This is a genomic window from Psychrobacter piscatorii (assembly GCF_043641605.1).
Classification (GTDB): domain Bacteria; phylum Pseudomonadota; class Gammaproteobacteria; order Pseudomonadales; family Moraxellaceae; genus Psychrobacter; species Psychrobacter piscatorii_C.
The window spans coordinates 1-57,671 of sequence record NZ_JBHZRK010000015.1; the positions used below are offsets into that span (position 1 = coordinate 1).

Annotated in this window: 47 protein-coding genes and 1 tRNA gene (1 of these 48 running past the window's edge); 31 read left to right on the forward strand and 17 right to left on the reverse strand. The window is 43.6% G+C overall.

The window, feature by feature from the left end:
- Positions 1-195: 195 nt before the first annotated feature.
- Complete coding sequence (locus ACHUET_RS12410) at positions 196-1,356, reverse strand: MalY/PatB family protein (RefSeq protein WP_394213203.1); 1,161 nt, start codon at positions 1,354-1,356, stop codon at positions 196-198.
- Between the two features lie 180 nt (positions 1,357-1,536).
- On the opposite strand from ACHUET_RS12410, the gene ACHUET_RS12415 reads away from it, so the two are divergent.
- The gene (locus ACHUET_RS12415) at positions 1,537-2,034 is read left to right on the forward strand and encodes a cupin domain-containing protein (RefSeq protein ID WP_394213205.1); all 498 of its coding nucleotides are present in this window, start codon (positions 1,537-1,539) and stop codon (positions 2,032-2,034) included.
- Between the two features lie 328 nt (positions 2,035-2,362).
- Positions 2,363-3,691 (forward strand): reverse transcriptase domain-containing protein, encoded by a 1,329-nt coding sequence (locus tag ACHUET_RS12420; RefSeq protein WP_394213207.1) that lies wholly within the window; start codon positions 2,363-2,365, stop codon positions 3,689-3,691.
- Between the two features lie 39 nt (positions 3,692-3,730).
- Here the strand turns inward: ACHUET_RS12420 and ACHUET_RS12425 are convergent, their stop codons facing one another.
- On the reverse strand, positions 3,731-4,531 hold the full coding sequence (locus tag ACHUET_RS12425; RefSeq protein WP_394213209.1) for a crotonase/enoyl-CoA hydratase family protein: 801 nt from the start codon (positions 4,529-4,531) through the stop codon (positions 3,731-3,733).
- Between the two features lie 239 nt (positions 4,532-4,770).
- Between ACHUET_RS12425 and ACHUET_RS12430 the strand changes: the two genes are divergently transcribed.
- Both ACHUET_RS12430 and rlmF read left to right on the forward strand, forming a co-directional pair.
- Complete coding sequence (locus tag ACHUET_RS12430) at positions 4,771-5,490, forward strand: LysE family translocator (RefSeq protein WP_394213211.1); 720 nt, start codon at positions 4,771-4,773, stop codon at positions 5,488-5,490.
- 87 nt (positions 5,491-5,577) lie between these two features.
- Complete coding sequence (gene rlmF / locus ACHUET_RS12435; protein ID WP_394213213.1) at positions 5,578-6,600, forward strand: 23S rRNA (adenine(1618)-N(6))-methyltransferase RlmF; 1,023 nt, start codon at positions 5,578-5,580, stop codon at positions 6,598-6,600.
- Between the two features lie 107 nt (positions 6,601-6,707).
- Here rlmF and ACHUET_RS12440 read toward each other — a convergent pair whose 3' ends face one another.
- The 5 genes from ACHUET_RS12440 to dnaA all read right to left on the reverse strand — a co-directional run bounded on the left by ACHUET_RS12440 (position 6,708) and on the right by dnaA (position 14,717).
- Positions 6,708-7,277: a manganese efflux pump MntP gene (locus ACHUET_RS12440; protein ID WP_394213215.1), complete on the reverse strand. Its 570-nt coding sequence runs from the start codon at positions 7,275-7,277 to the stop codon at positions 6,708-6,710.
- A gap of 124 nt (positions 7,278-7,401) precedes the next feature.
- Positions 7,402-10,032 (reverse strand): DNA topoisomerase (ATP-hydrolyzing) subunit B, encoded by a 2,631-nt coding sequence (gene gyrB, locus ACHUET_RS12445; protein WP_394213216.1) that lies wholly within the window; start codon positions 10,030-10,032, stop codon positions 7,402-7,404.
- A 550-nt stretch (positions 10,033-10,582) separates the two neighbouring features.
- Positions 10,583-11,806 carry a DNA replication/repair protein RecF gene (gene recF, locus ACHUET_RS12450; protein WP_394213218.1) on the reverse strand — a complete coding sequence of 408 codons (1,224 nt, stop codon included), beginning with the start codon at positions 11,804-11,806 and terminating at the stop codon, positions 10,583-10,585.
- 129 nt (positions 11,807-11,935) lie between these two features.
- Positions 11,936-13,111, reverse strand: a complete 1,176-nt coding sequence (dnaN, locus tag ACHUET_RS12455) for a DNA polymerase III subunit beta (protein ID WP_371533070.1) — start codon at positions 13,109-13,111, stop codon at positions 11,936-11,938.
- Between the two features lie 160 nt (positions 13,112-13,271).
- Complete coding sequence (gene dnaA, locus ACHUET_RS12460) at positions 13,272-14,717, reverse strand: chromosomal replication initiator protein DnaA (protein WP_394213220.1); 1,446 nt, start codon at positions 14,715-14,717, stop codon at positions 13,272-13,274.
- 588 nt (positions 14,718-15,305) lie between these two features.
- On the opposite strand from dnaA, the gene rpmH reads away from it, so the two are divergent.
- The 8 genes from rpmH (at position 15,306) to ACHUET_RS12500 (ending at position 22,740) form a co-directional block, all read left to right on the forward strand.
- Positions 15,306-15,440 carry a 50S ribosomal protein L34 gene (rpmH, locus tag ACHUET_RS12465; protein WP_007394757.1) on the forward strand — a complete coding sequence of 45 codons (135 nt, stop codon included), beginning with the start codon at positions 15,306-15,308 and terminating at the stop codon, positions 15,438-15,440.
- A gap of 186 nt (positions 15,441-15,626) precedes the next feature.
- Positions 15,627-15,998: a ribonuclease P protein component gene (gene rnpA / locus ACHUET_RS12470; RefSeq protein ID WP_394213221.1), complete on the forward strand. Its 372-nt coding sequence runs from the start codon at positions 15,627-15,629 to the stop codon at positions 15,996-15,998.
- Between the two features lies 1 nt (position 15,999).
- Entirely contained in the window at positions 16,000-16,374 is a 375-nt protein-coding gene (gene yidD, locus ACHUET_RS12475; RefSeq protein ID WP_394213223.1) for a membrane protein insertion efficiency factor YidD, read from the forward strand.
- 215 nt (positions 16,375-16,589) lie between these two features.
- Entirely contained in the window at positions 16,590-18,272 is a 1,683-nt protein-coding gene (gene yidC, locus ACHUET_RS12480) for a membrane protein insertase YidC (protein ID WP_394213224.1), read from the forward strand.
- 207 nt (positions 18,273-18,479) lie between these two features.
- Positions 18,480-19,916, forward strand: coding sequence for a tRNA uridine-5-carboxymethylaminomethyl(34) synthesis GTPase MnmE (gene mnmE, locus ACHUET_RS12485; protein WP_394213304.1), 1,437 nt, complete (start codon positions 18,480-18,482; stop codon positions 19,914-19,916).
- A gap of 87 nt (positions 19,917-20,003) precedes the next feature.
- Complete coding sequence (gene nrdR / locus ACHUET_RS12490; RefSeq protein WP_201599406.1) at positions 20,004-20,462, forward strand: transcriptional regulator NrdR; 459 nt, start codon at positions 20,004-20,006, stop codon at positions 20,460-20,462.
- Positions 20,463-20,575: 113 nt separating this feature from the next.
- Complete coding sequence (ribD, locus tag ACHUET_RS12495; protein ID WP_394213226.1) at positions 20,576-21,631, forward strand: bifunctional diaminohydroxyphosphoribosylaminopyrimidine deaminase/5-amino-6-(5-phosphoribosylamino)uracil reductase RibD; 1,056 nt, start codon at positions 20,576-20,578, stop codon at positions 21,629-21,631.
- A gap of 434 nt (positions 21,632-22,065) precedes the next feature.
- Entirely contained in the window at positions 22,066-22,740 is a 675-nt protein-coding gene (locus ACHUET_RS12500) for a riboflavin synthase (RefSeq protein ID WP_394213228.1), read from the forward strand.
- A 100-nt stretch (positions 22,741-22,840) separates the two neighbouring features.
- On the opposite strand, the gene ACHUET_RS12505 is transcribed toward ACHUET_RS12500, so the two are convergent.
- Positions 22,841-25,705: a response regulator gene (locus tag ACHUET_RS12505; protein ID WP_394213230.1), complete on the reverse strand. Its 2,865-nt coding sequence runs from the start codon at positions 25,703-25,705 to the stop codon at positions 22,841-22,843.
- A 311-nt stretch (positions 25,706-26,016) separates the two neighbouring features.
- On the opposite strand from ACHUET_RS12505, the gene fmt reads away from it, so the two are divergent.
- The 8 genes from fmt (at position 26,017) to ACHUET_RS12545 (ending at position 36,277) form a co-directional block, all read left to right on the forward strand.
- Positions 26,017-27,111 (forward strand): methionyl-tRNA formyltransferase, encoded by a 1,095-nt coding sequence (fmt, locus tag ACHUET_RS12510; RefSeq protein ID WP_394213232.1) that lies wholly within the window; start codon positions 26,017-26,019, stop codon positions 27,109-27,111.
- 80 nt (positions 27,112-27,191) lie between these two features.
- Positions 27,192-28,775: a transcription antitermination factor NusB gene (locus ACHUET_RS12515; RefSeq protein WP_394213233.1), complete on the forward strand. Its 1,584-nt coding sequence runs from the start codon at positions 27,192-27,194 to the stop codon at positions 28,773-28,775.
- 46 nt (positions 28,776-28,821) lie between these two features.
- Entirely contained in the window at positions 28,822-30,243 is a 1,422-nt protein-coding gene (gene thrC / locus ACHUET_RS12520) for a threonine synthase (protein ID WP_394213235.1), read from the forward strand.
- 336 nt (positions 30,244-30,579) lie between these two features.
- Positions 30,580-31,689: a LysM peptidoglycan-binding domain-containing protein gene (locus ACHUET_RS12525; RefSeq protein WP_394213237.1), complete on the forward strand. Its 1,110-nt coding sequence runs from the start codon at positions 30,580-30,582 to the stop codon at positions 31,687-31,689.
- 57 nt (positions 31,690-31,746) lie between these two features.
- Positions 31,747-33,000: a DNA-processing protein DprA gene (gene dprA / locus ACHUET_RS12530; protein WP_394213306.1), complete on the forward strand. Its 1,254-nt coding sequence runs from the start codon at positions 31,747-31,749 to the stop codon at positions 32,998-33,000.
- A 123-nt stretch (positions 33,001-33,123) separates the two neighbouring features.
- Positions 33,124-33,753, forward strand: a complete 630-nt coding sequence (locus ACHUET_RS12535) for an L-threonylcarbamoyladenylate synthase (RefSeq protein WP_394213239.1) — start codon at positions 33,124-33,126, stop codon at positions 33,751-33,753.
- 328 nt (positions 33,754-34,081) lie between these two features.
- Positions 34,082-35,053 (forward strand): epimerase, encoded by a 972-nt coding sequence (locus ACHUET_RS12540; RefSeq protein ID WP_394213240.1) that lies wholly within the window; start codon positions 34,082-34,084, stop codon positions 35,051-35,053.
- 87 nt (positions 35,054-35,140) lie between these two features.
- Positions 35,141-36,277 carry a metallophosphoesterase gene (locus tag ACHUET_RS12545; protein ID WP_394213241.1) on the forward strand — a complete coding sequence of 379 codons (1,137 nt, stop codon included), beginning with the start codon at positions 35,141-35,143 and terminating at the stop codon, positions 36,275-36,277.
- A gap of 17 nt (positions 36,278-36,294) precedes the next feature.
- On the opposite strand, the gene ACHUET_RS12550 is transcribed toward ACHUET_RS12545, so the two are convergent.
- A complete protein-coding gene (locus ACHUET_RS12550) occupies positions 36,295-37,689 on the reverse strand; it encodes an alpha/beta hydrolase (RefSeq protein WP_394213243.1) in 1,395 nt (464 codons plus the stop codon).
- 449 nt (positions 37,690-38,138) lie between these two features.
- On the opposite strand from ACHUET_RS12550, the gene grpE reads away from it, so the two are divergent.
- Positions 38,139-38,738 (forward strand): nucleotide exchange factor GrpE, encoded by a 600-nt coding sequence (gene grpE, locus ACHUET_RS12555; protein ID WP_186475348.1) that lies wholly within the window; start codon positions 38,139-38,141, stop codon positions 38,736-38,738.
- Positions 38,739-38,922: 184 nt separating this feature from the next.
- Positions 38,923-40,863, forward strand: a complete 1,941-nt coding sequence (dnaK, locus tag ACHUET_RS12560) for a molecular chaperone DnaK (protein WP_394213245.1) — start codon at positions 38,923-38,925, stop codon at positions 40,861-40,863.
- A gap of 192 nt (positions 40,864-41,055) precedes the next feature.
- Here dnaK and ACHUET_RS12565 read toward each other — a convergent pair whose 3' ends face one another.
- The gene (locus ACHUET_RS12565) at positions 41,056-41,883 is read right to left on the reverse strand and encodes a methyltransferase domain-containing protein (protein ID WP_394213247.1); all 828 of its coding nucleotides are present in this window, start codon (positions 41,881-41,883) and stop codon (positions 41,056-41,058) included.
- A gap of 50 nt (positions 41,884-41,933) precedes the next feature.
- On the reverse strand, positions 41,934-43,166 hold the full coding sequence (locus tag ACHUET_RS12570) for an 8-amino-7-oxononanoate synthase (RefSeq protein WP_394213249.1): 1,233 nt from the start codon (positions 43,164-43,166) through the stop codon (positions 41,934-41,936).
- 283 nt (positions 43,167-43,449) lie between these two features.
- Between ACHUET_RS12570 and ACHUET_RS12575 the strand changes: the two genes are divergently transcribed.
- The 4 genes from ACHUET_RS12575 to ACHUET_RS12590 all read left to right on the forward strand — a co-directional run bounded on the left by ACHUET_RS12575 (position 43,450) and on the right by ACHUET_RS12590 (position 46,549).
- On the forward strand, positions 43,450-43,989 hold the full coding sequence (locus ACHUET_RS12575; protein ID WP_075107264.1) for a porin family protein: 540 nt from the start codon (positions 43,450-43,452) through the stop codon (positions 43,987-43,989).
- A gap of 218 nt (positions 43,990-44,207) precedes the next feature.
- Complete coding sequence (locus tag ACHUET_RS12580) at positions 44,208-44,771, forward strand: porin family protein (protein WP_394213251.1); 564 nt, start codon at positions 44,208-44,210, stop codon at positions 44,769-44,771.
- Positions 44,772-44,962: 191 nt separating this feature from the next.
- Entirely contained in the window at positions 44,963-45,577 is a 615-nt protein-coding gene (locus ACHUET_RS12585) for an NfeD family protein (RefSeq protein ID WP_394213253.1), read from the forward strand.
- 90 nt (positions 45,578-45,667) lie between these two features.
- Positions 45,668-46,549, forward strand: a complete 882-nt coding sequence (locus tag ACHUET_RS12590) for an SPFH domain-containing protein (RefSeq protein ID WP_394213255.1) — start codon at positions 45,668-45,670, stop codon at positions 46,547-46,549.
- A gap of 78 nt (positions 46,550-46,627) precedes the next feature.
- Here ACHUET_RS12590 and hemN read toward each other — a convergent pair whose 3' ends face one another.
- Both hemN and ACHUET_RS12600 read right to left on the reverse strand, forming a co-directional pair.
- Positions 46,628-48,121 carry an oxygen-independent coproporphyrinogen III oxidase gene (gene hemN, locus ACHUET_RS12595; protein ID WP_394213308.1) on the reverse strand — a complete coding sequence of 498 codons (1,494 nt, stop codon included), beginning with the start codon at positions 48,119-48,121 and terminating at the stop codon, positions 46,628-46,630.
- Between the two features lie 363 nt (positions 48,122-48,484).
- The gene (locus ACHUET_RS12600) at positions 48,485-50,935 is read right to left on the reverse strand and encodes a penicillin acylase family protein (protein WP_394213257.1); all 2,451 of its coding nucleotides are present in this window, start codon (positions 50,933-50,935) and stop codon (positions 48,485-48,487) included.
- Between the two features lie 336 nt (positions 50,936-51,271).
- On the opposite strand from ACHUET_RS12600, the gene ACHUET_RS12605 reads away from it, so the two are divergent.
- On the forward strand, positions 51,272-52,861 hold the full coding sequence (locus tag ACHUET_RS12605; RefSeq protein WP_394213258.1) for a YifB family Mg chelatase-like AAA ATPase: 1,590 nt from the start codon (positions 51,272-51,274) through the stop codon (positions 52,859-52,861).
- 52 nt (positions 52,862-52,913) lie between these two features.
- On the opposite strand, the gene ACHUET_RS12610 is transcribed toward ACHUET_RS12605, so the two are convergent.
- Both ACHUET_RS12610 and ACHUET_RS12615 read right to left on the reverse strand, forming a co-directional pair.
- Positions 52,914-53,597, reverse strand: a complete 684-nt coding sequence (locus tag ACHUET_RS12610) for a phosphoglycolate phosphatase (RefSeq protein ID WP_394213260.1) — start codon at positions 53,595-53,597, stop codon at positions 52,914-52,916.
- A gap of 127 nt (positions 53,598-53,724) precedes the next feature.
- Positions 53,725-54,225, reverse strand: a complete 501-nt coding sequence (locus ACHUET_RS12615; RefSeq protein WP_394213261.1) for a DUF4385 domain-containing protein — start codon at positions 54,223-54,225, stop codon at positions 53,725-53,727.
- Positions 54,226-54,358: 133 nt separating this feature from the next.
- Between ACHUET_RS12615 and ACHUET_RS12620 the strand changes: the two genes are divergently transcribed.
- Positions 54,359-54,715: a hypothetical protein gene (locus ACHUET_RS12620; RefSeq protein ID WP_394213263.1), complete on the forward strand. Its 357-nt coding sequence runs from the start codon at positions 54,359-54,361 to the stop codon at positions 54,713-54,715.
- Between the two features lie 123 nt (positions 54,716-54,838).
- Here ACHUET_RS12620 and ACHUET_RS12625 read toward each other — a convergent pair.
- Positions 54,839-54,914 (reverse strand) — tRNA-Phe (locus ACHUET_RS12625).
- Between the two features lie 134 nt (positions 54,915-55,048).
- Complete coding sequence (locus ACHUET_RS12630; protein ID WP_394213264.1) at positions 55,049-55,471, reverse strand: hypothetical protein; 423 nt, start codon at positions 55,469-55,471, stop codon at positions 55,049-55,051.
- A 386-nt stretch (positions 55,472-55,857) separates the two neighbouring features.
- Between ACHUET_RS12630 and hisB the strand changes: the two genes are divergently transcribed.
- From hisB to ACHUET_RS12645, 3 genes are all read left to right on the forward strand, one after another.
- On the forward strand, positions 55,858-56,505 hold the full coding sequence (gene hisB, locus ACHUET_RS12635) for an imidazoleglycerol-phosphate dehydratase HisB (RefSeq protein ID WP_394213265.1): 648 nt from the start codon (positions 55,858-55,860) through the stop codon (positions 56,503-56,505).
- 163 nt (positions 56,506-56,668) lie between these two features.
- A complete protein-coding gene (gene hisH / locus ACHUET_RS12640) occupies positions 56,669-57,304 on the forward strand; it encodes an imidazole glycerol phosphate synthase subunit HisH (protein WP_394213267.1) in 636 nt (211 codons plus the stop codon).
- Positions 57,305-57,474: 170 nt separating this feature from the next.
- Positions 57,475-57,671, forward strand: the 5' portion of a protein-coding gene (locus ACHUET_RS12645; RefSeq protein ID WP_394213269.1) for a hypothetical protein. The gene runs 193 nt beyond the window's last position; 197 of the gene's 390 nt are visible here — the first part of the coding sequence; its start codon is at positions 57,475-57,477; its stop codon lies off the right edge, out of view.

A 57,671-nucleotide genomic window follows, 5' to 3' on the forward strand; every position in this document is an offset into this window, starting at 1 on the left:
GACTTGCATCTTAAAGTCCAGATCGTAACGCATAAAAATACCCCATAAGTTGTGTCCAACTTATGGGGGTCAGTTCACATCGCGGGGTTTTTTGCTATCTAACTATAATAAAGCCTATGAGCAAAGCATTGAGTAAATCTCTAAACGCGCACGTAAGCTATTAACCAAAACTTCATATTTGCTTTATAACCGCTTTTATAGTGTGCTAAAGGCGCTTTGAATACGATGTAACCCTTCAGTCAGAACTGATCTAGGACAAGCTACATTTAGGCGCATTTTAAGATGCCCTTCTTCACCGTATTTGATCCCAGCATTGAGCTCCACTTTTGCTGCGCGTAAAATGTCATAGAGCACTTGATCGTCCTGACTGTAAGCTGAACAATCCAGCCAAATTAGATAAGACGCTTCTGGACGCATGACCTTAATGTTTGGCAGGTGCTCAGCGAAATACTGAACAGTTAAATCAATATTAGCCTCAATATAATTCAGCGCCTGTGCCAACCATTCATCGCCTTGCTCATAGGCATTACGCATCGCTGTATACGCAAATAAATTCAGCTCGTACTCGTCATTTAATTGCTGCTGCTGACTGATTTTTTGAATTAATTCGTCATCTTTAGCAAAGATCATCGAGCCTTTAATCCCAGCGATGTTAAAGGTTTTGGTCATCGAGGTTAGGCTCACCACCTTGTGCTCGTAACCTGTTGCTAGCGTTAAAAATGGCGTGAACGTGTGACCGCTCAAGGTTAAATCTTGATGAATCTCGTCACTGACAATCGCTACATCATGCTTTTTACAAATCGTCAGTAACGCTTCAAGCTCTTCTCTCGTCCACACGCGCCCACCCGGATTGTGCGGATTGCAGAGTAAATACAGCTTCACATCATGCTCGATGATCTTGGCTTCGATATCAGCTAAATTTAAATGATATTTGCCCTCGCTCTCTTGTAATAACGAGGTGATGAGCGTGCGACCATTTTGCTCAACCTTACTCATAAAGGGCGCATAGATAGGATCGTTGACCAGTACCGCATCCCCTACCTCGGTAAAGACGTTCATCATCAGCGCTAGGCTTGGGACGACACCTGGCGAGAACAAGATATTTTCTTTAGCAAGCGGCAACTCATAGCGACTGCCATGCCAATCAATAATGGCGTCGTACAACGCCTCGGTAGGTTTGGTATAGCCCAATATGCCATGCTGCACGGCTTGCTCAATCGCGTTTAAGATAGGCGGCGCGGCCTTAAAATCCATATCCGCCACCCACAGCGGAATCGTATCATCGCTATAGTGCCATTTGAGCGACCCCGTATCCCTTCTGTCGATGACCTCATCAAAGTTATACAACACCCGCACTCTCCTTTATTTAAAATAATGGTTCAGGGTACAACAGGAATGGCGTCATCAACAATCGCTTTATGCAGGATATATAAAGTCGCTATATGATTATCAAAATCACACCTATTTCGTCCCTTTTAAAACCTGATACTATTGGCTAATAGTGGTATACACTCAAAGCATCAATCAAGGAGACCGATGATGACGACACCAGACCAACAGCCGCGTAAGGACACGCAAGCATACGTCTTGACCAAATCCGATATCGATAACACGCCTGAGACTAAGCATGTCCACCAGTTCAATGAGCACGCTATTCGCCATACGGTGTCGCTCAGTGATATCGTTGGTCTAACGAAATTTGGGTTGCACCTCGTACGTGTGCAAGCGGGAGATGAGACGACGACCCATCACTATCATGAAGAGTCGGATGAGTTCATCTATGTGCTGTCAGGCGAGCTGTCGCTACGCTACGGTGATGAGCATTATCAGCTAAGCGCTGGAGATTTTGTCGGTTTCCCTGCGCATGGCGCGGCGCATTCGATGCGCAATGAGAGCGATGCTGATGCCACTTACTTGATGGGCGGCAGCCGACCTGATATTGATATTACCCTGTATCCAGAGATCAATCGCAAGATGTATAAGATCCATGGTAAAAAAGAGTATGTGGATATGGAAGATTTGGGTGAGGTTTGAATAATAACGATTTAATTAACAAGTGTTTCCTAAGTTATAAATATTAATGCTATTATCTATTTAGCTCTAAATAACGCAAACAATTTAACAAATTGTAAGCTTGTTATTGATGAGCTTGTCACACCATATGACAGCTATATGACGTACAGTTCCAAACGTGCGCTATATGTAAGTGGCGACATTGTTCAACGCTTAAGAAAGCTTGCTCATAGATTGCGTGTAGCACTGCACCTTCATCATGGCTATCTAGTGAATAGACCTTTTGCATAAATTCTTTATTTCGTTAGTAATGCAAAAGGTTTATTAAATAGAAGCAAGGGAGATAGTCATGATAGACAAGGTTAACTTCTCATCTTATGTGAAAGAGAATTTCAAAACCACCCTCAATCAACTCGCGAAAAACAAGTCAAAAGCAGACAACTCCTACCATACTAAATACATCACCGTTAATGATTATTTAAACAATTTTAGCAACAAAGCTTTAGATAGTATTTGTAAAAAAATATCAGATTTCAAGTATAACTGTGATCATTTAACCCCTATTATTCTGCCTAAAACAAACTGTCGTAAACACGATTTAACGACAGTAGATAATACACGCTTGGTTTGTGTCCCTTCAGTACAAGATAAAATTCTTCAAAAACTTTTTATTAAGTACTTAAAAGATTACTACAGAAATATGTACGAAAAATTCTGCGAGTATGACCATGCTCTGAATAAAGGTATTCATGAAAAAGTTGTAGATACTTTAGACAAAGACGGTAAGCCTGCCAAAAAAACTGTAGAAGGCATACGTAAAGCTTTATACGAAGTTATAGAATACCGAGAAAAATATAAGTATGTTATCAAAGCAGATATTGTTAAATTCTTCGATAATATAAATAGAGAAATCGCTGTAAAGAAGTTTGAAAAAGAGTTTATTGGATTAAATGAAGATAAAGAGCTGATTGCTACTTTTAAAAGCTTTGTTTACTGCGATGCGGAGTTGGATTATGGCGATTCAAAGTACAAAAAACTGATAGAGGCATATTTAAAAGAACTTAAGGGTAAGGGTGTTCGTCAAGGTATGCCTATAGCATCATTATGCTCTTCAATGTATTTATACGAGTTTGACAATTTAATGATTAAGAACAGCATACCGTATATACGTTATGCTGACGACTTTCTAATCTTTAGCAACTCTTACGATAGAGCTAAAAAACTAAAAGATCACGTTCAAGAAAACCTTAAAAATATTGGTTTAGATATTGAAAAGGAAATCGGAAAACCGAAAACCAAGATATGTGGTGCTAGAGGAGAATTTACATACCTAGGCTTTGATATAGTTTATAAAGCTAGACTACAATCTTACCAACGACGCATTCCTGAACCAGTTTCTCGTAAAGCTATAGAACGAATCAATAGCTTTCAATCAATGACTAAGGTTAAACGCGAATGCGGTAATTATGTTGATTTTAGTTTATATCTTAGAGTAATTATCTCAGGATATACAAACTTTTATAGCGAAGATTTAGCTGTTAATGGTCAAGATTTCAAAAACGATCTTATAAAAGCATCTAAAAATGTTAGAAAAAAACTGATTACCGATAATCTCAATATAAATTTTGAAGATATCGGCTCAGCAAACAAGAGAATGTTCTTTTTTGGCATCAAGTAATTGATTAGATTCTTTGTTCAGTGCCCATTTAAAAACTCCTTACCTCCCCTTAAACTCCGCTTCCCTTCGCTCAACCATCGCCATCACGCCCTCTTTGGCATCTTCTGAATGAAAGAGCGGTGGCAGATAGCTATGGATATTAGCCAGTGCCGTCGCGGCCCCATTGCGTCTCGCATCTTGCGCGGATGATAGCGCGCCTCTGACGCCCAGCGGCGCAGCTTTACAGATCTCTTGTGCCAGTGTTAATGCACGCTCGTATTCAGTGCCATTTGCCACCACTTCACTGACCAAGTTCAGCCGATCAGCTGTTTGCGCATCGAATGCTTTGCCCGTGAGCAGATACGGCATGGCTTTTTGCCAGCCTGCCGCCGCGACAAACCGTACCGTCGCCCCGCCAAATGGCATGATGCCGCGCTGGACTTCCATTTGAGCAAAGTTACAGTTGTCGCTTGCGATGACCACATCACAATTGAGCATCAACTCGATAGCCACGGTAAAGCACGTGCCTTTGACCGCCACCACCACAGGTTTGGTACGTAAGCGTCCGCTAATGCCCCACGGGTCAATTTGGTTGTCATCAAATTCAAACACACCATCGTTTAGCTTGTCTTGTAGCTCGACCAGATCGAGCCCAGCGGTGAAGTGATCACCATACGCAAAGATAAGCGCACAGCGTAGATGCTCATCGTCTTCATATCGAGTCAATGCGTCAGATAGCTGGGTGATCATATGACTGTCAAAAGCATTGCGCTTATTGGCGCGGTTTAGCCCAATCAGGCAAATAGTGCCGTCTGTGTCATAAGTAATGCGATTGTCTTGCGTCTTACTGTCCGTCGTCATGGTGATGTCCTTGTCAAAGTTATTTTTTATGTAGTGAATGATTATATCGTCGAATCTTGATGGTTTATTCATAGAGGTTTGTCGATAAACCTGCTTTTCATCCACCTTTTAATATAGACACCATATAGCGATAACACAAGCGACAGCAATGACTCGAATGGCGCGATAACAGATAAAAGTTGACCTCATTTACGATAAGTGCAACTATGATTCAGACTGGATAGGGTACAGAGGGTTTTATGGAGTTTTGGCACGGATTTTTGTTGATTACGAGCGTTCACTTGCTGGCCGCCGCCTCACCAGGGCCTGATTTTGTGTTGGTCTCGCAGCAGACGTTAGCCAAAGGTCGACGTACTGGCTTGATCTGTAGTTTGGGTATTACCTTAGGATTGTCTGTTCATATTATCTACTCAGTGCTGGGACTGGCGACAGTGATTGCCCATTCGCAGCCGCTATTGACCGCGATTAAATGGCTGGGTGGTGGCTATCTGATCTATCTAGGGTGGCAAGGTATTCAGGCCAAACCTAAAAAGCCAGTAGCGTTAACAGCGACAGAAAATACCTCCGTTGATGTGTCAAAAGCAGAGAACGGAGCAACCCTTTCTGCTAACAGCTCTTCCTCTAAAAGCTTGTCTGAGAAAAGTGCCTCTATTCATACCGAATCTACCGTTGCTACGTTGCGCCGTGGATTTTTCTGCAATGTCTTTAACCCAAAAGCGCCTGTGTATTTTGTGGCTATCTTTACCCTTGTGCTGTCACCAGATATACCGCTTTGGCAATTGGCCATCTATGGCGTATGGATGATGGTCTTACAGATGGCATGGTTTAGCACGGTGGTGATGCTACTCTCTATCCCTGCGATTCATTGCCGATTTCAGCGTTTTGAGCATTGGATTGACCGTGTATTGGGGTCGGCGATGATCGTATTGGGACTCAACCTAATCTTTCGTCACCGATAAGCGATCGATAAAGCACGGATAAACCATTAGAAACCTGCGAAATCTGCTACACTGTTTGCTTATATTCACCTATCGTAGCCCTACCTTATGACCCGTATCCCTGCAAACAGCAAACACAGAAACCGATCTCCTGCGACCGCCAAAAAACTCGGTCAGCTGCATCCGCGCAATCCGCACCAAGGTCGTTACGACTTTGCCGTATTGACGCGCGCGTTGCCTGAGCTTGCTGAGCACACCATCACCAACCCCAAAGGCGAGCCGACGATTAATTTCTCGGATCATCAAGCAGTTCGTGTGCTGAATAAAGCACTGTTGGCGCACTATTACGGCGTTAAATTTTGGGATATTCCTGAAGGCTACCTATGCCCGCCGATTCCTGGGCGTGCCGATTATATTCACTATATTGCGGATTTACTCGCGCAAACCACGTACGTCAATGCCGACAACACACCGCCGACGGGTAAAGAGATTCATGCTCTAGATATCGGTACGGGTGCCAGTGCGATCTATCCGATCGTCGGTAGTCAGAGCTATGGCTGGCGCTTTACCGCGAGCGATATTGATCCGATTTCGGTCAATACCGCTGCACTCATTTGTGACGCCAATCCAAAGCTGAAAAGCGCGGTCAAAGTTAAGCTGCAACCTGAGCCTAAGTTTATCTTTAAAAATATCATTGGTCGTCAAGACTATTTTGACGTCGTGGTTTGTAACCCACCGTTTCACGCGTCATTAGAAGAAGCGATGGAAGCCAACAGCCGTAAGCAGCACAACTTGCAACGCCATCGCGGTAAGAATGAAAGCGAGCAAATCAGCCGTCATTCAACCAAGCCAGGTAATGCCGCGCAGAACCTAAACTTCGGTGGTCAGCACAAAGAGCTATGGAGCGAAGGCGGTGAGATTGCGTTCTTAACCAAGATGGCAAAAGAAAGCCAAAGTTTTGCAGAGCACGTTGGTTGGTTTACGACTTTAGTGTCAAAATCAGAAAACGTGAAACCTTTACAGCTACTATTAAAGCAGCTTAATGTCGCGCAGATGCGTATCATTGAGATGAGCCAAGGTCAAAAGAGCACTCGTGTACTCGCTTGGCGCTTTAATACTGACGAAGAGTAGTCGATAGATATATTGGTCAATTTAAGTTTCACGTGAAACAAAAAAGCACCGCTTTGATAATCAAAGCGGTGCTTTTTGCATAAAGGCTAATTGAAACTTTAAATAGATTAGCTAAAAAACATGACTTTTATGCCAATCGCAATCAGTACCACACCGCCTAATACTTCTGCTTTTTCTTCTAGCCATGTGCCTGAGCGACGTCCCAAATAGACCCCAATCCAGCCAAATACAGCCGTTACTACCGCGATAATCAAGCAGGCTAGCCATGCGTTCAAGGCCAATAAATTTAGCGTAAATCCGGCTGCCATCGCATCGATACTTGTGGCAATCGCTAGCGTAAACATCGTGCGATGGTTGATGACGCTACTACCCACGTCGATATCGTCTTCGTCATCCTCACCACTGAGCACTTCGTACAGCATCTTACCACCCAGCGCAATCAAGATGATACCACCGATCCAAGGCGCTGCCGCTGCTAACCATCCCAACAGCGCTGCACCCAATAAGTACCCAATGAGCGGCATCACACCCTGCGCGATACCGAAATATAATGCGGCATAAATAGCGAGATGACGTACATATTGCTGGCTTTGTTTCTGTGATTTTGCGCCCAGTCCTATCGATACCGCAAACGCATCCATCGCTAGGGCGATAGCAAGTAATATCACTTCGATCATTTTATTTCCACAGATTATGATTGCTAACCAATAGCAATTTATCTAAATAAGTTTCACGTGAAACGAAAATACCGCTTCGATAATCGAAACGGTATTTCATATGTTATAAATAGAACACTCAAATTTAGATGTCTAGATTTGACACCGTTAAGGCATTTTCTTCGATGAAGATACGGCGCGGTTCAACGTGATCACCCATCAAGCAGGTAAACATATGATCAGCGGCAATCGCATCTTCGATAGTAACGCGCAGCATACGGCGATTTTCTGGATCCATCGTTGTATCCCACAGCTGGTCGGCGTTCATCTCGCCTAGACCTTTGTAACGCTGAATAGCCAGACCACGACGTGCATCGAGCATCATTTGCTGCCAGAGATAATCGAAGTCACGTACTGGGATATCTTTAGTCGTGCCCGCACTTGCTTCACGGCGGATAAAGGCATCACTCTCAAGCAGTGTATTCCACTCGCTTGATAGACGTAACAGCTTGCCATACTCACCTGAGTTGATAAAGCTAGCATCTAGCAGATAATGGTGAGCCAGTTGATGTACATATACCGTGACGCGTGGTAGCCATTGCGCCTTAGTAGATAGAGCCTCATTATCTGACGCTTCGCCTTCTTCAGTGCTTGCGGCTTCAGTACCGATGACAGGCGTCATACCCAATAGATCGGCAGCCGCTGCATCCATATTTTTTGGCTGCGGCGCATGGATATTGACCAATTCAATCTCAGGACTTAGATCACTACCGAAATGATCTAGCTTAGTCTGCATCGCGGCTTTCCAGTTCTGCATCGCAGACTCATCATAAGTCATGTCAGTGCTAAGTTTCGGCGTATGCGTCAACGCATCCAAGATGACCGCTGGGAAGCGGATCTGCAAACGAGCTTTGATCAATTGCGTTTGGTTATAATCATTTAGTAGTGTCTCAAGCGCTTGCCCAGTAATAGCAGGCGCATCCGCACTAATGTGTAGCTTCGTATTATCAATCGTTGATGACAATAGATACGCTTTAAGCGCTTCGTCATCCTTTAGATATAGCTCTTGACGACCCTTTTTCACTTTGTATAGCGGTGGCTGAGCGATATAAATATAACCACGCTCGATCAATTCAGGTGTTTGGCGGAAGAAGAAAGTCAGCAATAAAGTACGAATATGTGATCCATCAACATCGGCATCGGTCATGATGATGATTTTGTGATAGCGTACTTTATCTGGATTATATTCGTCAGGGCCAATACCACAGCCGAGTGCGGTAATCAGGTTACCCACTTCAGCAGAGGATAGCATCTTGTCAAAGCGTGCACGCTCAACGTTTAGAATTTTACCTTTCAGTGGCAAAATAGCTTGGGTTTTACGGCTACGACCTTGCTTAGCTGAGCCACCTGCAGAGTCACCCTCCACAATGTATAGCTCAGATAGTACTGGATCTTTTTCTTGGCAGTCAGCAAGTTTACCAGGCAGACCTGCAATATCCAGAGTCGTCTTGCGACGAGTCATTTCACGTGCTTTACGAGCGGCGTCACGCGCCCTTGCTGCTTCCATAATTTTATTAGCAATGGCTTTACCAGCAGTTGGATTCTCTAGCAGATAGTCATTGAACTTATCATGCATCGCTGATTCGACAGCAGATTTCACTTCACTTGAGACTAGCTTGTCTTTGGTCTGGCTTGAGAATTTTGGATCCGGCACTTTCACCGAGACAATAGCCGTTAGACCTTCACGAGCGTCATCGCCAGTTGCCGCGACTTTCTCTTTTTTGAATAGGTTCTCACGATCCATATAGCTATTTAGGCCGCGTGTAAGTGCTGAGCGGAAACCTGATAGATGCGTACCACCATCTTTTTGCGGAATATTATTGGTAAAGCACAACACTTTTTCGTTGTAAGTATCGGTCCACTGTAGCGCAACCTCGACACTGATACCGTCGTCTTGCTGACTGGTAAAATGGAAGACCTCATTGATACCGTCTTTACCTGCATTAATATAGCTGACAAACTCTAACAGACCGCCTTTATGCTCAAACTCATGACGCTTATCAATGCGCTCATCGGTCAGGACAATGCGCACGCCAGAGTTTAAAAATGACAGCTCGCGTAGGCGTTTTGCCAAAATATCATATTCAAAAACCGTACCGGTGAATACGTCGCTACTTGGATAAAAGCGGATTTGCGTACCGGTTTGATCGGTCGCTTCCATCTGCTGGATGTCAGCGTCTGGTACCCCATCAGTATAGGTCTGATGATAATGATAGCCTTCACGCCAGATATTCATCTCAAGCTTTTTAGACAATGCGTTGACGACCGATACCCCAACACCATGCAGGCCACCTGATACTTTATAGCTATTATCATCAAATTTACCGCCTGCATGCAAGACAGTCATAATAACCTGTGCTGCTGATACACCCTCTTCTGGATGAATATCGACTGGTACACCGCGGCCATTGTCCATCACACTGACAGACTCATCTTCGTGAATGATGATATCGATCTGATCACAGTGACCGGCCAGCGCCTCATCGATAGAGTTATCCACGACCTCAAAGACCATATGATGCAAGCCTGTGCCATCGTCAGTGTCACCAATATACATACCAGGGCGCACGCGTACAGCCTCTAGCCCACGTAGTACACGGATATCCTTAGAACTATAATCAGAAGGTAATACTTCTGAAACTACAGTAGGCACATCGGCTTCAGTAGCACTGTCGTCTATCAATTGCTCGTGGTCAATAGGTAATGAATCACTCATGTACATTCCTTAATCTAGCCATAATCAGCCGTTTTTGTCAGCGCACTTATAAAAATGCACCTCATGATGGCATCTTAAAATCAACTTCTATTATTCATAACTTAGAGTGCATATGAGCGGCTAAACTACTAACCACCGTTAACCTCAAAAAGGCTGCATAGAGATAAAATTGGCAAATTACTTATTAGTAATAGTCTTCGTTTTCTAGCCATTGTTAAAACTATTGAAATAAATAAAATATTTAATTATCAACTACTTATAAAGAAACAAAAAATAGAAATCTTTTATATGATGCTATCAGATAAATTGCTGAGAACAGGACAAAAATAAAGGACTATTTTAGCATTTTTTTGCCTCTAAGTCACTGTTTACTGGGAGTTTTACGACTGGTGATTTGCTGTCTTGACCAGACAGTTTATACGAGCGATAGTCGTAACTGTGATAGCAATCAAAAGAAGTACAGAGGGAGCGTAAAAGAATGGAGCGTAGGCAGATAGCTACCAAAAGTTGTGATAAAAAGTGATGTTAATAAGTGGTGATAATGGGAAGGTTAATCAGCCGCCAATATCTGACCTTGTTTCACGTGAAACAATTTAGAGGTTGTCCACAGCTCATTCACTAAAGGAATGATGTCATCGGTCAAACTGGTCATAAACACCTGACAAGGCAGCTGCGCTAAGTTCGATAGAAGAATCCCTATCGCTCTATCATCTAACTCTGCGGTAATGTCATCGAGTAACACAACAGGAGTAACTCTTGACGTTGAGTGATTATCAAACGAAGCGCTATCTTTATTATCATTGAGCAGTAATGGTAGTTGCGATAACCGTAGCGCAGTTATGAGCAGCTTCTTTTCACCGCGGGACAATACATTGGCGGCCTGCTCTTTTAAAACTGGTAATTTAGTCTTCATCTCATGATCTGAAGACGCTGTAATTGTCGCCTGACTATCTACAACATCATCAGATCGTACAGTATTATCAGAGCGCCAATGTACGTGGATATCAGCCCGATGATTGCCTATACGGGTATATCCTAGCTGTAAATCCTGCTCTAATCGCTCATTAAGCTGTACATCAAGCGCGACATTAGTGTCATAGCCAGCGTTATAACTTAGGCTCAATTGCTCAGCATAAGATGGCAATAACTGCAAAACACTTTTGGCAAAATAAGGCTGCCACTCAGTAAATACTTGCTCACGATAATGATGTATCAATGCCGCATGATTACTTAGTCCTTTATCCCAAGACTTTAGCTCAGCTAGCTGGACTTGAGTCAATTGACGAGTCTTTTTTAGTAAACTATTGCGCTGTTTTAAAAGGCGTTGATAGGCGACCCATTGTGGGTGAAAACCTTGTTTCATGTGAAACACTAACCAATCCAATAGCTGGCGACGACTAGCACTACCCTGCTCTAACATATCCATCGTTGAGGGATCTATCAATAGCGTGGGTAGCTGCTCGGTCAGTATACTTTGGTTGTAGACAGTAGCTTGATTAAGACGCAGAATGGTTGTCGCATCTGCTTGTTTTTGAATGGCTAGCGTACGACTGTCGTTGAGTCTAGCATATACGGTAGTGTTGTTTTGATGATGTTGAATATAACGTTTTGGCTGGTGATGGCGAAAGCTCTTGCCTCTCGATAATAAAAATATCGCTTCAAGCAAAGAGGTTTTGCCGCTACCATTTGCACCGATGATAACGTTGCAAACGGTAGACTGCAGATTAACTTGTGTGAGGTTGCGCAGATTTGATATTTGTAGACGTTCAATCATGATATCGATAGCCGCCCATTATTTTCAGCTTTTAAAGCAAGCAAAAGTTTATTAAAATTCAAGCTGTCCGCGTAAATACTTAAAAGATGCTAGCGCGGTTCAATGCTGTATGATGTGCAAAAAATCAGACTATATACGCATCGGCATGATGACATATTGATGAAACTCATCATTGAGTTGATTGACAAGTACAGAGGCATTTGATTGGCTCATATGCATCTGCAAATCACCTTGAATAACACCTAGCACGTCTTGTAGATACGCAGCATTGAATGATAGCTCCATTGGCTCGCCCTGATATTTGGCTTGTATCATCTCCACGGCTTCATCTTGCTCAGCATTGTTGGCACGTACCTCTACCATACCATCACTGGCAAAATTAAAGACCACACCGCGCGACTTCTCATTACTCAAAATCGCAACGCGGCGTAATACGTCAGTCATTTTTTCTTGACTAAATAACGCAAGTTTATCTGTATTGCTTGGCATGACGCGGCGATAATCAGGGAATTTGCCATCAATCAAACGGGCAGTAAACGTCACCATTAGATTTTGGCTGACTTGTCCTGCACTATCGACATCGCCAAATGGTAAGCTCACTTGCAAAAACTCACGACCAAAGCTCAAAGTAACTGCATTGTCTTGGTCGCCTAGCATTTTGCCAAGCTCAGTCGCCAAACGTTCAAGCTCAATTACTGCCTTACGTGGCAAGATAGCCTGCATGCTAAGATCAGCACTCACATCTATAACGCTACGTGCCAAGGCCAGTCTATGTCCGTCGGTCGCAACGGTTGTCAGCTGCTGCTGTGAAACATCAAACAGCATACCCGTTAAATAATAACGTACATCTTGAATCGCCATCGCAAACTGAGTCTTGTGAATCAAATCTGTCAAGCGACTACGGCTGATGTTCAACGGCGTGATATTTTCAGGATTGCCTAGGCTTGGATAATCTTCACTTGGTAAGGTACCTAGCGTGAAACGGCTCTTGCCACTGGTAAGCAAACAACGCTCATTCGCTTGAGTCGCTAGGTTAACTTGAGCTTGTGCAGGTAAGGATTTACAAATATCTTTTAGTTTTGTTGCAGGTAGCGTCGTTGTTCCTGCTTCAACACAAGCACCAGCAGGCAATTTCAAGGTCGATGTCAGCTCCACTTCTAGATCTGAGGCTGTCAAGATAAGCTCGGACTCTGATAACTGCAGCTTAATATTGCCCAATATCACCATATTATGGCGTTTATCAGCGGCTTTGGCGATCAAGTTGATAGCTTTTAGTAACGATTCTCGATTGATCGATAATTGCATGCTTAGTTACTCTTATTTGAATGATTTTTTTATAAAAACTTGACGTAATCGTCTAATAATACCTTGTCTACTGACTATAATCTACAGAGCATCTATCTGCTTATATTTTCAATATTATAAACGATATTTTCTCGCTAAAATACAGTGAAGACTTACTCTACTAACCTGCCTGTAACATCAACGCCAGCGTCTTATAATCCTTGTCAAACGCTGGATCTGCTGCTCGTAATTCATTTACTTTATCGCAAGCGTGCATCACTGTAGTGTGGTCCCGTCCGCCGAATGATTGACCAATCTCAGGAAAACTATCACCTGTCAACTCACGCGATAGGGCCATCGCTATTTGGCGAGGTCTGGCGATGCTTCGCGTACGTTTACGTCCCATAATATCCTTGACCGTTACATCATAGTATTCAGCGACTATTTTGCGGATATTATCCATATTTACAGCTTGTACACGCATGGCGACGATGTCTTTGAGCGCGTATTGCACCATCTCAAGAGTAATCTGTGCGCCTGTCAGATTGGCATTTGCAAAAACTTGATTGAGAGCACCTTCCAGACGTCTGACATTGGATACCACGTTTTGAGCGATAAACAATGCACACTCTTTAGGCAGCACCATGCCATAAGAAGCGGCTTTTTTCTGCAAAATTTGCACGCGAGTGTCAATCTCAGGAGGGTCAACTGCGACCGTTAATCCCCAAGAAAATCGCGACCTAAAACGTTCATCAAATTCCGTCATTTGTGATGGATGACGATCAGAAGCCAAAATCAGCTGTTTGTCACCACTAGTAAAATCTGCAAACAATGTCAAAAACTCATTACTACTTTTGGTCTTTCCTGCTAAGACATGAATATCATCTACAATTAATAAATCTACTTTTTTTATTTTCTTTTTAAAATCTTCTATTTTATTATTTCTTAATGAATAAACTAATTGATTTATAAACTTCTCAGAAGTGAAATAATAAAAGCTTTGATTATTTTTTAAATAGCGATGTGCTACAGAATGCATTAAATGCGTTTTTCCCAATCCAGAAGGTCCGTATATAAATAAAGGATTGTGTCTATTTTTTGATTGTTTTTTACCAAGCTCGTAACAAGCTTTGTAGGCCAGATTGTTCGACTTACCAGTGACAAATGTCTCGAAAGTAAAGTCAGGGTTGAGATAGCTCAGTGATTTAGCATCAGCTGAGTCGTTTAGTTCTCCCTGACGCATATTAGCGTCGATATCTGCTTTCGAATTATTATGATGGATAGATTCAAATTTATGCTCAGATGGGGTAGGGGAGGGCTTATCTTCCAAAAATAACGAGCCTGATTGTGACTGCTGACTATCGTCTACCTCACGTCCCGCATTATCAACACGGACAACAACCTCCTCAATACTACCTTGACTGTGCTTGGCAACCAATTGCTGAATATCTTGAAGATGGTTCTTTTTGATATACGTGACAAAATAATCATTAGGCGCAAGAATGATTAGAGTTTGTGCTTCTTGGTGAGCTGACAAAGGTCGCAGCCACATGGTGAAAACGTTGTCTTTAACGTTGTAGCGCAAATCGTTCAGACATTTATCCCAAATATTTGCTGTGTCTATCATGAAAAATACTAACCCTATAATTTGAAATAATAGTTAACTTTAATAGCCTGACCTTCTACATAAATGCTTAGTATCAACCGCAATTAACTGTCTTAAAAGTCACACTGGAAAGCTATGAGAAGCCACACACGAAGTAGGGGCTAATCTAACATAGATACCCTGTGGATAAAACCTTGTTTTTTGGGGATAAGACTGTGGACAGTTTTGTGGATAAATCAAAAAGACAAGTTATCCATATTTAGCCCACAGGTTATCCACAGCCTTACCCATAGTCTAGTACTTTGATAAATAAATAGAAAACAGAGTTAACCACAGATAATTAAGGTCCCAATAACAACAATACTTATATATATTAATTAATTATTATTATAGACATCACACAAAACTGTGGATAACTTCAAAAATTATTTACTGTCAACTAAGAAACTGGTTGAACAAACTGAAGTATTGAACAAATAATATCTAGTAGTCTGATAGCAGAAACTAAATCTCTGAAAACAGGCTAAATTAGTTTATTGACCAAAACTATACTGGATGGTATAATCCTCCGTTATTACGAATTTAGTCCATTATTTTGATAGGTGAGTTATGAAACGTACATTCCAACCAAGCGTGATCAAGCGTAAACGTACTCACGGTTTCCGTGCTCGTATGGCAACTAAAAAAGGCCGTCAGGTCTTAGCTCGTCGCCGTGCTAAAGGACGTCATCGTCTAACTGTATAATCAGTAGATAGCGATAAGCATGGCTAATAGTGCTTGTTGTGCTCTTATTGCTTATAGATTGCAATAGTCAATCATCACAACTGACACTTAGCTATATATTAAAAGCGCCCGCATCGGCGCTTTTTTTGTTCCTATATTTTGCTATTATCTCTAATATCGCCATTCCCTATCATATTAGGTCATACCATGCCCAAATCTCTTTCAGCTACACCTACAGCCAATTTTACTAAAGAGCAGCGCCTACTGACACCAGCAGCTTTTCGTGAAGTGTTTGACGCACCTGAGCGTAAAATACATCAGAGTCACTTGATGGCGTTTGTGAGCCCTAGTGCTTGTGACAAGCCACGTATCGGTATGGCGATTACTAAGCGTAAAGTACCTACTGCTGTCGCTCGAAATTTGATTAAACGACATATCCGTGAGCAGTTCCGTACAAAAGCTTTTAAATTAGAAAATAAAGATATTATTTTTATAGTAAAAAAATCAATAAAAGGTATAAATAATAAAGAATTAAAAAATGAAATAAATAATATATTTAAAAAAATAGAAAAAAAATAAAATGAAAAATTTATTAAAATTAATAAATAAAATAATTTATGAATTTTTATTAAATATAATAAATTTTTATCAAAAAATAATTAGCCCTATCATACCTGCTCGCTGCCGTTACTATCCCACCTGTTCAAACTACGGTAAACAAGCTTTGGCTTGGCATGGCACTCGTGCAGGTAGTTGGTTGCTGTTAAAACGTCTTAGCAGATGTCATCCGCTTGGTGGACACGGCATTGACTTTGTCCCACTCCCTTTATCTTCTTATCGCTATAAGTACTTGTCCTTTACTGATATATCCAATAGTACCGCTCAAGGACTGGGGGTTTACCGAGATCGTCAGGGTTATGTGCCACGTCTTAACTACTTAATGAAGACAACATGAAAACCACAACTTCGAGCTTTAGATATCATCTTCAATGACTTACCCACAAGTTATCCACACTCTTGGTATCATTTGAAGCAGATTTTTAGTAAAATGATGCACATTTTATGTAAATGACTCTCAACGCAGTTATCGATCATGAAGATAACTATGCAGTACAGTCATGACACATGCCCTAATTTTTCATTCCCTAATTTTTAATCTAGGAAAGGTTTATGCAAAAGATATTTCGGGTGATGATCATCATTGCGATGCTAATTACCGCTTATCTGCTGATTTTGGCATGGCGAGATGATTATGCCGATGCACCAGCTGTAGAAGCGGTGCCAGAAACTACAAGTTCAGTAGGTGCTGACATTCCTTCTACCACTGGTGCCGCAGGTGATATTCCGGTTCAGACACTACCTGTGGATAACACAGCTGTGACAGCTACGCCTGCAAAGGACACAGGATTAATCACGGTAACGACCGATCGCTATGACATTAAAATCAACCCAGAAGGCGGTGATATTGTCTATGCTGCGCTCAAGCAGTATGACGCGACGCTCGATAGCGATAAGCCTTTCGTATTGCTAGAAAACAACAGCAATCGTGTATACGTGGCTCAGTCTGGACTTATCGGCCAAAATGGTATTGATACAGCAGAAGGTAGAGCGACTTACAGCCACACCGCTAATAATTATGTAATGGAAGCAGGGCAACAGACATTGTCAGTACCGCTTACTTACAAAAAAGATGGCGTGACAATCACTAAGACGTTTACTTTTACTGAAAACAAATATCCGATCGATATCAGCTACAAAATTCAAAACGCTTCTACTAACGCGTGGCAAGGCCAGATGTTTGCGCAGCTAAAACGTGACGATAGTAAAGATCCTGGTATGTCTGATAAAGGCGCGCTGAGCATGGCGACTTATCTTGGTGGTGCCTGGGGTACGCCAGATGATCCTTACAATAAACTAAAATTTAAAGACTTCAGCGATGGCGAGCTGACGACGACCAGTGATAAAGGCTGGGTTGGCATTGTGCAGCATTATTTTGTCTCTGCATGGACGCCCCAAAACTTTACGGGTAAGTTCTTCACCCGCGAAACTGGTAACGACTACTTTATTGGCTTTAACAGTCAGCCAGTCAATGTAGCACCGAACAAGCAAGTCACATTGGATGCCACACTGTATGCAGGTCCAAAGGTACAGTCTGAGCTAAAAGATGTGGCAGTTGGTCTGAATAAGACGGTTGATTACGGTTTACTGTGGCCAATATCGAAGGTCTTATTTGCTATCTTGGAAGGTGTGCATAAAGTTGTGGGTAATTGGGGTTGGTCAATCATCCTACTAACGATTTTAGTTAAAATTGCTTTGATGTGGTTCTCTAATAAGAGTTACTATTCAATGGCAAAAATGCGCGCTATTGCACCGAGACTAAAAACGCTAAAAGAAGAGCATGGCGACGATCGTATGAAAATGTCGCAAGAAATGATGGCCATCTACAAAGAAGAAAAAGTCAATCCGATGGCAGGTTGTTTACCAATCTTGATGCAGATGCCAATTTTCTTAGCCTTGTATTGGGTGCTTGTAGAGAGCGTCGAGCTACGTCATGCGCCATGGATTCTATGGATTCGCGATCTTTCGGCCATGGACCCATGGTTTATCTTGCCGCTATTGATGGGTGCGTCAATGTTCATACAGCAGCAGTTGAATCCGCAGCCAGCAGATCCAATGCAAGCAAAAGTGATGAAGTTCTTGCCGATTATCTTCACCGCGTTCATGCTGTTCTTCCCAGCAGGTTTGGTACTATATTGGACAGTGAACAACTTATTCAGCATGACTCAGCAATATATCGTGAATAAGAAAGTCGAAGAAGAGCAGAAACGTCGCACGGTAAAAATAGTTGATTAACTGACGCTCTATCAGAAAAGTAATAACAAAAACCATCGCGCAAGCGGTGGTTTTTTTATAAGTGCTAAAATGTTATCCACAGCTTATCAACATTAAAGAGAAAATATCAATGATTAGTCTGCGTTTCAAAGTTTGCTTTGTCACTATGAGCACAGACGTCTATAATGGGATTTTTAGCTATTGAGAGTCATTGTGGATTCCTTAGAGATGGCATTAGCCGCACTTAATTCTTCTGAAAAATCTAATATATCGGGACTCGCCACGATTGCTGCGATTGCAACGCCACTCGGGCGAGGCGGTGTGGGCGTTATACGTCTGTCAGGTAGCCGTGCCTATGCTATGGCCTGTACCCTTACGGGTAAATCTGCTTTTACGCCGCGTATGGCCAGTTTTTGCCGCTTTTATCAAGCTGATGGCACTGTTATTGATGAAGGGTTAGTACTGTTCTTCAAAGGTCCGCATTCATTCACGGGTGAAGATGTGATTGAGCTACAAGGACACGGCGGCGTCATTTTACAGAACCAGTTGCTTGCACGTGTATTTGAGTTGGGTGCCAAACAAGCGAGTGCCGGGGAGTTTTCTTATCGTGCTTTTGATAATGATAAGTTGGATTTGGTGCAGGCAGAGGCAATCGCTGATGCGATTGATGCGACCAGTGCGGCGGCCGCGAGTAGTGCGATTCGATCTTTAAGTGGTGAGTTCTCCCAAAAGATTAATCAGCTATTAGAACAGTTGATTCATTTGCGCTTGCACGTTGAAGCTGCCATTGATTTCCCTGATGAAGAGGATGTCGATTTTTTATCTGACGGCGTGATACAGAATAAGCTTGAACAAACGCAAGATAAAATACAGCAAGTATTAGCCACGGCAAAACAAGGTCAGCTTTTGCGAGATGGTATCCATGTTGTGCTAGCAGGTAGGCCAAATGCCGGTAAATCAAGCCTGCTAAATCGTCTAGCAGGGCAAGAACGTGCTATCGTTACCGATGTCGCTGGCACTACGCGTGATACGCTACAAGAGACGGTCGTGCTCAATGGTTTGACACTTCACCTTACTGATACGGCAGGCCTACGTGATACAGAGGATACCGTAGAGCGTATCGGCATTGAACGTGCTCGCACCGCCATTACCCAAGCTGATATGCTGCTGATGGTTTACGATGTGACTCGCGATGTTGAAGAAGAAAGTACACCGTTGCAATTGGCTGAGCAGTTATTTGGCGAGCTGCCAGATGCCAAACGATTACTAATAATTGCCAATAAAAGTGATTTATTGAGCGATGATAGTAGTGAAAAATCGGCTTCTATAACGCAAGCAGAAATCAAAGATAGAGGCTACGAACAAGTTGATGTTTCATGTGAAACAGGCGCTGGTATTGACAATTTAGTCGAAGCGTTATGTACAAAGGTAGGTTTTCATCCACCAGAAAATAGCCTAATTGCTCGTACACGTCATATAGATGCCCTCAGACGGACTGCTAACTATCTCGTAGAGGCGCATGAGCAGTTAACGGTATTTCAAGCAGGTGAATTAGTCGCCGAAAGCTTGCGTCAAGCGCAGCAGAGTTTGGGTGAGATCACGGGCGAGTTTAGTGCTGATGATTTGCTCGGCAAGATATTTGGTAGTTTTTGTATTGGTAAATAACGGTTGAATAACCCTATCTATTACTCAATAAATTTGTCTATCTTATAAGTTTTGATTTTATTCTTCGTTGTAAAATAAGGAATTGCTATGCACTGCCCGTATTGTAATGCATCAGAGACAAAAGTGATCGACTCACGTCTTGCTGCAGAAGGTGCGCAAGTGCGTCGCCGCCGTTCGTGCAATAGTTGCCAAGAGCGTTTTACAACGTTTGAGATGGTAGAAGTGGTGATGCCAAGGATTATCAAATCTAGTAACAAGATTGAGCCTTACGACAATGAAAAACTGCGCCGTTCTATCTTGTTGCCTTTGCAAAAGCGCCCCATCACTATCGATGAGCAAGAGGCAATGATTAGTCGAGTTGAAAAACGTGTCAGACAAATGGGTGAGCGTGAAATCAGTAGCAAAGTCTTGGGTGAAATCATCATGAGTGAACTAAAGGCGTTAGATGATGTCGCTTATGTGCGTTTTGCTAGTGTTTATCGTGATTTTCAAGACATCGATGCCTTTCATCAAGAGATTGCTAATATTCGTCCAAATGACAAATAAGTTGATACATCAATAAATATGTCTAACCATTGAACTGATTTGAGTTCAAAGCGCTTAGATTATTAAATAAAACTCTCCGTAATTATTACCAATCATTTATTAAGCCTACTGTTATGCCAACTATAAATCACTCTCAAGATGCGCAAGATCGCTACTTTATGATGCTTGCTATCGAACAAGCTAAGCGCGGTTTGTATACTACTAGGCCAAATCCAGCAGTAGGTTGTGTCATCGTCCAAGCTGAAGAAGTGGTCGGTCAAGGGTTTCATCCGAAAGCTGGTGAGCCACATGCAGAGGTATTTGCATTAAAAGAAGCAGGCGATCGAGCAGTGGGCGCAACGGCTTATGTGACTCTAGAGCCATGCAGCCATACAGGGCGTACACCGCCGTGTGCGTTGGCACTTATTAAAGCTAATGTGAAGCGTGTTGTGATTGCAGATCTAGACCCCAATCCGCAGGTCGCAGGTCGCGGGGTAAAGCTACTTAAGCAAGCGGGTATCGTCGTGAGAGTCGGTGTACTAACAGAGCAGGCAGAGGCATTAAATCGTGGATTTTTAAAGGCCATGCGGACTCAGATGCCATATGTACGGTTAAAAATAGCGACCAGTTTAGACGGTCGTACTGCCATGGCATCTGGTGAGTCAAAATGGATTACATCAAATGCAGCACGCGCCGATGTACAAAAAATACGAGCACAAAGTGGGGCAATCATAACTGGCAGTGAAACAGTAATGACCGATGATCCACAGCTTAATGTGCGCTCGAATCAATTAGGCATATCACCTGAGCAAGTTCCCACGCCTCGAATCGTGGTGCTCGATAGACGTCAGCGTTTAGAGTACAGTGATCGGTCTGATTATCAATTGTGTCGCCGTACAGATACGATTTATTGGCGCACAGACGATCTCGCCGCTTTACTAGCAACATTAGTGAGAGATCATCAGTGTTATGATGTCTTGGTGGAGGCAGGTGCTAGCGTTGCAGGAAGCTTTTTGAATCAACAGCTGGTTGATGAGTTGATCGTTTATCAGGCGCCTTGTCTACTTGGTAACCAAGCGCGACCAATGGTTAATTTCAATCCTATCTCACTGGCTCAACAGTTGCGCTTCGATATTTACAATTATGAGCAGCTAGGTTCTGACCTTAAATTAACGCTATTGCCTTTATAGGCTGTTTATTTGCAATTTTGTTATCCACAAATGGTTCATGGTATGCACTATATGTGGATAAGTAAGTATCGCTATTGAGTGTTCCACATGGAACTGTGTATAACTTTGTTTCATATGAAACATAAAAAGTATATTTCATTTGACGTTTCTTAAAATATATATATTAATCAAATACTTAAAAATGCATTCCAGTATTATATTCTTTAAAACAAATTTAAATGTGTTGTGGATAACTATATAATAGGTAGGGTTTTTATCCCTATATGTCTTGACTTATACTTACTTATCCACAATCTATCCTATGAAAGTGTGAATTGATTGAGTGCTTTATAGTAAAAATGTGCTCTGAAAATTAATAGCGAAAACTGGCTAACCATTTGATAAGTAAAGAGACATTGTTTATAACGACAGTATAATAATGAGATGAGGCTGATATGTTTACAGGAATTATAGAAAGCGTTGGAAAAGTTAAATCCATGCAACCTACAGGCGGTGATATACGTTTGACCGTAGAGTCCAATGACTTAGATTTTAGCGATGTAAAACTGGGTGATTCTATTGCATCGAATGGCATTTGTTTGACTGTTGTAGAGCTTGGTAATAACCATTACTCTGTCGATGTTTCACGTGAAACGATTGCTCGAACAGCGCTAGAAGCATTAAAAGCAGGTCATACGGTTAATTTAGAAAAAGCGATGCTACCGACGACTCGTTTTGGTGGCCATATTGTTGCTGGTCATGTGGATGGGGTAGGCGTCGTCAGTAAGATACAGCAAGACGCACGTTCTATTTATATTGAGATTGAGATACCACAAGAGTTGGCGCACTATACGGCGACCAAAGGTTCTATCACAGTGGACGGTATTAGTCTGACTACCAATCTGGTACGTGACAATATCGTTTCTTTAAATATTATCCCGCATACCGCTCAAGTGACCAACATCGCTAAGCATTGGTTGGTAGGTAATAAGGTCAATATCGAAGTAGATATCGTTGCACGCTATTTGGAGCGTTTATTAAATAAATCACAGTCTGGTGGTATGAATGCTGCAAATCCTCAAAGCCAAATTACAGAAGCTTTTTTAGCAGATAATGGCTTTATGAAATAACGTTTGAGGTTTTACTTACCTGTCTAGACCTTTCACCCTGTCAGTATTACGAAATCAAAGTAATATCGACAGGGTGATTTTTTTATTCTTTCATTGACGTTTAGGATATAAAGCTTTGTAAAACGGTTTCTAGATCCTTTTTACTGATAGGTTTGGATAAAAACTCATCCATTCCCACTTGCATGCACGCCTTGCGATCCTCGTCTGTATTATTCGCCGTTAGTGCGACAATAGGTATATCGTCGCCTTGTGCGCGGATTGCCTGAGTAGCTTGTAGACCGTCCATGACTGGCATCCGGCAGTCCATCAAAATCAGGGAAATCTCCTCACGCTGGCTGGCTAATATATCAAGCGCTTGCTGACCATCTTCTGCAACGATACTGCGATAGCCAAGTTTACTCAGCATTTTGCAGGCTATTTTTTGATTGGTTGGACTATCTTCCACCACTAAGATAAGGGGTGATAATGGCTGCGAACTTTCTTCTTGAACAGTTGTCTCGCTAATGTTCTCTTTGATATCTTGTGTTTGTGTTAGCTTTTTTCTAGCTGGTATTGTCAAGCGCAGGATTTCAGACAGTAATAGCGCACTATCTAAAGGTTTTGCCAAAAAGCCATCACATTGATCGAGTAACATAGAGGGTATGCGGCGCTCAGATTTCATACTAAACAGTATTTTAGGAAAGGATGTATTAGCGAGCAGGCTGTTTAATGCCTGCCGTCTATCGATGCTCGTAACTATATGATTGCTGTGCGTTAAATGGGGTTTTGTGAGGTCAGACTGCCCTTGTGGTAATGAATTTTGATATTTCGCTGAGCTGTCAGCGTTGGTCTTGCTGCCAACTAAGATCGCGCTGGTGTCATAGTACTCATAATCTAGTAGGAGTATGGGTGCTGAGCTTTGCTGCTCTCGACTTAGGCGTTCTGTTAATTGCTCTATAGTCGCTAGGTCTACAGAAGTATAAATAGTGCTAGATATCGCTAAGTGCTCACAAAGCCGCTGTAAATGTTGCGCGACAAGCGGCTGATGGACGACCGCGATTAGGCAAATATGATTTAGGTGCTGACTAGGATGATATACCGGCTGATAGCTTGGACGTCGACAAGGCAAATAGAGGTTGAACACGCTACCTTCATTAACGGTACTGGTTAGTTCTATAAATCCACCTAGTAATCGCGCAAAGCTATTGACGTTTTTTAGTCCCAACCCTGCATCGATAGCATTTTGCGATATTGGATTAATATCTGGGCTATGGGGTTTATTTAAGTACGACAAAAGCTGATGCTGTTTGGCAGATGTGATACCGATACCAGTGTCCTGCACACTAAAGCGCACCCAGCAACTCACTGCATCTGTGGTAAGGTTTGTATTGATAGACTGCAAGGTCTCTTTGCTAGCCTCTGACATTTGCTCGTGGTCGGTTAGTTCGATAATAAGTGCTACATGACCGGAGGGGGTGAATTTTACGGCATTGTGCAGTAGATTCAGCAAAATCTGCCGGAGACGCACGTCATCAGTATCAATAGAGCGTGGAGAGTCTGGGGCAAAGAAGTAAATCAGCTCAAGCCCTCTTTGCCGCGTATCATTTATGATTAGCTCATTAACTTCCTGACCAAGCTTGTAAATATCGACGGGCTCAATATTAAGACGAGTTTTTCTAACCTCGATATTTCCTATATGTAGCGTCTCATTGAGTGCGGTCAGCATGTTTTGACTGGTGGTAATCAAAGTATCTAGCGTTTTGTTTTGTCTTGCATTCAATGTGTTCGGATCGATTGGCTCAAGGATATCGATCATAGCTTCTAGCGGTATGCGCAACTTATGACCGATGACAAACCTAAGTTTATTGAACTCATCAACCTTTCGCTGTAGCTGTTTATTTTGCTGTTGCAACTGCTCGTTCTGATTAACCAGCTCATTGACATCATTAAGTAGTACCGTAAAACCATGAACTTGTCCATGCTCACCAAACCATGGAGTGGCATGCAACTGGTAGGCTTGTTTGTTTTGTATTCCATAGACGGTCAATGTGCGCGAGACTTGTAAACCAGCTAGCGCTTGAAGTATTTGCTGAGTCGCCTCATCTTTGCCCATGACAAAGTCAGTGAGTGTATAACTGTGTCCATTTTTGGCAGAGGGTGTAAATGTTTTTTCAAAACGTTGATTGTAGAAACTAATATGACCGTGACGTAAGCTCATCAGCATTGGCAGCGGTGCCTGATCAACCAAGCGCTCCAAACGATGATTTAATGTTTTGATACGTCGATAGTCGTTGTGTAGCTGATAACTGACACGGCTCAGTGCATGACCTAGCAGCAAAAACTCAGTGGTGGATTTTTCTTGTAAAAAGGGTGGCGGCGTATAAGATTCTTTTGCATGAACACTCAAATTATCAGTGTAAGCTATTAGCTGCTCCCAGTTGGTTCGACGGTGGAGCATATAAAACAAAGCGATAAAAAACAGTATCAGAGCCACCATTAATGGTAGCCAATAACGGTACGAGGTCCATTCGATAGTCAAAGGCTCATAGCGCAACACAACATAAACCTGATGACCACTTTCGAGCTTTATCGTTCCTGTTAAAGCACTATTACTGACTGTATAAGCACTTTGATTATCCTTAGACAAGGTAGCTGCATTGACTGTGGGAAACGTGACTGTCGTAAAAGCTGATTCATTCGGTTGAGTTTTACGATGGATATAAGTTTGCCCAGATGGCATCATCAAAATAAGCTGATAGCTGATATGATCAAAAGTAGGCTGTTTTAGGATTTTTTCTATTTCTACATCGATAGGCGCGGCATGCTCAGTAATACTATGCTGTAACGCATGAAAAGTATCTATACTGTGTTGTTCGCTATGATGTCTCAACCCATCAAACAACGTGACATAGTACAGCAATAGCATGACCAGCAAGGTCGATGCATAGAAGATCAATAATCGCTGTAAGGACTGGAACTGTTGCATGAGAGCATGGCCCTATATCGACGCAAAAATATATAGTGAAATCATCGTTTCTTATAGTAATTGATTTATCCAAAACCTTGCTACTGATACCTTCCTATTATCTATAGCAGAATAATAGTGTGCTATTTGCAGAGTATTGCTGATAAAGTATTTTTATTCTATAAGAAGGTCGACAACTAGAGCAATGACACTTCTCATATTATAAAGACAAAAAGCGCTATTAGTCATACTGGATTGAGACTACCACACTTATGGCACAACGTCGTAAACTCACCTATAATGGACAAATAAACCTTATACAATGCATGATTATGACTACAATTGCTCCTACCTTTGATACATCTAACTCGCTTACTGACCATGATAACCCAACTACTAACCGACTAAGGGTAGTATTTGCTGGTACACCTGAGTTTGCTGCGATCTGCCTAGAAGCGCTCATTCGCCAGCAAGACGCACTTAATATCGATATTGTCGCGGTATATACCCAGCCGGATCGCAAAGCAGGACGCGGCCAAAAACTATCAGCCTCTGCTGTTAAAGAAGTGGCACTAGCGAACGATATTGCGGTAGAGCAGCCAGTCACCTTCAAAAAATCCAGTACAGAGGGCATGGCAGCACGACAGACGTTGCGTACGTATCAGCCAGATCTTATGATTGTCGCTGCTTACGGTTTGATTTTGCCTATCGGTGTATTGACCACACCCACGCATGGTTGTCTAAATATTCATGCCTCATTGTTGCCACGTTGGCGCGGTGCAGCACCTATTCACCGTGCACTATTAGCAGGTGATGATGAGACAGGTATCACCATCATGCAGATGGATAAAGGGCTTGATACTGGTTATATGCTCTATAAGGTGAGCGCTAGTATAGAGCCTGATGAGACGGCAGCGAGCCTACATGATAAGATGGCAGCGCTTGGTGCGACTGCAATTAGCACGGTGTTAAAAGACTTAGCGCATTATCAAGCACAGGCTATTGTCCAAGATGGCAGCCAAGCAAATTATGCCGAAAAGCTCGTAAAAACTGAGGGTGAAATTGACTGGACACAACCTGCTGCTGCGATTGAACGCCAAATTCGTGGACTGACACCATGGCCTGGTGCTTATACTTTTCTAGAAGGGCAGCGTGTCAAAATACTCGCTGCACTCCCGATCAATACCACGCAAAAAACTGACAAGCCTGCGGGTACGGTCGTGAGTGTGGGACGCAAAGCAATCTTAGTGGCTTGCGGTCAAGAGGCTGAACAACCAAACGATAATGCCGCTCATGACGCACAACTTAGCAACACATTGGCGATAACCAAATTACAGTTTGCTGGTGGTAAGCCAATGACGGCGGAACAGCTTTGTCATGGCAATCAGTTGAACGATGGTGATCAATTCACGACAGAATCAAAATAGCTTTATCTAAATAGCTTTAACGACATTTAACCCTACTAGCACAAGACGCGATCAATCATACGTCAAGGAAATACAACTTCATGAGACAAACCAGCACTGCGTCTAAAAACAATGCACCTAGAAACAACAAGCTCAAGCCATCAAGCAATCTAATCATGAACGGCAGCGTTCGCGTGCGCGTTATTCGCACCTTGCTTGCGATTCAAAATGGTCAATCGCTCTCAAGCGTGCTTGACCCGTTATTAAACAGCTTGCACGATGGTGATAAAGGTTTTGCGCATGCGTTATTGCTCACAACATTACGCCAATGGCATGCCCTTGCGCGCTTGCTCGACACGCTCGCAGACAATCCTATTGATGAGATCGAAGTTCGTACTACGATTCAAGTGGGTTTGGTGCAGTTACTGTATTTAGAAGTGGCAGATCATGCCGCGATTCATGAGACGGTTGAAGCGGCAAAAGAGATTGAGTTTGCGCATGCGACTGGTTTAATCAATGCTATCTTGCGTAAAGTTGCCAAAAACCCGAGCAAATTTCGTAAGAAGTGCGATAAAAAGCACAGCTTGCCAAATTGGCTTGCCTATCAGCTTAAGCAAGATTGGAGTGAGCAGTACGATGCGCTAACACAAGGCTTGCGCCAAGCGGCACCGATGTTTTTGCGAGTCAACTCGGCCGTTACTTCAGTAGAGGATTATCAACAGTCGCTGTATGGCGCAGAAATTGATGCAGATATCGTTGAGCTAACGACTGGTTTTAGCGTAGCGAACTCGTCAGATATTACTACAACACTATCTACCAAAGGCTTAAGACTGCATCAGACTACCGCTGTCAATGCTCTGCCTCATTTTGCTGAAGGCATCGCCAGCGTGCAAGACATGCATGCTCAGCTTGCGGCACCCATTATCAATAAAGCGTTAATGGCGAAGCTCAGCGCTGAAAAATCTGATACGGAAAATACGAATAACGAGATACACATTCTAGATGCTTGTGCTGCGCCTGGTGGTAAGCTTGCTCACTGGTTAGAGCTCATAAGCGCTAATGGCGAATCATCGTTGTTTCACGTGAAACAAGACGATGCAGAAGCGAAACCTCTAGCTTCTAAACTCAAGCTAACCGCTATCGATAATGAAGCACCGCGTATTGAGCGTATTCGTGAGAATTTACAGCGTCTTAATCTAAGACAGCAAGATTTAGAGCAAGCTGAGAAAAATATCGCCCTTAACGTTGTCTGCGCTGATGCCACCAGATGGCAGCATGGTAAAAACAAAAAAGCCGCGACCAATGAGCCGGTATTTGATGCGATATTATTGGACTCTCCTTGTACCGCGACGGGCGTGATTCGCCGCCATCCTGATATTAGCATTTTGCGTACCGAAGAAGACATCGAGCAAACGGCATTGTTGCAAGCTGATATTTTGCATAACCTATGGCCACAGCTTAAAGCGGGTGGGTATCTGTTATATGTCACGTGCTCTATCTTAAAGCAAGAAAACGTGCTGCAAATGCAAGACTTTATTAGCTATCACAACGATGCGTCAGTGATTGAGTTTACTGAGGATTGCAATTGGGGTATCGCGCAAACCATCGGTCGCCAGTGCTTGCCAATTGATAGCGAGAGCGGTGATGGTTTTTATTATGCGCTGTTGCAGAAGACTGCTGAATAAATCACTTTTAACTATTGAATAACATTATTGTAGACAGGACAATCTAATGAAATATATCAGTACTCGTGGTCAGACAGCACCGATGGACTTTAGTGATGTGCTATTAATGGGTCTTGCGCCAGACGGTGGTTTGATGCTGCCTGAGCATTATCCAACGATTGATAGCACTGTACTCGATGAGTGGCGTACGCTCAGCTATCCACAGCTCGCGATGGGGATTATGCAGTGCTTTGCCACTGATATTCCTGCAGTCGATTTGCAGGACATTATCGAGCGCACTTATACGGCCGATGTGTTTGGTTCTGATGATATTGTTCCTGTCCGCAAGCTCGAAGACAATTTATACATTTTAGGATTATCAAACGGCCCAACACTCGCATTCAAGGACGTTGCTATGCAGTTCTTGGGCAATGCTTTTGAATACGTACTGAAGAGAAAAGAGGCACGTATCACTATTATTGGCGCAACTAGCGGCGATACGGGTAGTGCGGCGGAATACGCGTTGCGCGGCAAAGAAAACGTCGAAGTCTTTATGTTGTCACCGCATGGCAAAATGAGTGAGTTTCAGCGGGCGCAAATGTACAGCTTGACCGACGATAATATTCATAATATCGCGATCGATGGCATGTTTGATGACTGTCAGGATATCGTCAAAGCGCTGCAGCAAGATGCCGATTTCAAAGCGCAGTATGACTTGGGTACGGTCAACTCGATCAACTGGGGACGCATCCTCGCGCAGATTGTTTATTACTTTAAAGCCTATTTTGCGGTCACAACGAGCAATGATGAAAAAGTCAGCTTTAGCGTGCCTTCAGGTAACTTTGGTAATATTTGTGCCGGTCACATCGCTCGTGAAATGGGTCTGCCCGTTGAGCGTTTGATCGTCGCCACCAATGAAAACGACGTACTAAACGATTTTTTTAACCAAGGTGCGTATCAGCCACGTCCCACTGACAAAACCTATGTCACCTCAAGTCCATCAATGGATATCTCAAAAGCTTCGAATTTCGAGCGTTTTGTTTATTTGTTGCTGGATAAAGACAGTGCGCGCGTCCATGAGTTATTTGACGGCGTAAAATCAGGTCAAGGGTTTGACTTGTCTGACCTAATAGAAGCGGTCAATACGCGTTATGGCTTTGCTGCTGGCAAATCAACCCATAGCGATCGCTTAAACACGATCAAAGCGTTGTATGAACAGCATGGCGAACTTGTCGATCCGCATACAGCTGACGGTATCAAGGTTGCCAAAGAGCTACAGCGTGAAGGCGAAGTCATTATCTGTGCAGAGACCGCATTGCCTGTTAAATTTGCTGACACTATCATCGAAGCAGTGGGGCAAATCGACATCGAGCGTCCGGCTCACACAGAAGGCTTAGAGAGCCTGCCACAACATGTGACTGTATTAGAGAACAAAGCTGAATTGGTTGCTGAGCAAATTCGTCAACATGTTGCACCAAATCCAGCATAAGCGATAAATGTTTTGAGTTTATCTTCTATAGATAGAAGCGTTTGTATAAAAGTTACACCATTGTAATAAAGTGTTTATGATTGTGTTATGGTAGATATAATTGTAGTATTAGAAACAGCGTCAGCGAGTCATTATTTTGCTAGACGCTTTTTTAGGAATGAATCTAGCCAATTATACTGAACAGCTGCCCTATAGTTGCCACAAGAGTGATACTTATAAATCGCTGATAATATTGATTTTTTCTATTTTTTTTGAATAAAGTCAAATGTCTTTAGAGTGATGAATTAAGTGTGATTTATTGTGACCAAAACAGTGGTACATATTGTGGATATAACCATGAAGATGAGCTTAAAAAAGACAGCAAAAGCACTGGCAAAAGGATTATTAGTTACGACATTTAGCAGTGCCATGTTGATGACCACAGCCCACGCCAATAATCCACCACCTACCATAAAAGCAGATGCCCCCAATCGCTATATCGTCAAAAAAGGCGATACCCTATGGGACATCTCAGGCCGCTACCTCGACAGTCCATGGCGCTGGAAAGAGATTTGGGCAACCAACAAGCAAATCAAAAACCCAAACCTTATTTATCCAGATGACATTCTTATCCTTTGTGTGATTCAAGGTAAGACGCTAATAGGAGTCGATACAGGAGAGGGCTGTGCTGGTATCGAAAAGCAACTGACGGGTAACGTGGTTGCCAGTACTATCGCCGTGACATCAACGGCCAATAGTATTCCGCCTATTCCATGGTCTGCTATTCAGCATTGGCTTGATAAAACGCTCATTGTGAATCCAGAAGATTTCAATACCACACCTTATATCTTGGCTTCCAAAAACCGCAACCTAATCACGGCAAGCGGTGATAAAGTCTATGCCAAAGGGGTGCCACTAATTGTTGGTCAGCGCTATGGCGTATACCGCGAGGGTGACCTGTACGTTGATCCTAAAACTCAAGAAGTTATCGGTCTAGAAGTCACGCAAGTAGCGACTGGACTTGTTACTTCGACAGAAAGCAATGGTGTCACCAGCTTGCAGCTTACTGATAGCTACGACAAAGAAGTGCGTGAAGGTGATCGCGTGTTTGTAGAGTTGGACAACGCCATTCCACCTGTCTTTTATCCAACGCCTGCCAGCGTCAGTCGTGGTGGTATGATTGTGCGAGTAATGGACTCAATCAGCTCTGCCGCAAAAGGCAGCGTGGTAGCGATCAACTTAGGCAGCTTGCATGGCGCCAAACCAGGTGACGTACTGACCGTGTATCAAAAAGGCCCATTGGTACGAGATGTTAAGGATAATGACATGCCGGTACGCTTGCCAAATGAGCCAAGCGGTATGGTGATGGTGTTTAATACCTTTGATAATATCAGCTATGCTTACGTACTTGACTCTGAGCTACCACTCAATGTTGGCGACCAACTATTGCCACCCCCTTATCTATAAGCACATAAGGCTTTGTGAAGCGATTTTGCTAAGTTTGCCCAAACGAGACAGATGACAATGACCGCAGTCACCTCTTCTTTATCCGACGATCAGCGTGCGATATTGGCGCTGTGGTATGAGGTGAATGCATCATTATCTGCTTATCACAAGCTTGTTACCACTTATGGTGACGCGCAGCTCGCGTGGCAAGCCAAGGTAGAGGCATGGAAGCAGCTAGGCATTCATCACACGCATCTCAAACGTCATGAACAGCCAGAGCAAACACGTGCTGCTATTGATAAGATACAGCAAGCGCTTCTAGATGGGCGCTATGGTTTATTGTTTGCGGGTCAGCCTGACTATCCTGCTCAGCTTCTTCATATTTATGATCCGCCGCCATTATTGTTCTTTCGAGGAAATAGCGCGCGCCTGCATCAAGCTCAAATTGCTATCGTGGGCAGTCGAAAACCAACAGCCCATGCTCAAAAAATCACGTTTGATATGGCTCAATATCTGGCACAGGCAGGGTATATCATCACCAGTGGTCTGGCGATAGGCGTGGACAAAAGGGCTCATCTAGGAGCTTTGGCGCAGACTGATCATGACTATCAAGGTCGTACTATCGGCGTGATGGGCACAGGGATTGATGTGAATTATCCCAATCATCGTGACCAGTTATTTGCTCAAATCATCGAGCAAGGTGGCTGCATTATTAGTGAGCTACTGCCGCATACCCAGCCGCACAAACATACCTTTCCGCGCCGTAACCGTCTGGTAGCTGGGCTGAGTCTAGCCACGATTGTGACCGAAGCGACGATCAAAAGTGGCTCGTTAATTACTGCCCGTTTAACTTCTGAGCAAGGCAAACAAGTCTTTGCCATTCCAAGTCATATTGATAATAGCAATGCCGAAGGTTGCCATCATCTGATACGTGAAGGGGCAACGTTGATTTATCATCCTCAGCAGGTGTTAGAGGACGTCAATGGTCAGCTTGATTATGGTAAGCGCTCGTATAGACCAACAGATATTACTACAAGCGCTAATAGACACCAATCGGAGGTCACTCAATCCTCTGACGCGCTAAATGTAGAGACGGGCTCTGTCACAACGGTCAGTCAGCCAGAACCTTCTCATATCAAATCCCCTCGTAGCGCGATCGTTGTCCCTGAGCATTTAACACAGATCTATGAGCAGCTCGATTGGCATGGACAGGATTTAGATGCGCTTATTATTGCCACTAATCTTGCGCCGCCACAGCTGATTGGACAGCTGATGGAACTTGAGCTAATGGGCGTCATCAGTGTGCAAGGCGGACGCTATTTACGTGTATAACTTATCGTTACTCCGAACTACCACATAAAAATAAGTAGGATAGATTCTAAATATCGCTACCTTAGTCAGCCTGTCTCTTGTGCTATTATTAGTGTCTCTATTCCAGCATAAAACATGTAAGCTATGAGCCAATCTATACCCTTTATCACTGACTCTGCCACACAAGCTGCAAACTGGCTTAAAGAAGGAAAGCTGCTTGCATACCCAACAGAAAGCGTTTGGGGTATCGGTTGCGACCCTTATAATCAAGCCTCTGTGCAGCGTATCTTGGATATCAAGCAACGTCCACAAGCCAAAGGCATGATCGTCATTACCGATAGCGTAGAGCATTTGTCACCTCTACTAGCCTCTTTAAATAACCCCCAGCGCCAGCAAATTATCGATAGCTGGCAGTCAGATGTTAATGACGGCGAGCTACAAAATCGCCAAGCGCATACTTGGTTATTACCCATTCCTCAGACAATTTCGACCACGATGCCCTCATGGATAATGGGTGAGCATCAGACCATTGCAGTCAGGGTCATCGCCCATCCTATCATACGAGAACTGTGCCAACAGATGGTCAGCGAAAATAACCCATTTGGCTTCATTGTTTCGACTAGCTGCAACCCGTCAGGTCAATCGCCTGCCAGCACCTTTGATACCGCCTATGGTTACTTTGGTGAGCAGATTGGCTATTTTCAGGCAGATACTCTAGGTTATATCTTACCCAGCCAAATCCGTGATGCAACGACAGGCTCAGTCATTCGTTAGCAGGCAATAAACGACCTTTCATACCATTATAGCCTAGTCTTTCGTACTGTCTTTTTTGTGCTGTCGCCATCGATAAACCATATTTCGCCAGCTGAAGATTGCTATGGTTATCGTTCTGTAGCCATAGCAAAAATATACCTTCTCAGCGCTAGCTATCGCTAAACCCACTTTTTTTGCTCCCGTTGCTTTACCAAAAGTATGTAAAAGTTATTTTGATAAAAATGACAAAACAGTAGACGATAGTTAAAAGGGGCTGATTTTTATTGAACGATGAATCTTTCAACGATAGGTCATCGTTACGATATTTGATACATATAGGGAGTAGGGTATGAAGGTTTTAATTAGTGGTGGCTCAGGGTTTTTGGGTAGTGCGTTTAGCCGAGAGTTAATCGAACGGTATCGCACGCAAGGTAAAGAGGTGATGATTACTTGGCTGACCAGAGATAGCAGTCAAGCTCATCCTGATGACATCAGTATGATGACTTACGATGAGCTTGCAACCTCTGATATGAGCTTTGATGTCATACTGAATTTAGCTGGCGCAGGTATTGCTGACGCGCGTTGGAGCGATGAGCGCAAAGAGCAGTTAATAGCCAGTCGTATTAAGCCTACTCAATCGATATTAAGCTTCATCCAACGTACTGCAACAAAGCCAAAACTACTAGTAAGCGGCTCAGCAATCGGTTGGTACGGCACGCAAGGTGATAAGCCATTAACTGAACACAGCAGTTTTGAGACAGACTTTGCCCATCGCTTATGTGAGGAGTGGGAGAGCTTGGCGCTCAAAGCGACTGATTACGATGTTCCTGTCGCTATTGTACGAACAGGCGTTGTGATACATCCTGAAGGCGGTATGGTGGCCAAATTATTACTGCCATTTAAGTTTGGCGTTGGCGGGCAGTTGGGTGATGGTCAACAAATTATGAGCTGGATTAGCCGTGACGATTGGGTAGGGGCGGCGATTTTTATTATTGAGCAGCATCTTGTCAGTCAATTTGGCCATAAACAAAGAGTTTCACATAACGATAATGTTATAGATACAAGAAGTGATACGCCAGCCTTTGTCTATAATCTCACGGCACCCAATCCTGTGAGTAACCATACTTTTACTAAAACGCTTGGCTCATGGTTACATCGGCCGACACTTTTTACCTTGCCAGAATTTTTACTCAAGCTGATGTTTGGTGAGATGTCAACGCTACTAATAGATGGTCAGAAGGTGCTGCCACAAGCGCTTCTTGATGCAGGTTACACATTCAAGCACGTGACACTCAAACAAGCATTAGAGGATCAGAAGTAGTTACATCATGATTGTTTCATGTGAAACATAAGAAGGTCGGCTTATATTAAATATTCACTAGATTGTATTTCTGTCTAAGGGCAATCCATGCGCTATGCATTTTTCATCACCATTTTTTTGCTCTTGCAGCTGTTTAGTGCGGGCGCTGCTCTAAGCTTACAGTGGTGGTTACAGCCTTGGATCACGCCAGCGCTTCAGATCGCTATATGGTCTGCTATATTTATCACGACTAACGGATTGTTAATATTAAGTGTCAAAAGAGCGTTTGCCAATAGCTACCGCTGGGTTAGCGGTTGGATGTTGGTTATGCATTTTATGTTGCTCACGGCATTGCTGATAAGCCTACTCTATGGTGGATACTGGCTAATAGTCCTGCTGTCAGGTAATGTGACCAATGACCTGAGCAGTATCGCTATTGGATTACGCGCCCTAGCCTTGATTATATTTATAGGACTATTCTCTTATGCGCTGCATAGTGCTTATGTGCCAGTCGTACGTAAGCTGTCCATTAGTATCAACAAACCGCTCGCTAAACCATTGCGCATTGCGGTCGCGAGTGACCTACATTTAGGACGATTATTTGGCGTAGCAGCGATAGATAGGTTAAACCGTCTGATGATTGATTCGCAATCTGATATGCTGCTTATGCCAGGTGATATCATGGATGACAATACAGACGCGTTTAATAACTATAATATGGCAAAAAACTTAGCTGAGCTGTGCGCTAATCTACCATATGGCGTCTATGCAACGCTGGGTAATCATGATTTGTATGGTCACGAACAGCCAATCAGCCAAGCGTTAGTCGATGCAGGCGTACATTTATTAAATGACGATGTGCTTGATATCGAACATGAGGGTCAGCCTATATGGCTGGTTGGACGTTTTGATAATCATAAACGCCAGCGTGTCGCGACAACTGACCTGCTCGCGAAAGTTTATACTTCACAGCCAGTGATACTGCTGGATCATAGACCAAGCGATATTGATGAGCACAGTCAGTTACCAATCGATCTACAGGTATCGGGACACACTCACAATGGACAAGTATTCCCCGCCAACTTCATCGTGAGCGCCATAAACCGATTAGGCTATGGGTATGAGGCCATCGGTAGAGGACACTTCGTGGTGTCCTCGGGTTATGGCTTTTGGGGTATTCCGTTTCGATTGGGCTCACGCTCAGAAATTTGGTTAATTACCGTTTCTGGTCATACTAATAAATAGCTAGTACCAGCTAACCGCTATGCCACGAGCTGCGATTTTGTACTAATGACCTCATGGACGAAGCCGCCAAAACCATTAATAATATTTTTTGTTTCCTGCCCAAGTCCTTGATGCACGCTCATAAAATGAATAAAGCCATGCGGTGCACCCAGCACAGTATGGGTCTCAACAGGGACTTTATAACTCTCTAACTGCTTGGCATAAGCAAATGCCTCGTCACGCAATACATCGAGTTCAGCGGCGACGATATAGGTGGGACATACTTTGCTGTTATCACCAAGCATTGGTGAATTTAGTATATGTATGCGTGGCAATAGACTATTCTCAAGACAAGCAGCGTCAAATACTGCCACATCAGCGTGATCCAATAGCAGGCCTTCACCATATAGCTCCCAACTCGGATAATCTGTCTCGATATCAGTCACAGGATATAGCGGCATCTGTGCTAGCGGCGTAGGTAGCTCCTTTAATAGATCAAACATTTTCTGACCATCTGCACCCAAATCTAACCAAGCGTTTTCGTTTGGTGCAGTGAGTTGCTGTGCAATCAAGGTAGAAAGGCCACCACCTGCGCTATCGCCTGCAAGAACGATACGTGACGGTAAGGCACCTAAGGTATGGCAATGCTCAGCAAGCCAAGCATAAGCGGTGATACAGTCTTTTAGGGCTGCGGGTGCAGGACACTCAGGAGCCAAGCGATAATCCACACTGACCACGGGCCAACCAGTCTGCTCACAGACCGCGTGACAGAACTCGTGATGTGTGTCGACATCACCAATACAAAACCCACCACCATGAAAAAACAACATGGCTGCTTTGTCAGGGTTATGGGCACGTCTTTTTTTAGGGCCAATGCTCTTGGTACCTGCCTGATAGCAGCGAATGGTCATATCGCCATCATCCGCGTTGGCTATGGTTTTATCTTCCCAATTGACAGGTGTTTCACCTTTTTTGATAAAAGGTTTGATGTTACTTAGCATACTGCCACCCGCTTGGTGCCACACGCTCGGTGCTTGCATCGCCACCGCATCCGCAGCAAACCTTTCACGGAGTTCATGCATGGGCGTCAGCTCTAATGGCGTCTTAAGATGACTGTTCACCGCGAGGATCAGGCGCAAATGAGCATTGGCGTGCAGATATTGCTTTGAGTGAGGTCCTTTTAAGTAACCAATCAAACCTTCTAATACTGGCGTTGGTAGATAGCCAAGACCTTTCATCGCATAGTGCAGAGTGTGTGGTTGGCAATGTGTCATTGGGTTATAACTGAGCATTTTTTCTTTCACGCTCAAACGCTTTTTTTGCAAACCGTTGTCTTTCGCTTCACTAATCATCTCATCGTTTGACGCCAAATGCAGCGCCATCAATGTTTTGTTCAGTAAGGTATTGATTGATGATACTGTTGAATTAGACATAACATCTCTCATAACTGTTTTTGAGTGTTTACTGTTACATCAGCGTACACTTTAGAGTAAGGAATAATATTTGTAGCAATAATAAGGCAGTAGTGCGTAAAACAGGGTGTTATTTAGTAATGGCGTGGGTAGCAACGGTAACCTATTTAGAGTAATTGACGGTTTTTTGTACGTTTTGTTAACGTATATTAAGACCAGTTGACACAGCGGAGAAATGCTGAGTACTTGTTTTAAAGAAAGATCTAACCATATTTGTCGTAAATGCGAAAAATTCCTTTGCTTTAGGCTTGAAATTTATACTTACTACCTTTATCAAGCAGCTATTAGCACGTATTAATAAAAAAAATGAGTGATAACCGTTAAGTATCTGATAAAGGCATGATACAGCCAGCGATTGGCTGATTTATTGTGTCTTATCTCAATTATTATTGACATTCCAAGGAGCTATCATGAGCGAGCAAAATACCAACCAAGAAAACTTTGATCAAACAGTGGCGCATGACAATGTTGATCACAAAGACAGCATCTTAGAAGAAACCATGAACGAGTTTGATCCACAGAACAACTCAGGTGAAGAAGCTACCATCGAAAATGAGATCGATCTTGATACGTTCAAAGCGCGTATCGCTGAGTTAGAAGGTGAAGTGAAGCAAGCCAAAGAAAGCACTGCCCGCGCCAACGCTGAAGCTTACAATGCACAAAAGCGCGCCGAGCAAGAAGCAGATAAAAGCAAAAAATTCGCTCTCCAGAAATTTGCAAAAGAGTTACTCGATATCGTTGATAATTTAGAGCGTGCTATCGAAAACGCAGACGCGAATGACCCAGTCGCTGAAGGGGTTCAATTAACTCACAAAGCATTGGTCTCTGTACTTACACGTCATGGCGTAGAAGTAGTCGATCCAGAAGGTGAGAAATTCAACGCGGACTTCCATGAAGCTGTGGGTATCGATCCAGAAGCAGAAGCTGATACCGTCGGTACAGTCCTACAAAAAGGCTATAGCTTAAACGGTCGTCTGCTACGTCCAGCCATGGTACGTGTTGGTCAATAATATTTTTTGGGGCTAAACCCTACTAATATGAAGGTTTTTCACAAAAAATCACAGGAAAGACTGTTTTTGCTTGATTACCGCCTTGAAAAATACAACAAGCAAACCGATATATAGCAACAAGTGACCGACTACGGTCTGGATAAATAAGTATTTATAGTTAAAAACAAATTAGGAGCAATTGATTATGGGTAAAGTAATTGGTATTGATTTAGGTACGACTAACTCGTGTGTAGCAGTAATGGAAGGTGACAAAGTTAAAGTCATCGAAAATGCTGAAGGTACGCGTACCACACCATCAATCGTCGCTTATAAAGATGACGAAACATTGGTTGGTCAGTCAGCGAAGCGTCAAGCGGTCACCAATCCAAGCAACACTTTGTTTGCGATTAAGCGTTTGATCGGTCGTCGTTTTGATGACAAAGTCGTGCAAAAAGACATCGGTATGGTGCCTTACAAAATCGCTAAAGCAGACAACGGCGATGCGTGGGTAGAAATCAACGGTAAAAAGCTTGCGCCACCACAGGTTTCTGCTGAAATTTTGAAAAAAATGAAAAAAACAGCAGAAGACTATCTTGGTGAGAGCGTAACCGAAGCAGTCGTAACTGTACCTGCTTACTTCAATGACTCACAGCGTCAAGCAACCAAAGATGCGGGTAAAATTGCGGGCCTCGATGTAAAACGTATCATCAACGAGCCAACTGCCGCAGCACTTGCTTATGGTATGGACAAGAAGCAAGGCGATAGCACTGTTGCTGTATATGACTTGGGTGGTGGTACTTTCGATATCTCAATCATCGAAATCGCAGACGTTGACGGTGAGCAACAGTTTGAAGTACTAGCGACCAACGGTGATACATTCCTAGGTGGTGAAGACTTTGACTCAGCATTGATCGATTTCTTAGTGGCTGAATTCAAAAAAGAACAAGACGTTAACCTAAAAGGTGACTCTCTTGCGATGCAGCGTCTAAAAGAAGCGGCTGAAAAAGCGAAGATTGAGCTATCAAGTGCACAAAGCACTGAAGTGAACTTGCCATATATTACTGCTGATAGCAGTGGTCCTAAGCATTTGGTTGTGACCATCAGTCGCTCAAAACTAGAGAGCCTAACTGAAGAGTTAGTACAGCGCACCATGGGCCCTTGTAAAATCGCCCTTGAAGATGCTGGCCTAAAAATCGGCGATATCGATGACGTTATCCTCGTTGGTGGTCAGACGCGTATGCCGCTAGTACAACAAAAAGTACAAGAATTCTTCGGTCAAGAGCCACGTAAAGACGTGAACCCTGACGAAGCAGTTGCAGCTGGTGCGGCAATCCAAGGCGCGGTATTATCTGGTGATAAAACTGACGTATTGCTACTTGATGTAACGCCATTGACCCTAGGTATCGAAACCATGGGCGGTGTGATGACGCCAGTTATCGAGAAAAACACCATGATTCCTACCAAGAAATCACAGGTATTCTCAACGGCTGAAGACAACCAGCCAGCGGTAACCATTCAGGTATATCAAGGCGAGCGTAAAATCGCTAACCAAAACAAACTGCTTGGTCGTTTTGACTTGACGGATATTCCACCAGCACCACGTGGCTTACCACAAATCGAAGTGTCTTTTGACATCAATGCTGACGGTATCATGAACATTTCAGCAACTGATAAAGGTACTGGTAAAGCGCAAAGCATCCAGATCAAAGCGGATTCTGGTTTGTCGGACGAAGAAGTCGAACAAATGGTTCGTGATGCAGAGGCTAATGCTGCTGAAGATGAGAAGTTCGCTAACCTAGCGCAAGTTCGTAACGAAGCAGATGGTCGTATTCATGCGGTACAAAAAGCGCTGAAAGAAGCAGAAGATAAAGTGACTGATGAAGAAAAATCAACAGTAGAAACTGCGATCACTGAGCTTGAAGCGGCAGCGAAAGAAGACGATCATGACGAAATCAAAGCCAAGCTTGAAGCATTAGACAACGCATTCTTGCCAGTTAGCCAGAAGATTTATGCTGACAGTGGAGCAGGTAGCGAGGGTATGGATCCAAGCCAGTTCCAACAAGGTGCTGACGCTAATGGTAGCAACCAAGCGGATGATGACGTTGTTGATGCTGAGTTTACTGAAGTAGACGAAGACAAAAAGTAATACCAAACCCAAAAACGCGATTAGCTGTGTCAAACTCGCTTAGTCTACTAAATGTAGTACTTACGCTCGTTTTCCTTGCTACTCACGTTTTTGAGAGTGGTAGAATTGGTAAGTAGTCAATTTAAAAAAACGCATCTTTTGAGATGCGTTTTTTTATGCCTGATATTCAAGTATATATTTTCAAGCGTGCCGTTATGGCAAACGCGCATCAATCATTAGTACGTCGTAAGTCAGATATACGCAAGGCTGATCGTCCTCATCTATGCCCGAAAACTGCTGCCAATAATCGCGCTCGAATGCTTGCAAGCGGGTTTTGGTCCAGACAAAAGGCTGTGTGTTGGACGTTTGCTCACCAATCGTTTGCCTGCTATGTGTTTGATTGGTAGAGACACCGGTCATCTTCATATGTTTAAGCACATCATAAGGCTGGGCAAAAGGCACGTTAAAGCGCTGCGTTGATAGCTTTATGTGTCTAAATCCTGTTTGATCCAGTGCTGATTGCCATTCACTAATATCTGGATAATGCAGTCCTTGCCGTGTCAGTGTCTTTATTTGCAAAAAATTATCTGGGGTAAAGGTGCTTAGTAATAATTGTCCATTAGGTTTTAGCCGCGAGGCTGACTGTGCGATAAAGCTGAGTGGATTATCAAACCACTGAATCGCACTGGCACTGATGACTAAGCTATGCTCACCGCCTAAATCCATCGTTTCCGCATCGCCAATAAGGATTTGTGCTTGTGGCAACAACTCCTGTAAATGAGTGGCTTGCTGCTCACATAACTCGTTGATACACCATCGCTCACTTTGTACATATGCTGCCAGTAGCTGCGTTAGTTGTCCCGTGCCTGCACCGATCTCAAGCACACTGTCTTGATTGGTATTATCGATAGCCATCAATAAGTGCTGACAAACCTGCTGCTGAATGTGAGCATGTTTATCGTACTGACTGGCTTGAGAAAAATGCCGCGCAATGGTCTGCTTGCGGGCACTTAGCTCAGAAGTAGTGAAGGGATGTTCCATAATCGTTCTTTCACATAAAATTTTATAATGAGCATCAAAAACTGCTGTCGTCATATAGATAATTGCATGATCAGGCGCTCGCACTCAGCATGGGTAATGGCTGCGTTGAGTACCAAGCGAATACGTGATGTATTGGCAGGGACGGTCGGTGGCCTAATGGGTAAGGCATAAAATCCAGCGGCTTGGAGCTGTTTCGCTTTTGCCATCGTACGAGCGTTGTCACCCAAAATATAAGGCACAATGGGTGACTCGTAAATAGGATCTTTTGCTGCTGATGCTACACGATATTCAGGGCTAATGGCTTGGCTCAGCTGTAATGAAATCTGCGCCAAATGCTGTCGCCGCGTCTGTAGCTGCGGCATTTTTGCCAAAATAAACCGTGTCCATGCATGATTGATTGGTGGCAATGCGGTACTAAAAATCAGCGGACGCATCTGATTGATGAGCCATGATTTGACCACCTCATCACATATTATATAAGCGCCAACGGAAGCAAACGCTTTACCAAACGTACCCACTAGGTAGTCAATCTCAGTGAGCGTATTTGTTTCTTCGGCTAGCCCTAATCCTTGAGTTCCCAGTACACCGACAGCATGGGCTTCGTCGACATACAGCTCAATACGACTGTCAGTGGCTTTTAGCTCAACTAATGCGGGTAGGTCAGCGCGATCCCCGTCCATGCTAAAAATACTTTCGGTGACGATGATGATACGCTCCACGTCCTCTTCAACCTGCATAAGCATAGCAGCCAAATGCGCATAATCATTATGTCGATAGCGGCGATACAGACACCGTTTACTTTCGCTTAGCCTGATACCATCAATCATACTGACGTGTATCAACTTGTCTGCCAAAATAACCGTCTTCACTGATAGTGCAGTCAATGCAGGTAAAATCCCGATATTGGCGTGGTAGCCACTATTTAATACCAACGCAGATTTCGTCGCGGTTTGATTTATTCCAGCTGCGGTTTCATACCAAGCTTGTAGCCCATACTCTAACGCCTGTAGCTGTGTATCGTTACCAGTTAACAGACGCGATGATGTTGCACTCATTTTGGGCAAACAGTCCATTGATTGCTGAATAAACTCGAAAAACTCACGCTGCAACTCAGCATCACTGCCCAAACCTAGATAATCGTTGCTAGCAATATTTAATAGGGTATTGTCATTAACAATTACATACCGTCCTTGATGTTCGATATCTGGTAATTTGCGATACTGCTGTTTATCTTTGAGTTGTAAGAGCGCAGTTTGTAGCTTTGCGTTGATAGAAGCTGACATACAGAACCGTCCTTTTTCTTTATTCGTCAGTATACGCGGAACACAATGAGTAGGGATTATTGCACAAAAACGTGATGTGTAACAAAAAGTTTCATATATCAGCCTTTGTAACCCGAGCACTGACAAATGCTTTCAAATCTTAACTCTCATACCATTAAACACTGACAGAGTGTCTGAAATAGTTTGTTACTATGTACCCATCGTTAGCAAACAAGGCGATAGGGCCAAATGGTCAATACAACTAAATAACTTGTTTGTCCACATTTACTTGAAGGAGCTAATAATGAAAACTCTACAAAAAACTATACTTGCACTAGCAACTGGTTCTTTACTTACTGTAGGTGCAAACGCCGCTGTTAACTATGGTAACGGCTACACGGGTCAACCGTATGTTGGTGCTAAAATTGGTCAATTTGACAATGATGTAAGTGGCGACGATCCAACTGCTTATGGTGTGTATGCTGGTTATAACTTCGATCCTAACTTTGGTATGGAAGTTGAATATGTTGGTTCAGATGATGCCGACCTAGACAACAATGCTGGCGACTATGATACCAAAACTTATGGCGCGTACGGTACTTACCGTTATATGTTCCCAAATACTGCACTATATGCCAAAGGTAAGCTTGGTATCGCTAAAACAGAGCTAGAAGCTGATTTTGATAATGGTAGCAGCGATTCAGTGAGTGATACTGGTATTGCTGGTGGTATCGGTCTTGGTTACGCAGTGAATCCTAACTTCAATGTCGAAACAGAGTATGCCATGATGGATAGTGATGCAGATACTAAGCTGCTTACTGTAGGCGCTAACTTAAAGTTCTAAGCTAATATAGCTTACCTGTAATTGTAGTCAAAAACGAAGAAACGACCATTTTATATGGTCGTTTTTTTATGCCTGTAAAATATTTTTGCAACATATGTTTACTTTGGTAAATAATTTGGTATGATACCGCCACTACTAATAACAAGTAGAAAATAGTTCAGTACTATTTGATATTAAACAAATTATTTGTTTATTAAATCCAAGGTTGAGAAAACTTTATGAAAAATCTACAAAAAGCGTTACTTGCGGTAATCGTAGGCTCAGTAATGACAATGAGTGCGCAAGCAGCTATCTCTTATGGTGCTGGTCAATCGTACGTTGGTGCTAAAATTGGTCAGTATGATGCAGAAGATACGGATGACGAAGCATTATCGTACGGCGTTTATGGCGGTTACAAGTTTACGCCAGAGTTTGGCGTTGAAGCTGAGTATCTAACTACAAGTGATGCTGACGTATTCGATGATAGTTTTGAAAAATTAGAATATAGTGGCGAAGTTTACGGCCTATATGCAACATATGATTATGTCCTGCCAAACACTGCTCTATATGCAAAAGGCCGTTTAGGTATCGCAAAAAATGAACTCGAAGTAGATTACACAGATAAAGAAGATTCTTTTTATAGCTACAATGTAAGTGAGTCTGAGACTGGCATTGCCGGTGGTCTAGGGTTGGGATACAACATTACACCAATGGCTTCTGTTGAAGTTATGTATAACATGTATCCTAGTGTTGAAGACATCGATGTTGATGGCGTAACTTTAGGCGCTCACGTTAAGTTCTAATTCATTCAAAAAGAAATAAAAAAAACGATCACTTTAAGTGGTCGTTTTTTTTGTGTCGATTTTAGCATTCATTGTGCTTGTTTTATCAAAATACCACACCATAAATAATAATAGGTAATTGATTTTTAAGATAATATTATCTGCAAAACTGTGCTACATTGGAAGGTGGGCAGATACAGGAGTAGACAGCGATGATTGAGACTATCTGGATGATTGAACCTTGGCATTGGTTGGTGTTGGGCTTCTCCTTGATGATTGCTGAGATATTTATTCCAACTTTTGCAAGTCTTTGGTTTGGCGCGGCCGCCGTGATCGTTGCCGCTTTAGCGTGGCTGTTGCCTATCCCGTTATTATTTCAGGTACTGATCTGGCTTACGCTATCGGTTTTGTTTATGTTTGCTTGGGTCAAATACATCAAGCCGCTGTCAATGAACCGCAAAAAGGCGGGGCAGAGTAGCGATCTGATTATTGGTGAGACGGGCATGATCATGGTCAAACCGCAAAAAGGCATTTCAGGTATGGTGCGTTTTAACGTGCCCATTTGGGGTGCAGATGAGTGGCCATGTCGCACAGCAGGCGTGAATGTCGAGACAGGTGATCGTGTGGTAGTCATAAAGGTGGTTGGCGATGAGATGGTGGTTGCACCCACGCAGCGCCTTCAAGCACCCAAAACCATACGGCCAAACATTACTCCGACGATTAATAGTCAAGTGCTTGCAAGTAGCAAAATGCCTGCCAAACAATCTAAAGCGAGTAGACTGAGCTTGCACAAACCCGATCTCAAAGAGACAGGTACTAGCAAATAAACGTTATCAGGTACCAAAGATTTTTAAATTAAGAAAAAAAGGACGTAAATCACGTTGCTGGCAAATAAAGCGAGGGTCAAGGAGAATCACATGGGTAGCATCTTGAGTAGTTTAAATGGCGTCGGTATCGTGATGCTGGTATTGGCAGTACTGGTGGTCTTTACCGTCTTTAAGAGCGTTTGTATCGTTCCGCAAGGGTATAAGTGGGTCGTGCAGCGGCTAGGTAAATATCAGCAAACACTAGAGCCTGGCTTTAGCATTATCATTCCTTTTGTGGATAGAGTCGCTTATAAAGTTACCACAAAGGACATCGTATTAGACATTCCATCACAAGAAGTCATTACCCGTGATAACGTCGTTATCATCGCTAATGCCGTGGCTTATATCAACATCTTGCGTCCAGATAAAGCGGTCTACGGTATTGAAGATTATGAGCATGGTATCCGCAATTTGGTGCAAACCTCCTTGCGCTCGATTATTGGTGAAATGGATTTGGATAATGCCTTATCAAGTCGTGATGAGATTAAAGCCTTGCTCAAACATGCGATTTCAGAAGACATCGCAGATTGGGGTATTACGCTTAAAACTGTAGAGATTCAAGACATTAATCCCTCGCAAACCATGCAAGCCTCTATGGAAGAGCAAGCAGCCGCAGAGCGTTTACGCCGTGCGACCGTTACTCGTGCCGATGGTCAAAAACAAGCGGCTATTTTGGAAGCAGATGGTCGTCTGGAAGCCTCACGCCGTGATGCAGAAGCGCAAGTGGTATTGGCTAAAGGCTCAGAGGAGTCGATTCGTCTTATCACAGCGGCGATGGGTGACGAAGAGATGCCGATTGTCTATTTACTTGGCGAGCAGTATATCAAGTCCATTCGCCAACTGGCAGAGTCTGACAACTCAAAAATGGTGGTGTTGCCAGCAGATATTTTGAGCACTGTTAAAGGCATGGTTGGCGATAAATTAAAGCTGTAAATATCCACAGTAATATCTAAAAAAAGACCTCGTTTGAGGTCTTTTTAATGGCTAATAGTTGGCTGCCAAGTCGTTATATCAGATAACTTTTGAGAAACGGTTTTTATGTTTCTTCTCCAAATATTCATCAAATACCATGGCGACATTGCGACCAAGCAAGCGGCCCCTAGGTAAGATACGAATGCCAGCAGCATCCATATCAATCAGTCTATCTGCTTGCATCTCGCCCAGCTGTTGAATCTCATCAATAAAATAGGTAATCGCATCGATACCGAATTTTTGATTCACATCTTTAAAATCAAGATAGTCATGGCAAAGAAGGTTCATGATGACATATTCACGTAAGCGATCTTTGATGGACGTCTTAATATATTTCACGGCAGGCATGACCATAGGATTAATTTTCGCCATATCAATCTTAGCTTGGTAGTTCTGTAGATCGGTGTCGTTTTGCAGTATATAGCGCGTATTGCTGTTGGCAATTTGACTGATGGATGAGACGCCAAAGCCCAATAAGTCACAATCACCCATGATGGTATAACCCTGAAAGTTACGATGTAACTTGCCTTCGCGCTGGGCGATCGCCAGCTCGTCATCAGGTTTGGCAAAGTGATCGATACCGATATATTGATAACCCGCTTCAGTTAGCATATTGATGGTATTACCGAGCATGGTCAATTTAGCCGCTGGGCTGGGCAGATCTTCGTCTCTGATCTGACGTTGAGCTTTGAAACGCTCAGGCAGATGCGCGTAGTTAAAGACAGACAGGCGATCTGGTGACATCTCGATGATACGATGTACGGTTTTGTCCAAAGTAGCAGGCGTTTGATGCGGTAAACCATAAATCAAATCAATATTGATAGAGTGAAAACCAAGCGCGCGCGCCTCTGTCAAGACACTCTCAATAAGCTCTGCTGAGTGCACACGATTGACGGCAATTTGTACCGTTTCATCTAAGTCTTGCACGCCTAAACTGATACGATTAAAACCGAGGTTGCGTAATATCTTGAGCGTATTATCACTCAGCTCACGCGGGTCGATTTCGATAGAATAGTCGCCTTCATCGTCTGGCAAAAACTCAAACTGAGTCTGCAAAAATTCCCACAGTTTAACCATCTCTTCATCACGCAAAAATGTTGGCGTACCACCGCCCAAATGTAGCTGCTTGACTAAAGGTTTTTCGCTACCTTCTGGCACAGACAGCAAACGGCGTTTAAGGGCAATCTCAGCCATTAAATATTGCAGATAATCACCAGAATCGCTATTTTTTTTGGTGATGATTTTATTGCATGCGCAGTAATAGCAAAGATGACGGCAAAACGGAATATGGAAGTATAAAGATAAAGGCGCGCGTGACTCACGATTCTGCAGGATTTTTGTTTCAAGACCGACTGCCTCAAAACTACTTGTCTCGAAGCTATCTGGTATCGGCATAAACTCTAACGCCGTCGGGTAGGAGGTATAACGCGGTCCCGAGCGATTGTACTTATTGATGATAGACTCATCAAATGCTGGTAGCTGTTTACTGGTGATACTGCCACGTGTACTGGCATAAGGGTTGTCGGGTTGCATAACAGGGCGCATAGTAGTTGGCGGCTCGTCCGCACGATTGTAGGGCTGCTGATTGCTCTGTTCTGAATAGTCTGTCATGCGGTATTCCTCGTTTTGACTCTCGACACTGCTGGGTTTTATGTTATCAATGACTCATATTTGGAGTCTATTTTGTATTTTTATAATTGGTTAATAGAACTGTTTGAATCGTCTATTAGTAGCAATAGGTGTCGCTAAATATATAGCAGCTAGTATAGCAAATCCTTATTAACAGTGGGGAGGTCGGTGAGTGTTCTTAAGTGCTGAAGGAGGATTGTTATGCAAATATAGAAAACCCCAGTGCTAAGCTGAGGTTTTTTATATTTATGCTTTTTTCTATGAAAACTATTCTCTTAGCTGAAGAGTATTACCAACGGCCTGATCGTTGACTTCAGCTTGACTAAACGGTAAGCGTATCCAGTCTTTAGCTGAATAACGACGTGTCTGATCACGATGGTAAGGGCGTGTACTGTCTGAGGCCTGTGAGTAAGCCAATAGCGCCTCTACGACGGGTCCTTTACTATCAAAGGTGACGGTCTGCATATAGGTAGGACCATTGGTAATTGGCTTATAAGTACCATCTTCGTTTAGTTCTGGACCTTGAGCAACGTTAAATATACCTTCGCGTCCAAGTCCACCATGCATAGGGATTTTTTCATTGTTATTGCCTGCATCGATGACATATTGTAGATCTGCCAAAGTCGCATCAAGCGCTATATTTTTGCTATTAAAGAAGGCAATCGCATCTCCCAATGCGCTGCGGGTATTGTCATTGATAATGAGGTCACGAGGCGTGTTGACAGGGTCGTTAATATCAAATTTAACATTGAATGCATCGTCCGTGGTTTCCGTAAAATTGACTTTGCGCCAGAATTCTCTAAATACATGAGCGCCTTTACTATCTAAATTATCACGACGATCCCAATTGCTCAAAACTGCACAAGCCTGAGTGGCATCGATCGTACCACCGCTGGTCAGTGGCATCACAGGATTGGCTGTACAGTCTGCCAACACATCATCGAGCACGAGCTCGGCGACGTAGCTGCGGTTGCCATAGACAACGTCTTGCATATTATCTAAATTAAAGGTGTTGCCACCAAGTTGGTCTTTATTGCTGAGTCTATCTGAGATCTGTGTCAGTCCCATGCGCGAACGCATCAGCAACGGCACACCATCTACGGCATTAGGCCCTAAAAATGGCGATAGACGACGACGTAGGAGAGGTGAAAACCCAGTTAAAGGTTGCTTGGGGTTGCTCAACCAGTAGCTGTCATTTGAGTTGGCGACGTAATCATCACGAATTAAGAAAGGCAGATTTGAGCGTCCGAAAATACCTGCTTGCGGCGAGTCAGCATCATTGCCCCATTCACAGGCAGCTGTGGCTCCGTTTAGTGCTGGCAAGTCTGATGCAATCAACGCGCCAAGGAATGGACCAGCATTGGCACTACAAGATTCTAGCTGTTGTTTGGTGACATGCGGTACGGTTGAGATATCGGCATATAGTGCTTTACCATAGCGATCAGTGGCAATGGTATTGACGAAGCCGAGACCAAGGGTATCTTGCATTCTATCAACCAAGTCTTCCACACTGCGCGCTTTGTTCATACTACGCCATTGATTCAGGGCACGCGGGTTTTCAGAAGCTGCATCACGGATCGTATAAGCGAGATTGTTATCGCCCCAGTTAGGTAATTGACCGTTCAGTGCTTTCACATTCAGCATAGGTCCATACTGTGATAAGTAGATAGGACGAACCAATGTCTGATTGTTCGGCAGTTGAATGGTCACATCGACTTTTTCGATATCACGTTGCTCAAACACACCTGTACTGTTTTGATAGTTGTATTTCATAGGATTGCCATTTACCAAACTGAGTTGGTAAAGGGTGAAGCGTTTGGCGGTCGAAACTGTATGGCTCCAAGCCACATCCTTGTTGAAACCGATGTTAATAAAGGGTTGACCTTGTTGAGCGGAGCCCATCACATCAAGCTCGCCTGGTAAGGTCAAATGAAACTCGTAAAAGCGCTGCACACCTTCCCATGGCTCATGCGGGTTACCATATAAGATGCCACTATCTGTACCAGTTACCTCGCTGCCAAAAGCATAAGCATTGCTGCCACCTTTCATTGCATTGATCGTGGAGTTATCAAACTCGGCTACTGGCTCTGGATCAACGGTACGCATTCTACTGCTGTTCATCGTTGCATTTGAATCAGGCGGTGCGGCCGCTACGATGGGTCGGACAAAGTTAGACAGTCCACCGCGCAAGTTCGCTTTGCCATATACGGTCAGCAAATCATCAATCGTGATTTCACGTACCCATTCTGCACCCGCACAATCAGGATTGATGTTATCAACCCCTTTATCCCGTAGGTATCGGCTATAGCCAGCCGCGTAACCAGTGACCGCATCAACGACCTCTGGATCCTGAGCAGCCAAAAATTTAGCGCGTCTCTCCGGAGAGTTGTACCACGTATAAAAAACGTCGCTGTCCACGTCGCCTTCGTCGCCCAGATACCGCATACTTTGGCCGCTAGCCACGACGACTTCACGCGCCAGCGAGCAGATATTATCCTCGGCAAAGGCATAACCCACGCCGTAGCCAAGTCCTTTATAGTCTTTGGCAGTGATATGAGGTATACCGAACTCGGTACGTTGAATATTTGCTGAATAAGTTGATTGAGAGGTAAATGAATCGTTATCGTCGTCGCCGAAACAACCAGATAACCCTATAGAGACTGCCACTATGAGTAGCGCGAGCCTAGGCACACGCCGATTAAGCATATCGATGCTCATAAGCTTATCCATCCATGGTTAGTTGGTGTGTATAAAGCCGTAGAAAACAGCAATCACCGAGCTTTATATGATCAATAAAATCCTTTTATTGCCAATGCTCTTTTTAACTCTGGACGTGCCATACTGAGAAAATTTTTTACTGTATCTAGCCTATCTAATAGGCATTGAGTCAATCAAAAAATCAAGTCAGTTAAGACGAGGCATAAGAGCACCTACTTATCATATAATAATTTTTGATAACTATGCTAGTAAATAAAATAGACTATAAAACACGACATTTGCGCGTTGATAAATAATACTTTATCATCGATTAATCTCTAATATCAGGAAACGCTGATGTCGTTTGCTCAAGTCTATACCCGCTCAGTCGTCGGTTTACATGCACCCAAAGTTATCATCGAGGTTCATCTATCACAAGGACTACCTGCCCTGACTATCGTTGGTTTACCAGAAGCGGCGGTACGCGAGAGTAAAGATAGGGTACGCTCTGCCATTCTTAATTCAGGGTTTCAATTTCCTAATCGGCGTCTAACGATCAACTTAGCACCTGCTGATTTACCCAAAGATGGCGCGCGTCTAGATTTACCGATTGCCATCGGCATCTTGGCGGCAAGCGGACAAATTGAGCCAGAAGTGTTGTCAGGGTTTGAATTTATTGGAGAGTTGGCACTCAACGGTGAGCTTCGGCAGGTAACCGGCAGTTTGGCAGTGGCACGCGCGATTAAAGCGGAAGGACTCGCGTTAAAGTTATCACAAGCGATAGACGCAAATGAACAAGCACAAAGTGAGCTCAATCCTTCACAGCAAGCTAAGCAAACACCTCAACTTATTGTACCGATTGATAATGGGCGGGAGGCCAGTCGCGTCGATGGCGTGACGGTACTGGCTGCACAGAGCCTAAAAGCAGTTTGCAGTCACTTACAGTCGCTAGTTGCCCCAAACGCAACCTATGAATGTTTGGAAGTGGTACAGCCTAGTTCTGCACAGCAACATGTTGGCTATCAAGTGGATTTAGCTGATGTCAAAGGACAGCACCATGCCAGACGCGCGCTGGAGATTGCAGCAGCTGGCGGTCATTCTTTATTATTTACAGGGCCGCCAGGGTCGGGCAAGACGCTCATGGCGTCACGTTTGCCGACGATATTGCCTGATCTCAGTGATGAGGATGCGCTCGAGGTAGCTAGTACGTATTCAGTGGCAGACAGTGATTACGATTACGGCACACGTCCCTTTAGACAAGTGCATCACACCATATCAGCCGTGGCTTTGGTTGGCGGCGGCTCACGGCCCAAACCGGGTGAGATTACGCTTGCTAATAAAGGCGTGTTATTCCTTGATGAGTTACCAGAGTTTGATCGCAGTGTGCTTGAGGTATTGCGCCAGCCGTTAGAAGCCAAGCAAATCACCATTAGCCGTGCCAACTCGCAAATGACCTTTCCAGCGAACTTCCAACTGGTCGCAGCGATGAATCCGTGCCCGTGTGGTTATGACGGCGATACCTCAGGTCGCTGCCGCTGTCGACCTGAGCAAATCAAACGCTATCAAGATAAACTGTCAGGGCCACTATTAGATCGTATTGATTTGCATATTACCGTACCAGCATTGCCCATTGCTGACTTGCAAAGCGCGCAGGCAGGTGAAACTTCCAAACAAGTACGCGAGCGAGTAGCAGCCGCGCATCAGCATCAATTAAAACGACAACGAAAAGTTAATAATGAGCTAAGCCCGAGCGAAATCGATGAATACATCAAACTCGGCGACAGCGAAAAGCAACTATTGCAACTTGCTCAGCAGCGCTTGAATTTATCCGCGCGTGGATATCATCGAGTGCTGCGCGTGGCGCGTACCATCGCTGATCTGGCGAATAGTACTGATATTAATAGCGCCCATGTATCAGAGGCGCTGAGTTATCGCATCAAAGCATAATCTTCGTTTGCGCTCGGGCGCCTCATTATGACCAGTTGATAGCCTATATGGATTAAACCTTTTCTTTCATGATCCAACCCACTAAATCAGCAAAATTATCAAACGCCTCGGTCGGATTTAGTTCGCGAATATCTTGTCCATAGTTATAGCCATAAGACAGACCAAGCGTGTCCATATTGGCGTTTTGCCCCGCTAACATATCGTTTCTAGAATCCCCAATCATCACTGACTGCGCGATACTAACATTGAGAGCGTCGCAAACGTGCAATAGAGGCGCTGGGTCTGGTTTTTTGACGGGTAAACTGTCACCGCCCATCACTTCACTAAATAAATCCTGCCAGCCAAATGATTCTAATATTTTTGGCACAAAACGAATAGGTTTGTTGGTGACTAGAGCGAGTGTGTAGCCAGCCGCGTGAAGTTTTTTAAGGCCGCTATCGACATCTGGATAGGCAACGGTTTTACTACCACTAAGGTTTTTATAAGCTTCAAAAAATATTTGCTCTGCGTGATCGGCTTCGGCTTGGGTCAATGCGCCCTCTGGGACAGTGATATCACCGACCAAAGCACGCTCTACGAGCATTCGTGAACCATTGCCTATCCAATTGCGTATCGTCTCAATTGGGTAGGTGTCTTTGCCAAGCGTGGTCAGCATTGCATTGGTCGCATCGGCCAAATCGGGCACGCTATCAATGAGCGTTCCATCAAAGTCAAAAATTAAAAGTTGCTTATTCATCGTTCCTCACTATTAAAAGTAATTATATTTATTATGTTCGATATTCCGTGTTATACCTTAGCACAGTAGTATTTTAAGACTGGTCAATTTAGTGTTGTTATATTCTCAAGGTGATGAGCATTAGCAGTTACTCGACATCTTTATAACGCGCGCGGTGTTCTTTCTTCATTCTTAGATAATCTTCGTTCTCACGGCACTCGTCCCATTTTTGCTTAAAAATACGCGCCGATTCTGCTTTGATGGGGTCTTCGGTTTGTCGTGGTAACTCTTCGCGGCCATGGGCGCCGCTTTGGCCTTTTTTATCATCAGGTACCGGCCCTTTATATTTTTTACCGCCCTTGTGATTGGCATAGCGACGCGCGCGGGTATAGCCCATTTGAATAAATTTGCGCGCCATATCTGCACCGACGAAGTCATCGTCAGCCAAGTAATCTAAAAACATCTGGTAAATCGTCTCACTACTCTCGCAGGCGATATCAGGCGTAGCAAAACGCCAATGCGGGAGGATTTCAGACTTGTAAGGCTCTACCAGTAAGACGCCTTGCTCACCGCGACCGACGCGATATAGCTCAGGATGCTCACGTAGATCAAGATTTTTATAATCCAAGTCGTAATCGAATTCTCTCATATCTGCCACCTAGGCTCTGTACTATAATGGGTATCTATTCATTCATAGTTACTGAGTATACTGAGCCAAGCGGTGTAGAAAAAAGCACAAAAATGTTATGCAACCGTGAGTAAAGTGAGCGATGAGAAATATCATGTTAAAGAATAAAATAAGTGTCACTAAGCAAATCCGTTCGCTAATATCTAAAAAAATACGGATTGCGCTACTACTGCTAACGACAAGTATGTTTACGAGTATGGCAGCCCATAGCGCTTGGTTTGAAAAGTTGATTCCGCAAGGTGAGACGTATACCGTACGTGAGATAGATCGTGATTTGGCGTTTGTGATTGATGGCTTTATCTATGATGCGCGCACGTCTTGTTTCTTAGCCGTGGGTGATCGCGTGATATTCTTTGAAGGACGCCACGGGATTGATTACCGCGCAACGATCTATGACTTGGATTCACGCGAGCGCTGTCATTTGCTATTACGTGGTCGGCTGTACGAATAGTGTTCGGCTCTACGAATAAGAGCGACGCATGAATAAAATGAATGCTAAAGAATACGGTAAAATTTAAACATAAAAAAAGCCCCAAACATCGCTGTTTGGGGCTTTTTGGAATTTATTAACGAATGGTGGCTCGAGGCAGGATCGAACTGCCGACACACGGATTTTCAATCCGTTGCTCTACCTACTGAGCTATCGAGCCGTCTTCGTTGAGGCGCTATTAAACTAAATATGAGCACGACTGTCAAGTGGTTTTTGCGTTATATCTCATAAAAGTCGGTAAATAATCAAATATTGGCAAAATGAGCCGTTTTGATCGCCGTTTTAGTCTTACATTTAGTCTTTTACGCGCAGTAGTTCATACTCGCTCATAATACGGTGGATATCTGCATCAGCAGGCACAAACTCACGGACACCTTTCTTGACTTCGGCATCATAGACCAGTTTGATGAATTTGGCATCGATGGCGCGTTTGCGGTTTTCGGGGTGTACCGTCAAATATTGCAAACACTTGGCATCGGTCTGCCCATCATCAAAGCAGGCAACCGCAGCGATAGGCTTATCATTGAACATACCAACATAGAGGTACTGTCCACGTTTGAATCCTTGCGCCACGATATTTAATACCTCGGCACCATCAGGCTGCGCATCATCACTGTCGTACAAGGCCTGCAAGCGTTCTGCTAGCTCATTGTCGCGAGCAGGTTTTTTGATAAGTGGCGCATCCAAGCTATTAATAGCGATCGCTTCTAAAGGCATAGCAGTTCCTATAAACAGAGGGGTTTTATGGTCAGACAGCACCATGTCATAGAGAGTAGTGCCATAAAGGTGAGACTGTCAACGTTCGCGCCAGTCATGATTGATAATACTGAATACACTATTTTAGCAGAATGACGTAATTTTGTACGTGGTTTAGCGCTTGGTCGTGGCAGTAAATGTTAGGGTTTGCTATGATGAGGCTAGATAATGTGCGATACACATCAACCCTAATATATTGATATCTTTTGTATATATCACTTTTTCATACATTTTTTGCTGACGCTGATTGCAGCGCTAGCCTCGATGTAACGAACAGCAATGGGCGATGTTTTACCCTATTTATAATTGACCGCTTTTCACTGATAAAAAACCGATAGAGAATAGCCATGACAGCCAATGCAACTGAGCAAAATCAAGCAACAAACCTAAATTTATATGGTCGCCCTGAGCGCATCGCGACCGTTGAGCGCATCACTGCCGAAACGCAAATCACTTGTACCGTCAACCTCGATGGTACGGGCAAAGGCGTGGTAGACACGGGCGTACCATTTTTGGATCATATGATTGATCAAATCAAGCGTCACGGTTTGTTTGACTTGGATATCAAATGCAACGGTGACACTTTTATCGATGACCATCATAGCGTTGAAGACACGGGTATTACCCTTGGGCAAGCATTTAACAAAGCGTTGGGCGACAAAAAAGGCATCCGTCGTTATGGACATTTTTATGCACCGTTAGACGAAGCACTGACCCGCGCTGTGGTTGATCTGTCAGGGCGTCCAGGGCTGCACATGGACATCCCATTTACGCGCTCGCACGTTGGCCGCTTCGATGTTGATCTATTCAGTGAGTTCTTTTATGGCTTCGTCAATCATTCATGGATGACGGTGCATTTAGACAACCTCAAAGGCAAAAACAGCCATCATCAGATCGAATCAACCTTTAAAGCTTTTGCGCGTGCGCTGCGTATGGCCTGTGAATACGATGAGCGCGCGCTAAACACCTTGCCATCGACCAAAGAGGCTTTCTAAGACGCATTTAAGGCTTTTCTACAAGATTACTCAAAAGGGCCAGTCAAGCTTGGCGTACTGGTTGTACAGCCTGCGCTCGACTTCCTTGTAGCAAAACCTTATCTACACCTAGATAATAGCTAATAGTATAGTAGTCAAAATATTTAAAAACGAGAACCAATTGATGACCAAAGTAGCATTATTAGATTATGGCATGGGCAATCTGCACTCAGCTGGCAAGGCACTATCGGTCGTGGGTGCAGATGTCTCTATCACCAATGATCCGAAAGTCGTCGCGGCAGCAGATAAAATTGTCTTCCCTGGTGTTGGCGCGATGCGTGATTGTATCGCTGGTATGCATGAGGCAGGCATTGATGAGGTGATACGCCATGCAGTTTTTAACAAGCCCGTTATGGCCATCTGTGTGGGCATGCAGGCATTGTTTACGCAATCCGCTGAAAATGGTGGTACAGACTGCCTCGGTATCCTAAATGGCACGGTAGAAGCATTTGATCCGACGTGGAAAGATAAGAAAGGCGACACGATAAAAGTGCCGCATATGGGCTGGAATACCATCAGCGGTATGGATTTTGACCATCCGCTTTGGCAGGGTATTGAAGACAACGCGCATTTTTATTTTGTGCACAGCTACTACTGCGCCCCTAGCGACCGCAAGCAAGTCGCAGCGGTATGCGACTATGGTCAACCGTTCTGTGCCAGTGTCATCCAAGACAATCTGTTTGCGACTCAGTTCCATCCCGAAAAAAGCCATACCGCAGGCTTACAGCTACTAAAGAACTTCGTGGATTGGGATGTGTAAATAGGCGATAAACGTAAATCAAAGATGTCATGCAGCCAAAGGCAGATTATCGCTTGTATAGTCTGCCTTTTTATTTCTCATTATTTTCATTTTACGTTATCAATTTCTAGTTATTATGGTTCGATGATACGCTCAATCACTTTCTGCTCGCTTATATTTGGAATACTCTAGTGGACTTTACCGCCTTTAAAATGAATGTTGTTGAAACAACTGGCCTTGCCAAAGATGCCTTACATATCTATGTCGGCGTTAGTGTCTACCTACTTTGTCTGTTTGTGCTGCGTCCTATCATCAAAAACCACAATATCAGAGCGTTTATCGCGTTGATCGTGGTCACTGGCGTGGCGTTATCAGGTGAGTATCTGGA

Coding starts and splice junctions, on each gene's coding strand:
- ACHUET_RS12415 (WP_394213205.1), top strand. CDS start 1,537: ATGATGACGACACCAGACCAACAGCCGCGTAAGGACACGCAAGCATAC.
- ACHUET_RS12420 (WP_394213207.1), top strand. CDS start 2,363: ATGATAGACAAGGTTAACTTCTCATCTTATGTGAAAGAGAATTTCAAA.
- ACHUET_RS12425 (WP_394213209.1), bottom strand. CDS start 4,531: ATGACGACGGACAGTAAGACGCAAGACAATCGCATTACTTATGACACA.
- ACHUET_RS12430 (WP_394213211.1), top strand. CDS start 4,771: ATGGAGTTTTGGCACGGATTTTTGTTGATTACGAGCGTTCACTTGCTG.
- rlmF (WP_394213213.1), top strand. CDS start 5,578: ATGACCCGTATCCCTGCAAACAGCAAACACAGAAACCGATCTCCTGCG.
- ACHUET_RS12440 (WP_394213215.1), bottom strand. CDS start 7,277: ATGATCGAAGTGATATTACTTGCTATCGCCCTAGCGATGGATGCGTTT.
- gyrB (WP_394213216.1), bottom strand. CDS start 10,032: ATGAGTGATTCATTACCTATTGACCACGAGCAATTGATAGACGACAGT.
- recF (WP_394213218.1), bottom strand. CDS start 11,806: ATGATTGAACGTCTACAAATATCAAATCTGCGCAACCTCACACAAGTT.
- dnaN (WP_371533070.1), bottom strand. CDS start 13,111: ATGCAATTATCGATCAATCGAGAATCGTTACTAAAAGCTATCAACTTG.
- dnaA (WP_394213220.1), bottom strand. CDS start 14,717: ATGATAGACACAGCAAATATTTGGGATAAATGTCTGAACGATTTGCGC.
- rpmH (WP_007394757.1), top strand. CDS start 15,306: ATGAAACGTACATTCCAACCAAGCGTGATCAAGCGTAAACGTACTCAC.
- rnpA (WP_394213221.1), top strand. CDS start 15,627: ATGCCCAAATCTCTTTCAGCTACACCTACAGCCAATTTTACTAAAGAG.
- yidD (WP_394213223.1), top strand. CDS start 16,000: ATGAAAAATTTATTAAAATTAATAAATAAAATAATTTATGAATTTTTA.
- yidC (WP_394213224.1), top strand. CDS start 16,590: ATGCAAAAGATATTTCGGGTGATGATCATCATTGCGATGCTAATTACC.
- mnmE (WP_394213304.1), top strand. CDS start 18,480: ATGGCATTAGCCGCACTTAATTCTTCTGAAAAATCTAATATATCGGGA.
- nrdR (WP_201599406.1), top strand. CDS start 20,004: ATGCACTGCCCGTATTGTAATGCATCAGAGACAAAAGTGATCGACTCA.
- ribD (WP_394213226.1), top strand. CDS start 20,576: ATGCCAACTATAAATCACTCTCAAGATGCGCAAGATCGCTACTTTATG.
- ACHUET_RS12500 (WP_394213228.1), top strand. CDS start 22,066: ATGTTTACAGGAATTATAGAAAGCGTTGGAAAAGTTAAATCCATGCAA.
- ACHUET_RS12505 (WP_394213230.1), bottom strand. CDS start 25,705: ATGCAACAGTTCCAGTCCTTACAGCGATTATTGATCTTCTATGCATCG.
- fmt (WP_394213232.1), top strand. CDS start 26,017: ATGACTACAATTGCTCCTACCTTTGATACATCTAACTCGCTTACTGAC.
- ACHUET_RS12515 (WP_394213233.1), top strand. CDS start 27,192: ATGAGACAAACCAGCACTGCGTCTAAAAACAATGCACCTAGAAACAAC.
- thrC (WP_394213235.1), top strand. CDS start 28,822: ATGAAATATATCAGTACTCGTGGTCAGACAGCACCGATGGACTTTAGT.
- ACHUET_RS12525 (WP_394213237.1), top strand. CDS start 30,580: ATGAAGATGAGCTTAAAAAAGACAGCAAAAGCACTGGCAAAAGGATTA.
- dprA (WP_394213306.1), top strand. CDS start 31,747: ATGACCGCAGTCACCTCTTCTTTATCCGACGATCAGCGTGCGATATTG.
- ACHUET_RS12535 (WP_394213239.1), top strand. CDS start 33,124: ATGAGCCAATCTATACCCTTTATCACTGACTCTGCCACACAAGCTGCA.
- ACHUET_RS12540 (WP_394213240.1), top strand. CDS start 34,082: ATGAAGGTTTTAATTAGTGGTGGCTCAGGGTTTTTGGGTAGTGCGTTT.
- ACHUET_RS12545 (WP_394213241.1), top strand. CDS start 35,141: ATGCGCTATGCATTTTTCATCACCATTTTTTTGCTCTTGCAGCTGTTT.
- ACHUET_RS12550 (WP_394213243.1), bottom strand. CDS start 37,689: ATGTCTAATTCAACAGTATCATCAATCAATACCTTACTGAACAAAACA.
- grpE (WP_186475348.1), top strand. CDS start 38,139: ATGAGCGAGCAAAATACCAACCAAGAAAACTTTGATCAAACAGTGGCG.
- dnaK (WP_394213245.1), top strand. CDS start 38,923: ATGGGTAAAGTAATTGGTATTGATTTAGGTACGACTAACTCGTGTGTA.
- ACHUET_RS12565 (WP_394213247.1), bottom strand. CDS start 41,883: ATGGAACATCCCTTCACTACTTCTGAGCTAAGTGCCCGCAAGCAGACC.
- ACHUET_RS12570 (WP_394213249.1), bottom strand. CDS start 43,166: ATGTCAGCTTCTATCAACGCAAAGCTACAAACTGCGCTCTTACAACTC.
- ACHUET_RS12575 (WP_075107264.1), top strand. CDS start 43,450: ATGAAAACTCTACAAAAAACTATACTTGCACTAGCAACTGGTTCTTTA.
- ACHUET_RS12580 (WP_394213251.1), top strand. CDS start 44,208: ATGAAAAATCTACAAAAAGCGTTACTTGCGGTAATCGTAGGCTCAGTA.
- ACHUET_RS12585 (WP_394213253.1), top strand. CDS start 44,963: ATGATTGAGACTATCTGGATGATTGAACCTTGGCATTGGTTGGTGTTG.
- ACHUET_RS12590 (WP_394213255.1), top strand. CDS start 45,668: ATGGGTAGCATCTTGAGTAGTTTAAATGGCGTCGGTATCGTGATGCTG.
- hemN (WP_394213308.1), bottom strand. CDS start 48,121: ATGCAACCCGACAACCCTTATGCCAGTACACGTGGCAGTATCACCAGT.
- ACHUET_RS12600 (WP_394213257.1), bottom strand. CDS start 50,935: ATGAGCATCGATATGCTTAATCGGCGTGTGCCTAGGCTCGCGCTACTC.
- ACHUET_RS12605 (WP_394213258.1), top strand. CDS start 51,272: ATGTCGTTTGCTCAAGTCTATACCCGCTCAGTCGTCGGTTTACATGCA.
- ACHUET_RS12610 (WP_394213260.1), bottom strand. CDS start 53,597: ATGAATAAGCAACTTTTAATTTTTGACTTTGATGGAACGCTCATTGAT.
- ACHUET_RS12615 (WP_394213261.1), bottom strand. CDS start 54,225: ATGAGAGAATTCGATTACGACTTGGATTATAAAAATCTTGATCTACGT.
- ACHUET_RS12620 (WP_394213263.1), top strand. CDS start 54,359: ATGTTAAAGAATAAAATAAGTGTCACTAAGCAAATCCGTTCGCTAATA.
- ACHUET_RS12630 (WP_394213264.1), bottom strand. CDS start 55,471: ATGCCTTTAGAAGCGATCGCTATTAATAGCTTGGATGCGCCACTTATC.
- hisB (WP_394213265.1), top strand. CDS start 55,858: ATGACAGCCAATGCAACTGAGCAAAATCAAGCAACAAACCTAAATTTA.
- hisH (WP_394213267.1), top strand. CDS start 56,669: ATGACCAAAGTAGCATTATTAGATTATGGCATGGGCAATCTGCACTCA.